Origin of the sequence: Anoxybacillus ayderensis, assembly GCF_000833605.1 — a bacterium.
GTDB classification, from domain to species: domain Bacteria; phylum Bacillota; class Bacilli; order Bacillales; family Anoxybacillaceae; genus Anoxybacillus; species Anoxybacillus ayderensis.
In genome coordinates, this window is the sequence record NZ_JXTG01000001.1 from 1 (window position 1) to 57,671 (window position 57,671).

Annotated in this window: 58 protein-coding genes (1 of these 58 running past the window's edge); 47 read left to right on the forward strand and 11 right to left on the reverse strand. The window is 43.2% G+C overall.

Annotated elements, in window-relative coordinates; translation table 11 throughout:
• The 3 genes from JV16_RS00005 to JV16_RS00015 form a co-directional block, all read left to right on the forward strand.
• On the forward strand, positions 1-265 hold a 265-nt coding region (locus tag JV16_RS00005), incomplete at its 5' end, for a transposase (RefSeq protein WP_042533668.1).
• Between the two features lie 94 nt (positions 266-359).
• On the forward strand, positions 360-611 hold the full coding sequence (locus JV16_RS00010) for a YueH family protein (protein ID WP_021095649.1): 252 nt from the start codon (positions 360-362) through the stop codon (positions 609-611).
• Between the two features lie 18 nt (positions 612-629).
• Entirely contained in the window at positions 630-1,886 is a 1,257-nt protein-coding gene (locus JV16_RS00015) for an ATP-binding protein (protein ID WP_021095648.1), read from the forward strand.
• Between the two features lie 15 nt (positions 1,887-1,901).
• Here JV16_RS00015 and JV16_RS00020 read toward each other — a convergent pair whose 3' ends face one another.
• The gene (locus JV16_RS00020; RefSeq protein WP_021095647.1) at positions 1,902-2,504 is read right to left on the reverse strand and encodes a nitroreductase family protein; all 603 of its coding nucleotides are present in this window, start codon (positions 2,502-2,504) and stop codon (positions 1,902-1,904) included.
• 116 nt (positions 2,505-2,620) lie between these two features.
• Between JV16_RS00020 and JV16_RS00025 the strand changes: the two genes are divergently transcribed.
• From JV16_RS00025 to JV16_RS00040, 5 genes are all read left to right on the forward strand, one after another.
• Positions 2,621-2,929, forward strand: a complete 309-nt coding sequence (locus tag JV16_RS00025; protein ID WP_021095646.1) for a winged helix-turn-helix transcriptional regulator — start codon at positions 2,621-2,623, stop codon at positions 2,927-2,929.
• Positions 2,930-2,985: 56 nt separating this feature from the next.
• Positions 2,986-3,189 carry a DUF1659 domain-containing protein gene (locus JV16_RS00030; RefSeq protein WP_004891408.1) on the forward strand — a complete coding sequence of 68 codons (204 nt, stop codon included), beginning with the start codon at positions 2,986-2,988 and terminating at the stop codon, positions 3,187-3,189.
• A gap of 12 nt (positions 3,190-3,201) precedes the next feature.
• Complete coding sequence (locus JV16_RS00035; protein WP_021095645.1) at positions 3,202-3,417, forward strand: DUF2922 domain-containing protein; 216 nt, start codon at positions 3,202-3,204, stop codon at positions 3,415-3,417.
• Positions 3,418-3,486: 69 nt separating this feature from the next.
• The gene (locus JV16_RS15045) at positions 3,487-3,630 is read left to right on the forward strand and encodes a YvrJ family protein (protein WP_021095644.1); all 144 of its coding nucleotides are present in this window, start codon (positions 3,487-3,489) and stop codon (positions 3,628-3,630) included.
• 81 nt (positions 3,631-3,711) lie between these two features.
• Positions 3,712-5,004, forward strand: a complete 1,293-nt coding sequence (locus tag JV16_RS00040; RefSeq protein ID WP_021095643.1) for a globin-coupled sensor protein — start codon at positions 3,712-3,714, stop codon at positions 5,002-5,004.
• Here JV16_RS00040 and JV16_RS15725 read toward each other — a convergent pair.
• Positions 4,987-5,160, reverse strand: a complete 174-nt coding sequence (locus JV16_RS15725) for a hypothetical protein (RefSeq protein WP_021095642.1) — start codon at positions 5,158-5,160, stop codon at positions 4,987-4,989. The two genes, JV16_RS00040 and JV16_RS15725, sit on opposite strands and share 18 nt — an antisense overlap.
• Before the next feature lie 111 nt (positions 5,161-5,271).
• Here JV16_RS15725 and JV16_RS00045 point away from each other — a divergent pair, with 111 nt between their 5' ends.
• Genes JV16_RS00045 through mnhG form a run of 7 tightly spaced genes read left to right on the forward strand, consistent with a single transcriptional unit; the run spans position 5,272 to position 10,958 of the window.
• Positions 5,272-7,656: a Na+/H+ antiporter subunit A gene (locus tag JV16_RS00045; protein WP_021095641.1), complete on the forward strand. Its 2,385-nt coding sequence runs from the start codon at positions 5,272-5,274 to the stop codon at positions 7,654-7,656.
• The gene (locus JV16_RS00050; RefSeq protein WP_009361111.1) at positions 7,653-8,075 is read left to right on the forward strand and encodes a Na(+)/H(+) antiporter subunit B; all 423 of its coding nucleotides are present in this window, start codon (positions 7,653-7,655) and stop codon (positions 8,073-8,075) included. The genes JV16_RS00045 and JV16_RS00050 overlap by 4 nt, the downstream gene beginning before the upstream one ends.
• A complete protein-coding gene (locus JV16_RS00055) occupies positions 8,075-8,407 on the forward strand; it encodes a Na(+)/H(+) antiporter subunit C (protein WP_021095640.1) in 333 nt (110 codons plus the stop codon). Before JV16_RS00050 ends, JV16_RS00055 begins: the two co-directional genes overlap by 1 nt.
• Positions 8,400-9,872 (forward strand): Na+/H+ antiporter subunit D, encoded by a 1,473-nt coding sequence (locus tag JV16_RS00060; RefSeq protein WP_021095639.1) that lies wholly within the window; start codon positions 8,400-8,402, stop codon positions 9,870-9,872. Before JV16_RS00055 ends, JV16_RS00060 begins: the two co-directional genes overlap by 8 nt.
• 6 nt (positions 9,873-9,878) lie before the next feature.
• Complete coding sequence (locus JV16_RS00065) at positions 9,879-10,355, forward strand: Na+/H+ antiporter subunit E (RefSeq protein WP_042533673.1); 477 nt, start codon at positions 9,879-9,881, stop codon at positions 10,353-10,355.
• A complete protein-coding gene (locus JV16_RS00070) occupies positions 10,352-10,627 on the forward strand; it encodes a Na(+)/H(+) antiporter subunit F1 (RefSeq protein ID WP_021095637.1) in 276 nt (91 codons plus the stop codon). Before JV16_RS00065 ends, JV16_RS00070 begins: the two co-directional genes overlap by 4 nt.
• A gap of 13 nt (positions 10,628-10,640) precedes the next feature.
• The gene (mnhG, locus tag JV16_RS00075) at positions 10,641-10,958 is read left to right on the forward strand and encodes a monovalent cation/H(+) antiporter subunit G (protein ID WP_035063472.1); all 318 of its coding nucleotides are present in this window, start codon (positions 10,641-10,643) and stop codon (positions 10,956-10,958) included.
• Positions 10,959-11,126: 168 nt separating this feature from the next.
• Here mnhG and JV16_RS00080 read toward each other — a convergent pair whose 3' ends face one another.
• Positions 11,127-11,891: an alpha/beta fold hydrolase gene (locus tag JV16_RS00080; protein ID WP_021095635.1), complete on the reverse strand. Its 765-nt coding sequence runs from the start codon at positions 11,889-11,891 to the stop codon at positions 11,127-11,129.
• A gap of 175 nt (positions 11,892-12,066) precedes the next feature.
• Here JV16_RS00080 and JV16_RS00085 point away from each other — a divergent pair, with 175 nt between their 5' ends.
• On the forward strand, positions 12,067-13,104 hold the full coding sequence (locus JV16_RS00085) for a C40 family peptidase (protein ID WP_021095634.1): 1,038 nt from the start codon (positions 12,067-12,069) through the stop codon (positions 13,102-13,104).
• A gap of 18 nt (positions 13,105-13,122) precedes the next feature.
• Here the strand turns inward: JV16_RS00085 and JV16_RS00090 are convergent, their stop codons facing one another.
• Complete coding sequence (locus JV16_RS00090) at positions 13,123-13,926, reverse strand: HAD family hydrolase (RefSeq protein ID WP_021095633.1); 804 nt, start codon at positions 13,924-13,926, stop codon at positions 13,123-13,125.
• A gap of 193 nt (positions 13,927-14,119) precedes the next feature.
• Between JV16_RS00090 and glcT the strand changes: the two genes are divergently transcribed.
• From glcT to JV16_RS00135, 9 genes are all read left to right on the forward strand, one after another.
• The gene (glcT, locus tag JV16_RS00095; RefSeq protein ID WP_042533675.1) at positions 14,120-14,965 is read left to right on the forward strand and encodes a glucose PTS transporter transcription antiterminator GlcT; all 846 of its coding nucleotides are present in this window, start codon (positions 14,120-14,122) and stop codon (positions 14,963-14,965) included.
• A 640-nt stretch (positions 14,966-15,605) separates the two neighbouring features.
• Entirely contained in the window at positions 15,606-17,621 is a 2,016-nt protein-coding gene (ptsG, locus tag JV16_RS00100; protein ID WP_209428829.1) for a glucose-specific PTS transporter subunit IIBC, read from the forward strand.
• Positions 17,622-17,704: 83 nt separating this feature from the next.
• A complete protein-coding gene (locus JV16_RS00105; RefSeq protein WP_275451378.1) occupies positions 17,705-17,977 on the forward strand; it encodes a phosphocarrier protein HPr in 273 nt (90 codons plus the stop codon).
• Positions 17,977-19,692, forward strand: coding sequence for a phosphoenolpyruvate--protein phosphotransferase (ptsP, locus tag JV16_RS00110; RefSeq protein ID WP_021094501.1), 1,716 nt, complete (start codon positions 17,977-17,979; stop codon positions 19,690-19,692). The genes JV16_RS00105 and ptsP overlap by 1 nt, the downstream gene beginning before the upstream one ends.
• A 140-nt stretch (positions 19,693-19,832) precedes the next feature.
• Positions 19,833-21,812 (forward strand): methyl-accepting chemotaxis protein, encoded by a 1,980-nt coding sequence (locus JV16_RS00115; RefSeq protein ID WP_042533678.1) that lies wholly within the window; start codon positions 19,833-19,835, stop codon positions 21,810-21,812.
• A gap of 127 nt (positions 21,813-21,939) precedes the next feature.
• Complete coding sequence (locus JV16_RS00120; RefSeq protein WP_042533682.1) at positions 21,940-23,184, forward strand: GAF domain-containing sensor histidine kinase; 1,245 nt, start codon at positions 21,940-21,942, stop codon at positions 23,182-23,184.
• Positions 23,181-24,449 carry a GGDEF domain-containing response regulator gene (locus JV16_RS00125; protein WP_021094498.1) on the forward strand — a complete coding sequence of 423 codons (1,269 nt, stop codon included), beginning with the start codon at positions 23,181-23,183 and terminating at the stop codon, positions 24,447-24,449. Before JV16_RS00120 ends, JV16_RS00125 begins: the two co-directional genes overlap by 4 nt.
• Before the next feature lie 25 nt (positions 24,450-24,474).
• A complete protein-coding gene (locus JV16_RS00130) occupies positions 24,475-25,242 on the forward strand; it encodes an SDR family oxidoreductase (RefSeq protein WP_042533684.1) in 768 nt (255 codons plus the stop codon).
• A gap of 15 nt (positions 25,243-25,257) precedes the next feature.
• A complete protein-coding gene (locus JV16_RS00135) occupies positions 25,258-26,124 on the forward strand; it encodes an NAD(P)-dependent oxidoreductase (protein WP_042533686.1) in 867 nt (288 codons plus the stop codon).
• A 10-nt stretch (positions 26,125-26,134) separates the two neighbouring features.
• Here the strand turns inward: JV16_RS00135 and JV16_RS00140 are convergent, their stop codons facing one another.
• The 3 genes from JV16_RS00140 to JV16_RS00150 all read right to left on the reverse strand — a co-directional run bounded on the left by JV16_RS00140 (position 26,135) and on the right by JV16_RS00150 (position 27,918).
• Positions 26,135-27,286 (reverse strand): aminotransferase A, encoded by a 1,152-nt coding sequence (locus tag JV16_RS00140; protein WP_042533688.1) that lies wholly within the window; start codon positions 27,284-27,286, stop codon positions 26,135-26,137.
• Between the two features lie 114 nt (positions 27,287-27,400).
• Positions 27,401-27,637, reverse strand: coding sequence for an IDEAL domain-containing protein (locus JV16_RS00145; protein WP_042533690.1), 237 nt, complete (start codon positions 27,635-27,637; stop codon positions 27,401-27,403).
• 131 nt (positions 27,638-27,768) lie between these two features.
• Positions 27,769-27,918, reverse strand: coding sequence for a hypothetical protein (locus JV16_RS00150; protein WP_162829821.1), 150 nt, complete (start codon positions 27,916-27,918; stop codon positions 27,769-27,771).
• A gap of 178 nt (positions 27,919-28,096) precedes the next feature.
• Here JV16_RS00150 and JV16_RS00155 point away from each other — a divergent pair, with 178 nt between their 5' ends.
• Positions 28,097-29,353, forward strand: coding sequence for an ATP-binding protein (locus JV16_RS00155; protein ID WP_042533692.1), 1,257 nt, complete (start codon positions 28,097-28,099; stop codon positions 29,351-29,353).
• Here JV16_RS00155 and JV16_RS00160 read toward each other — a convergent pair.
• Positions 29,350-29,934 carry a TetR/AcrR family transcriptional regulator gene (locus JV16_RS00160; RefSeq protein ID WP_244463781.1) on the reverse strand — a complete coding sequence of 195 codons (585 nt, stop codon included), beginning with the start codon at positions 29,932-29,934 and terminating at the stop codon, positions 29,350-29,352. The two genes, JV16_RS00155 and JV16_RS00160, sit on opposite strands and share 4 nt — an antisense overlap.
• 140 nt (positions 29,935-30,074) lie before the next feature.
• Here JV16_RS00160 and JV16_RS00165 point away from each other — a divergent pair, with 140 nt between their 5' ends.
• The 12 genes from JV16_RS00165 (at position 30,075) to JV16_RS00220 (ending at position 47,613) form a co-directional block, all read left to right on the forward strand.
• On the forward strand, positions 30,075-30,713 hold the full coding sequence (locus JV16_RS00165) for a glycoside hydrolase domain-containing protein (protein ID WP_042533695.1): 639 nt from the start codon (positions 30,075-30,077) through the stop codon (positions 30,711-30,713).
• A 71-nt stretch (positions 30,714-30,784) separates the two neighbouring features.
• A complete protein-coding gene (locus JV16_RS00170; protein ID WP_042533698.1) occupies positions 30,785-31,690 on the forward strand; it encodes a chemotaxis protein in 906 nt (301 codons plus the stop codon).
• A 12-nt stretch (positions 31,691-31,702) separates the two neighbouring features.
• Complete coding sequence (locus tag JV16_RS00175; protein WP_042533700.1) at positions 31,703-33,313, forward strand: diguanylate cyclase; 1,611 nt, start codon at positions 31,703-31,705, stop codon at positions 33,311-33,313.
• 2 nt (positions 33,314-33,315) lie between these two features.
• Positions 33,316-34,356, forward strand: coding sequence for a HEAT repeat domain-containing protein (locus JV16_RS00180; RefSeq protein WP_042533702.1), 1,041 nt, complete (start codon positions 33,316-33,318; stop codon positions 34,354-34,356).
• Positions 34,349-35,734, forward strand: coding sequence for a glycosyltransferase family 2 protein (locus tag JV16_RS00185; RefSeq protein ID WP_042533704.1), 1,386 nt, complete (start codon positions 34,349-34,351; stop codon positions 35,732-35,734). Before JV16_RS00180 ends, JV16_RS00185 begins: the two co-directional genes overlap by 8 nt.
• A complete protein-coding gene (locus JV16_RS00190) occupies positions 35,731-38,925 on the forward strand; it encodes a hypothetical protein (RefSeq protein WP_209428830.1) in 3,195 nt (1,064 codons plus the stop codon). The genes JV16_RS00185 and JV16_RS00190 overlap by 4 nt, the downstream gene beginning before the upstream one ends.
• Positions 38,925-39,299, forward strand: coding sequence for a response regulator transcription factor (locus JV16_RS00195; protein ID WP_021094484.1), 375 nt, complete (start codon positions 38,925-38,927; stop codon positions 39,297-39,299). The genes JV16_RS00190 and JV16_RS00195 overlap by 1 nt, the downstream gene beginning before the upstream one ends.
• On the forward strand, positions 39,283-42,171 hold the full coding sequence (locus JV16_RS00200; protein WP_042533706.1) for an ATP-binding protein: 2,889 nt from the start codon (positions 39,283-39,285) through the stop codon (positions 42,169-42,171). The genes JV16_RS00195 and JV16_RS00200 overlap by 17 nt, the downstream gene beginning before the upstream one ends.
• Positions 42,172-42,249: 78 nt before the next feature.
• The gene (locus tag JV16_RS00205) at positions 42,250-43,716 is read left to right on the forward strand and encodes a spore germination protein (protein WP_042533708.1); all 1,467 of its coding nucleotides are present in this window, start codon (positions 42,250-42,252) and stop codon (positions 43,714-43,716) included.
• The gene (locus JV16_RS00210; RefSeq protein WP_042533710.1) at positions 43,713-44,813 is read left to right on the forward strand and encodes a GerAB/ArcD/ProY family transporter; all 1,101 of its coding nucleotides are present in this window, start codon (positions 43,713-43,715) and stop codon (positions 44,811-44,813) included. Before JV16_RS00205 ends, JV16_RS00210 begins: the two co-directional genes overlap by 4 nt.
• The gene (locus tag JV16_RS00215; RefSeq protein ID WP_042533712.1) at positions 44,810-45,922 is read left to right on the forward strand and encodes a Ger(x)C family spore germination protein; all 1,113 of its coding nucleotides are present in this window, start codon (positions 44,810-44,812) and stop codon (positions 45,920-45,922) included. The genes JV16_RS00210 and JV16_RS00215 overlap by 4 nt, the downstream gene beginning before the upstream one ends.
• Positions 45,923-46,014: 92 nt before the next feature.
• Positions 46,015-47,613 carry a putative bifunctional diguanylate cyclase/phosphodiesterase gene (locus JV16_RS00220; RefSeq protein WP_042533714.1) on the forward strand — a complete coding sequence of 533 codons (1,599 nt, stop codon included), beginning with the start codon at positions 46,015-46,017 and terminating at the stop codon, positions 47,611-47,613.
• Positions 47,614-47,671: 58 nt separating this feature from the next.
• Here JV16_RS00220 and JV16_RS00225 read toward each other — a convergent pair whose 3' ends face one another.
• The gene (locus JV16_RS00225; RefSeq protein WP_021094478.1) at positions 47,672-48,112 is read right to left on the reverse strand and encodes a YkyB family protein; all 441 of its coding nucleotides are present in this window, start codon (positions 48,110-48,112) and stop codon (positions 47,672-47,674) included.
• 305 nt (positions 48,113-48,417) lie between these two features.
• On the opposite strand from JV16_RS00225, the gene JV16_RS00230 reads away from it, so the two are divergent.
• Genes JV16_RS00230 through crcB form a run of 4 tightly spaced genes read left to right on the forward strand, consistent with a single transcriptional unit; the run spans position 48,418 to position 52,744 of the window.
• On the forward strand, positions 48,418-49,929 hold the full coding sequence (locus JV16_RS00230; RefSeq protein ID WP_021094477.1) for a Ppx/GppA family phosphatase: 1,512 nt from the start codon (positions 48,418-48,420) through the stop codon (positions 49,927-49,929).
• A 2-nt stretch (positions 49,930-49,931) separates the two neighbouring features.
• Positions 49,932-52,016, forward strand: a complete 2,085-nt coding sequence (locus tag JV16_RS00235; protein ID WP_021094476.1) for an RNA degradosome polyphosphate kinase — start codon at positions 49,932-49,934, stop codon at positions 52,014-52,016.
• Positions 52,017-52,028: 12 nt separating this feature from the next.
• Complete coding sequence (locus JV16_RS00240) at positions 52,029-52,415, forward strand: fluoride efflux transporter FluC (protein WP_021094475.1); 387 nt, start codon at positions 52,029-52,031, stop codon at positions 52,413-52,415.
• The gene (crcB, locus tag JV16_RS00245) at positions 52,412-52,744 is read left to right on the forward strand and encodes a fluoride efflux transporter CrcB (protein WP_021094474.1); all 333 of its coding nucleotides are present in this window, start codon (positions 52,412-52,414) and stop codon (positions 52,742-52,744) included. Before JV16_RS00240 ends, crcB begins: the two co-directional genes overlap by 4 nt.
• On the opposite strand, the gene JV16_RS00250 is transcribed toward crcB, so the two are convergent.
• The gene (locus tag JV16_RS00250) at positions 52,739-53,587 is read right to left on the reverse strand and encodes a metallophosphoesterase (protein WP_042533716.1); all 849 of its coding nucleotides are present in this window, start codon (positions 53,585-53,587) and stop codon (positions 52,739-52,741) included. The two genes, crcB and JV16_RS00250, sit on opposite strands and share 6 nt — an antisense overlap.
• Before the next feature lie 148 nt (positions 53,588-53,735).
• Here JV16_RS00250 and fadH point away from each other — a divergent pair, with 148 nt between their 5' ends.
• The 4 genes from fadH to JV16_RS00270 all read left to right on the forward strand — a co-directional run bounded on the left by fadH (position 53,736) and on the right by JV16_RS00270 (position 56,475).
• Complete coding sequence (fadH, locus tag JV16_RS00255; protein WP_042533718.1) at positions 53,736-54,491, forward strand: 2,4-dienoyl-CoA reductase; 756 nt, start codon at positions 53,736-53,738, stop codon at positions 54,489-54,491.
• Between the two features lie 99 nt (positions 54,492-54,590).
• A complete protein-coding gene (locus JV16_RS00260) occupies positions 54,591-55,805 on the forward strand; it encodes an EAL domain-containing protein (protein WP_042533720.1) in 1,215 nt (404 codons plus the stop codon).
• Positions 55,806-55,900: 95 nt separating this feature from the next.
• Positions 55,901-56,134 (forward strand): hypothetical protein, encoded by a 234-nt coding sequence (locus JV16_RS00265; RefSeq protein WP_052025515.1) that lies wholly within the window; start codon positions 55,901-55,903, stop codon positions 56,132-56,134.
• A 101-nt stretch (positions 56,135-56,235) separates the two neighbouring features.
• Positions 56,236-56,475 carry a YkuJ family protein gene (locus JV16_RS00270; RefSeq protein ID WP_003396622.1) on the forward strand — a complete coding sequence of 80 codons (240 nt, stop codon included), beginning with the start codon at positions 56,236-56,238 and terminating at the stop codon, positions 56,473-56,475.
• A 323-nt stretch (positions 56,476-56,798) separates the two neighbouring features.
• On the opposite strand, the gene JV16_RS00275 is transcribed toward JV16_RS00270, so the two are convergent.
• On the reverse strand, positions 56,799-57,341 hold the full coding sequence (locus JV16_RS00275) for a type II toxin-antitoxin system PemK/MazF family toxin (protein ID WP_021094468.1): 543 nt from the start codon (positions 57,339-57,341) through the stop codon (positions 56,799-56,801).
• Positions 57,342-57,433: 92 nt separating this feature from the next.
• Here JV16_RS00275 and cbpB point away from each other — a divergent pair, with 92 nt between their 5' ends.
• Positions 57,434-57,671, forward strand: partial view of a cyclic-di-AMP-binding protein CbpB gene (cbpB, locus tag JV16_RS00280; protein WP_042533725.1) — the 5' portion only. The gene runs 221 nt beyond the window's last position; only the first 238 of its 459 coding nucleotides appear in the window; it begins with the start codon at positions 57,434-57,436; its stop codon lies beyond the right edge, outside the window.

The window sequence follows — 57,671 nt, forward strand, 5'->3', positions numbered from 1 at the left end:
CAAAGACGAGCAACAGGCGAAACGACGTTTGGAGTCTTGGATTCATCGGTATTCGTTTTGTCCTTGTTCGGTTGTGCGCGCGATTGCAAAAGCGCTCGTCAAGCGAACAGAAGAAATCGTTTCTTGCATTTTATCCCCTTACTCGAATGGGAAAATGGAAGGAACGAATAACAAGATCAAGCTGATCAAACGTCGGGGATATGGATACAGAAATATCCAGCGTTTTGCATTACGGGTTCGGTTAGAAACGACTAACATACTTTAATGGCAGGTGCAAGTACATCTTTTGGTGATGAACCGAAAAAAATGTTTTGAACAATGGAAAAATTTTGTGTTATGATAATAAAAAATGGAAAGGCATGAGCAAGATGAAAATTAGAAAAGCATGTATTGACCCACATTCTTCTCAACAAAACGTATACATTTACGAAAATAAAAAAGAACAATATATCGTTGTTGCGATTCCGTATTTGGAATGGTCCATTTATGTTAGCTATGATGATTTCGTTCATATCGAATCACGTTTACAACAATCGCTTGCGAACGTGTTAGAAGAAGAGCATGTTTCGCCGCTTGCGATGAAGCTTGCCCAATGGATGAGAGAAATGTAAGAAAGGTTTCGTTGCTAGATGAAATACGCTATTGTCATTTATGTAATTGTCAGCACCATTTGGATCGTATTGACTGATTTTTATGTAGAAAAGTTGCCGCTTCCGCAACAGATCGTCCCATATGTTCAAACGTTCAAAGGGTTTATGTTTGTCATTTTATCTGCCGTATTTATGTATATCGCTTTTAAAAAACATCGCGAATTAAAACAAATGAGCGAAAGCGAACAAGAGCTGTTGACGCTCATTCATGCGATGCCTGATTTCGTATCATTTAAAGATGGACAAGGACGTTGGCTCAGAGTAAACGAATTTGGCTTAAAGCTATACGGGCTTGAGCATGTCGATTATAAAGGAAAAACAGATGCCGAACTGGCGGAATATACTCCTCATTTTCGCGAAGCGTTACTTTATTGCATCGATTCGGACGAAGAAGCGTGGCGGGCAAAAACGGTGACGCGTGCGGAAGAATCGTTTCCGACGCCAAACGGTGAAGTGAAAACGTTTGACGTCATTAAAGTGCCGCTATTTTACGAAAACGGAAAACGAAAAGGGCTTGTCGTCATCGGGCGCGACATTACACAACAAAAAATTGCCGAGCAGCTATTGTTGAAAAAAGAAAAACTATCCGTTATCGGTGAGTTGGCAGCAGGCATCGCCCATGAAATTCGCAATCCGCTCACGTCCATTAAAGGCTTTTTGCAAATGATGAAAGAAACGAAAGAAGTAGATGAACGTTTCGTGCAAATTATGTTGGATGAAATTGAGCGCGTCAATCAAATCGTGAGCCAACTTCTCGTGCTTGCGAAACCGCAAATGAAATCGTATAAACCGTTCGCTTTACACGACGTTGTTGACTACGTGATCGGGCTGTTTACGTATGAAGCGATTTTACAAAATGTACAAATGAAATATGAACCGCGCACATCCGCAACCGTATATGGCGACAAAAGCGAGATCATTCAAGTGTTTGTCAACGTCATCAAAAACGCATTAGAAGCGATGCCAAAGGGAGGAACAATCACCATTTCTACGAAAGAAAAAGATGACCGCGTCCACGTCATCATCGAAGATACAGGAAAAGGGATTGAGCGAGAGCGTTTAAAACGAATTGGCGAACCGTTTTATACGTTAAAAGAAAAAGGAATGGGGCTTGGGTTAACGACAAGCATGAAAATCGTTCATGAACATAAAGGCACGATGCAAATTGAAAGCAAAGTTGGCAAAGGAACGCGGGTTGAAATCATCTTACCAACATATAAAAATGACCCGTCTTAAAACGGGTCATTTTTATTACTCTACCCATGTCGTGACTTCATCTACTGGTAAACGAAGAGAAGGATGGGCAGGTGCGCTCGCTTTACCGATTGTAATGAGCATCACCGGAATGTATCGGTCAGAAATGTGAAACTCTTTCATAAATGCTTGTGGGTCAAAGCCGCCGATCGCGCACGTATCAAACCCTTCAGCTTTTGCGACAAGCATGAGTTGCATCGCAGCTAACGAAGCGTTCGTTAACGCAGCATCGCGCGCATATTGTGCGTTTGTATACGCTCCTTCAATTTGTTTGGCGAGCGTTTCTTTCACTTCTTTTGTCATTTTTCCTTGTGCGACAAGCGGATCATATACGGCATCTATTTTTTTATTTGCTTGTAAATCGCCAAGTACCGCAACGACCGCCGATGCATCAACGATTTGTTGTTGGTTGTAAGCGATTGGAAGGAGTTTTTGTTGCGCTTCTTTTCCAGAGATGACGACGAAATGCCAATGTTGCAAATTCCAAGCAGAAGGCGCCTTCGTCGTTAATTGTAAAATTTTTGTTAGTTGTTCTTTCGAAATCGAAGCGTTCGGATCGTATTTCCGAACGGATTGTCGTTGTTCAATAATTGAAATCATATATATTTCCTCCTTAAATGTACAAAAATAAAATTACTTACTTTTTGTTAGTTACGATAATTATATTAATTTAGTTACAATAAGTTTGTCAAATTTCATGCATAGGGTGATGATTTATGGAACGTTCGCATGTTTGTCCGAAAATTGAAGCAGCGTTTCAACTGCTGGGAAAAAGATGGAATGGGTTAATTATTCACGTTTTATTTCGCGGACCGCTTCGTTTTAAAGATTTAGCGGAAAGCATCCCGGAAATTAGCCAAAAAATGTTAACAGAACGATTAAAAGAATTAGAAGAAGAACACATTGTCGTTCGCCACGTTTACCCTGAAAAGCCTGTGCGCATTGAATACGAATTAACGGAAAAAGGGAAAGATTTACACATTGTGATGGAAGCGGTGCAAGTGTGGGCAGAAAAATGGGTGTAGTCCCTAACCTTTCGCCATCGTCGTTGCGATAGTATAAGTGAAAGGAGGGGAAAGACATGCTTCAACGTTCACAACTTCGTTTAACGTTTGAAGTTGGCGTGACAGAAACGGGCAAACCGCTATACAAAAATAAAACGTATACGATCAAACCGAACGCAACGGAAAGCTCGCTCGTCTCTGTTGCCCAAGCGCTTGCATCTTTGCAAAGCGCGCCGCTCGTTCACGTATATCGCAATGATGTGCACGTATTAGGTGAATAGGAGGGATGAGAAATGAAAACGCTTGAATTGCAGTTTATGAATGAAGAAGGGAAGACGGTTCGTTTCAGCATCGATGCACCGCGTGAAGATGTGACAGAAGCGCAAATTAGTCAAGCGATGGATGTCATCATTGCCGCAAACGTCTTTCCATCGAGTGGAGGCGATCTCATCGCGAAAAAAGGAGCGCGCCTCATCGATACAACGGTGACACAATGGACGTTTGCATAAATGCTCAAGGTGTCCTGTGCGGCGGGACACCTTGTTATATATAAGCGAAAATCGAAGGGGTTGAGAAAGATGGAAGCGTATTTGTCGCTTCTTTCCGATGTCGGTTTTCCGATTGCGGTGACGTTTTATTTACTGCATCGGATCGAAGGCAAATTAGATGCGGTCATCGACTCGATTCGCATGTTAGGCGAACAATGGAAAGCACCCAACTAAATGGGTGTTTTCTTTTTGCATTCCTTTTGTTAACATAAACATGTAAGAAAGTTGGTTATGTGAGTTAAGGAGGGTTTTATTTTGTTTAAACGAAAACAAGAGGAGCGCGATTTACAGCTTGAAGCGATTTTACAAATGAAAGAAGAGCCGATTCGCCTCCATGAAGGAACGGTTGAACGACAGCTGGCGCTTATCGGGATGACAACGAAAGATATTGCGATTTTACAGCACGTCAAACCTTATATTGAAGCAAATATTGCTCGCATCGTTGACGCCTTTTATGGTGCGCTTCAAAAAGAAAGTCATTTGCTTTCAATCATTCAACAACATAGCACGATTGAGCGCTTAAAACAAACATTAACGACACATGTAAAAGAAATGTTTAACGGAAACATTGATGAAGCGTTTATTGAAAAAAGACGTCGCGTTGCTCAAGCACACGTCCGCATCGGTTTAGAGCCGAAATGGTACATCGCTTCGTTTCAACATTTGCTTGAGGAAATTTTAGCGGTCATGTTAGAACAATTACGTCAGCCATCGTATGTCATTGTCGTCATGAAATCCGTCTCTAAAATGTTAAATGTTGAACAACAGCTCGTGTTAGAACAATATGAACGAGAAAACGAAGAGCTTCGTTTACAAATGGAGACATTGAAACAACAAATGAAAGAACAAGTGAAAGCATCGATTCAACAGCTAAGTCATGCGTCCGATGAAGTAAGCGCTTCCGTCGCGGCGTTAAACGCGCAAACCGCTGGCATTTTGCAGGCGGCACAAGAAGCTTCTCATGTGGCTGTCGCAAGCGCTGAAAAATCAGCAAAAGGAAAACAACAATTGCAAGCGCAAGTGGAAAACATGCTACAAATGAATGAAAAAATGAAACAAATTGAAGCGAATATGGGCAAACTTCAACAAGCGATGAAAGAAATTGAACATATCGCTTCGCTTGTGACGTCTATTGCAGATCAGACGAATATGCTTTCACTGAACGCCTCGATTGAAGCGGCGCGCGCGGGAGAGCACGGAAAAGGCTTTGCTGTCGTTGCTGATGAAGTGCGCAAACTGGCGACGCAAACGAAACAATCGGTCGCTGATGTATCGCGCGTATTAAGCGATATTCATGATCATATTGTTGCGATGTCGCAATCGCTTGAACTTGCATCGCTTTCTGTGACCGAGAGTACAAATGGAATGGAAACGATTTATTCGTTTTTTGATGAATTTGCATCCGCGCTTGAACGCATTTGCCAATATAGCGTGCGCATTGACGACGAAATGAAAGCGTGCGCGGAAGCAGTAAGTGAAATTCATGAGGCGATGGAACATGTATCCGCATCTGCTGATGAATTAGAAGGGCTAGCGAGCGAATTGTAATCCGTCCTCTTTTTTCTCTACTTTTCGAATATATTGCCTCGGCTGAAACGGCTCACGATGCCTTTCGTTTACTGTCGAGTAAATGGAAGGCTCGATTTTTTTTCCTTCGACTTCATAGTCAGGAAAAAACATGGTAAACATAAGAAAAACAATCATAGACTTGCTCCTTTCTCGTTTTTACTATATATTTTGAAAAAAAGTGAAACTTTTTATACATATGATTCGTATAAAAAAGAGGATCGTTATGTCAGAAGGGGGTTGATTGTTTTGTCGACATTACATATCGCAATGTTCGCGCCGTTTTTGTTGGCGCTATTCGTTCCGTTGTTGTACAAATTCGTCCGCTCGCTGCACGTCGGGTGGTTTGTTTTACCGCTGCCGATTGCGTTATTTGTTTATTTTTTATCTTATGTGAACGACGTGCGCAACGATGAAGCGATTCGCGCAACGATGCCTTGGATTCCGTCGCTTCACATTTCTTTTGACGTATATGTCGATGGGTTAAGCTTATTGTTTGCATTGTTAATTACAGGGATCGGTACACTCGTTGTGCTATATTCCATTTATTATTTGCAAAAAGGAAAAGAACAGCTCGGTCATTTTTACGTATATTTGCTTTTATTTATGGGCGCTATGCTCGGTGTTGTCCTATCTGACCATCTCATTGCGCTATACGTCTTTTGGGAATTAACGTCTATTTCATCATTTTTATTAATCGCTTATTGGTATACGCGTGATCGTTCGCGCTATGGGGCACAAAAATCAATGCTTATTACGATGTTTGGCGGCTTGCTCATGCTTGGTGGGTTTGTTGCGCTTGCGATCGCAGGTGGAACGTATCACATTCGTGAACTCATCAGTACACCATTAACGGAACATCCGCTGTTTATCCCCGCTCTTTTCCTTATTTTGTTTGGTGCTTTTACGAAGTCAGCACAATTTCCGTTTTATATTTGGTTGCCTGATGCGATGGAAGCGCCAACGCCTGTTAGTGCGTATTTGCACTCCGCCACAATGGTGAAAGCAGGTATTTATTTAATCGCGCGCTTGACGCCGATTTTTGCCGTTTCGTCTTTTTGGGTGTGGACTGTGGCGCTCGTGGGGCTTGTGACGTTATGTTGGGCATCGTTTTTAGCGTCAAAACAGACGGATTTAAAGGCGATTTTAGCGTTCTCAACCGTCAGCCAGCTCGGTTTAATTACGTCGCTGTTAGGAGTCGGGGGATTGGCGTTTCATTACGATTGGATGGAAGAAAACATATTTATGGTTGCGGTGTTAGCTGCCATTTTCCATCTGTTTAACCATGCGACGTTTAAAGGAAGTTTATTTATGGTCGTCGGCATCGTTGACCATGAAACAGGAACGCGCGACATTCGCCGCCTCGGCGGTTTAATGACGGTGATGCCGATGACGTTTACGATCGCCCTCATTGGTTCGCTTTCGATGGCGGGACTGCCGCCGTTTAACGGTTTTTTAAGTAAAGAAATGTTTTTTACTGCGATGTTGCGCGCGAGAGAAGTGGCAGGATGGGCGGCTATTTTACCGATTGTTGCGTGGATTGCAAGCATATTTACGTTTTTATATAGCGCCCTTTTCGTGAGCCGCACGTTTTTTGGCACGTACAAGCCGCATTTATTGAAAAAAGAAGCGCATGAAGCTCCAATTGGTATGCTCATAGCGCCAATTGTGCTCGCGTTGCTCGTCATCTTCATCGGAATTGTGCCAAATGTATTGTCGGAATCTATATTAGCACCGGCCGTATATGCGGTGTTATACGGACTGTTTGCGCCAAATGAAGCGGTTGATGTGTATATTTCTCATTGGCATGGGTTTACGCCAGAATTGTTTATGACGATTGGCGTGTTATTGTTCGGTTTGTTGCTATACCGCACGTTTTCAAAATGGAAAAAGGTGTATGCTCGCCTTTCTGAACGGATGTCGTTAAACTTTTTGTACGATCAGTCGTTCGTTTGGATGGAAAGAGGGGCACGGGCGTTTACTTCACGCATCATGACAGGTTCGATGCGCACGTACTTGATGTACATTTTTGCCTCGCTTGTCGTCTTGCTTTTGTTTACGATCGGTTTAAGCGAGCAATGGAACATCAGTTTAAGCCACTTAGCGAGTGTTCGCGTGTATGAAGTTGTACTCGCTTTAGCTATGATCGCAGCGACGATCACGACGGTGATGGCGAAATCACGTTTAACAGCTATCGTTTCATTAGGGGCTGTCGGTTATTCGGTGGCGTTGTTTTTCGTGCTATTTCGCGCTCCGGATTTAGCGCTCACGCAACTTGTCATTGAAACGATTTCTGTGGCGCTCTTTTTGCTTTGTTTTTACCATTTGCCGAAATTTAGTCAAAAGCAAGAAAGCGTCGGTTTTAACGTAGGAAACGCGCTCATTTCTGTTGCGGTTGGCGTCACGGTGAGCGTCATTGCCTTTTTTGCGTATGCAGGAAAACATTTCGATTCCATTTCGCAATATTACGTAGACAATACGTATGAAAAAGCGGCTGGAAAAAATATGGTCAACGTCATTTTAGTCGATTTTCGCGGCTTTGATACGTTGTTTGAAATATGCGTGTTAGCGATTGCCGCCTTAGGCATTTATGCGATGGTGAAATTGCGGCTTGCGAAGGAGGAGGAACGATGAAGCGAAACGATGTCATTTTACGAACGACAACAGCGGTCGTCACGCCAATCATCGTGCTGTTTTCCGTTCAACTGTTTTTTGCAGGACATTATTATCCGGGCGGCGGTTTTATTGGCGGATTAATGACAGCTGGTGCGCTCGTTTTATTGCTTTTAGCGTTTGATATTGAAACGGTTCGCAACATGGTTCCGATCAATTATAAATGGCTTGTGGCGATTGGATTGCTGTTTGCGGTCGGAACAGGAATAAGCAGCCTATTTCTCGACCGTCCGTTTTTAACGCATGCGTATCAATACGTCCATTTGCCGTTGCTTGACCATACGTCGCTTCATACCGCGGTGTTATTTGACTTAGGCGTTTATTTTGTCGTCGTCGGCGTGACGATGATTATTATTGAAACGATAGGGGAGAGCGACTAATGGAACTGCTTATGATTGTCGTCATCGGTTGTTTATTTACCGCCGCGACATATTTAATGCTAAGCAAAAGCTTGCTTCGCATCATTATCGGTACAGGTTTGCTTAGCCATGGCGCTCATTTGTTATTGTTGACAATGGGCGGGTTAAAAGTAGGCGCCCCGCCGCTTTTAGGGGAAAAAGCGACGCGGTACGTCGATCCGCTGCCACAAGCGCTCATTTTAACGGCGATTGTGATCAGTTTTGGGGTAACGGCATTTTTCTTAGTGTTAGCGTATCGTTCATACCAAGAAATTGGAACAGACCATATGGAAGGGATGAAGGGAGATGAGTAACCTTCTACTTTTGCCGATTGTTATTCCGCTTGTGACGGCAATTATTCTTATTTTCTTTCCGAAGCACATCTTTTGGCAACGTGCCGTTTCAGCGGTAGCGACAAGTAGTTTAGTCGTCGCAAGTAGCGTGTTGCTTTATCGCGTCCATACAGACGGCATTCAAACGTTAAACGTCGGAAATTGGCCGGCGCCATTTGGCATTACGCTCGTATCCGATTCGTTATCTGCGCTTCTTGTGCTTACGGCAAGCATCATCGCGCTTGCCTGCTTAGTTTATTCGTTTTACGCCATTGGCGAAAAACGAGAAACGTTTTATTACTATTCGTTTTTTCAATTTTTGCTCGTCGGTGTGAACGGATCGTTTACGACAGGCGATTTATTTAACTTGTTCGTCTTTTTTGAAGTGATGCTTATGTCTTCATACGTGTTACTTGTGCTTGGCGGGACGAAAATGCAATTGCGTGAAACGATTAAATATACGCTTGTCAACGTCATTTCGTCCGCCTTATTCGTCGTTGCGGTGGCGTATTTATACGCGGTGACAGGAACGTTAAATATGGCGCATTTAGCTCAGCGCATTCATGACCTTGGTCCTTCTCCTATTTTAACGGTTATTGCGGTATTGTTTATCGTTGTATTCGGATTAAAAGGGGCGATTTTCCCGTTATACTTTTGGCTCCCGAGTGCGTATTATGCGCCGCCGACACCTGTGTTAGCGTTATTTGGAGGACTGTTGACAAAAGTAGGCGTATATGCGATATTGCGCACGTTTACGCTTTTATTTACGCATGATGTCGCCTACACGCATACGTTGCTCGCTTGGCTTGCGCTCGGTACGATCGCGATCGGCGTCATCGGAGCGGTGGCGTATCACGATATGCGTTACATCGTCATTTATAACATTATTGCCGCTGTTGGCGTCATGATCTTCGGCATTTCTATCATGACCCCAGAAAGTGTAGAAGGAACAATTTTTTACTTGTTGCAAGACATGGTCATGAAAACGACGCTCTTTTTGTTCGTTGGCATCATCTTTTCAATTACGCGTTCGAACGATATTCGTTCGTTTTCCGGGTTAATTGCGTCATACCCGCTTCTTGGTTGGTCGTTTTTTATCGCCGCGTTATCGCTTGCGGGCATTCCGCCATTTAGCGGATTTATCGGCAAGTTGCTCATTGTAAAAGCAAGCTTTGATGCACATCTCATATTTGAAGCGATCGTCATTTTATTGTCGAGTTTGCTTGTGTTATATTCCGTCATGAAAATATTTATGAACGGCTTTTGGGGGGAGAAAAAAGGATTTGAACAAAAGCGGCTTGATGGACGAATCGTTCCTGTGCTCGTGTTGCTTGTTTTATCCGTCGCATACGGCGTTGGCGTAGAATTTGTCCGCCCGTTCGTTGTGGATGCGGTGAACGTATTGACGGAACCGAATGTGTATATTCAAGCGGTGTTAAAGGAGTAGAAAGCGATGGCATTTCAAATTTTATTAAACGTCTGTTTAGCGTTCGTATGGATGTTTTTAACGGTTTCATTTAACGGAGCCTCGTTTGTTATCGGCTATATGATCGGGCTGTTTATTATTTTTATGTTGCGACGCTTTTTCCATTCGCGCTTTTATCTCTTTCCGGTGTTTGTCATTGTGAAGTTGCTGTTTATCTTTTTCAAAGAGCTCATTTTATCGAACATCGCAGTGGCAAAAGTCGTTATGAAACGTCCGTTAACGATTCAGCCTGCCATTTTCGCATTGCCGACAGAATTAAAAAAAGAGTGGGAAATTACGATTTTAGCGATGCTGATTACGCTCACACCGGGTACGCTCGTTTTAGACGTATCCGATGATGGAAGCACGTTGTATATTCATGCGTTAAATAGCCCAGATGTGCATGAAGCGATTGAAAGCATTAAACAATCGTTTGAAAAAACGATTATGGAGGTGAGCAAATGATTGCCAATATCGCCCTCGTCATTTTGTCATTAGCGATGATCGGTTTTTTATATCGCGTTGTGAAAGGGCCAAGTGTCGCTGATCGCATTATTGCGCTCGATGCGATGGGCATTACGCTCGCGGGGATGGTTGCGATCGTTTCGATGCTATTAAATACGAGCGCGTTTTTAGATGTCATTTTGCTCATCGGCATTTTAGCGTTTGTCGGGACGGCGGCGTTTGCGAAGTTTTTAGAGAAAGGGGTTGTCATCGAACGTGGGAACGATCGCTAATGTGATTGTCGCAATGCTTATTTTACTCGGGGCGGTGCTTACCCTTTTATCTGCTGTCGGCGCCATTCGTTTGCCGGATGTGTATACGCGTAGCCATGCGATTAGTAAAAGTACGACGCTCGGCATTATGTGCATTTTACTTGGGGCGTTTTTACATTTTTTGATTGAAAACAACCACTTTAACTCCCGTTTATTGCTTGGCATCGTTTTTATTTTTATGACATCTCCTGTGGCAGCGCATCTCATTAGCCGTGCGGCGTATTACGCGAACGTTGATCGGTGGGAAGGAACGGTCCGCGACGATTTAAAAGAAAAAGCTGGCGGAAAATAACCGTCAGCTTTTTTTACAAGATAAGAAAGTATAAAATTTCAGATTTGGGGAGCTGTCTAGCTCCAAGCGCCATCGGCTCGAGTCGCTCCGCCCCACACTGCGGCGGCGACAGCCTCCTCGGTGGGGCTTGTGCGCTCTTCGCCGATAGGCGGGCGCTTTGCGCTTTTCTTACGAAAAATATGAACGAATGATCAGATGGAGTTCAGCATCATGTTTTGTTGGAATTTGATGGCGTGCCCCATCGACATAGACGATGCGGACGTCGGGCGCATGTTGTTGAAATATACGCCCATACGCATGAACGTAATAGTCGCGCGCGCCGTATATAAGTAAAAGAGGACAGCGAAGCTCATGCAATCGGTCGGTAGAACGGTAATGAAGTCCTGACACGTACATTTCATACAATCGTTTTCGGTCGCTTAATCGAACGTAGTCAGCGATCATTTGTTGTTCTTCTTTCGTTATGCCGTGGGAACGACCGAGCACGTTTGCTAAAAAAGATAGTCCGTGCCATTTGACCGCATAAATGCCCATGAAAAATTCCCCATACAATAGCGGGGTACACACTTCCGAAAACCCACCAATTAATATAAGTGCTTTCACTTGATGTGGATATTGTAACGCAAAATGTTGTGCAATCGAGCCTCCGTTTGAATAGCCACAAACGATCGCCTCTTTGATTTGTAAATGATTAAACAGCTCATGTAAATCGCTCGCTAACATATCCATCGTGATCGGCTTATTTCCTTTTCCGCTTTTTCCATTTCCTCTTAAATCGTACGTGACGACTTGAAATGAAGAAGAAAGTTCGCGTTGCTGGCGATGAAACGTCACGCTTCCCATGCCGGGTGGATGAACGAATACAATCGGTGTCCCACTTCCTACCGTTTCATAGTACAAAGGAACGGAATGTTCGACAAATGTGTAAGCCATTTCGCATCTTCCTTTCGTTTTCATACGAATAGTATGCGAAAAAAGATCGATATTTTATGCTTGTTTCAATTTAATGGAAGAAAAGTTTAAAAGTATACGGTTAATAGAATTGTAGTTTCATGTTATCATATGAGCAGAGAAGCGCTTCAAAAAAAGAAAAAAGGAGTTTGGGACGATGAAAAAAACGATTGTAGCTGGAGCGGTATTATCGACGTTATTTTTAGGGGAAAAAGCGGTAGATGCCGCGCAATATACAGTCAAATCAGGCGATTCGTTATGGAAAATTGCCCAAACGTTCCGTACGTCAGTGACTGAATTAAAAACGTTAAATCAGCTAACGACAGATACGATTTTTATTGGACAAGTATTACAAGTGCCTGATGCACAAACAACTGTTCAAACAACTGCGCCAACAAATACAACGACAAATACAACGACAAATACAACAACTACGACATATACTATTCAAAGCGGCGATACGTTATCTACAATTGCGAGAAAATGGAATACAACCGTCACACGTCTTCTCGAACTGAATCCGACGATTACAGACGTGAATCGTATTTATGTTGGACAAGTATTACAAGTGCCGGCGGCAAGTACAACAAATACAACGACAAATCAATTGACGTCACCAACGCCAGCACCAACAACGATAACACCGCCAACAACGACAAATAGCGCAACAAAACGATATATCGTTCAACCGGGCGATACGTTATCTACGATTGCGAAAACATTTAATACAACAGTAAGCGATTTACTTGCGTTAAATCCAAGTATAACGAGCGCCGATTTCATTCGTGTCGGGCAAACAATTTACGTGCCGCTTTCTTGGGAAGAAAGAGCGAATGCAGTGATTGAAACAGGGAAAAAATATATCGGTGCAGCATATTTGTTCGGTGCGCCGACGACGCGCACAGACGTGTTTGACTGCTCATCGTTTACGTATCGTGTATATAGCGAAAACGGCATCACATTGCCGCGCACATCGCGCGAACAAGCGATGGTCGGAACTGAAGTGCCGCTTGCAAGCGTTCGAAAAGGCGACTTAATCTTTTTTGATACGACAGGAGACGGCGTCATTAACCACGTATCGATTGTCGTCGATAGTTCAACGTTGTTGCATGCCGCAACAAGCACGGGAGTCGCGTTTGCAAACATGAAACCGTATTGGGCACCGCGTGCAGTAAAAGCCGTTCGTCTTTTTTAATTGAAAGGAAGATGCCTCTTACGTTTGAGGCATCTTTTCGTTTATGCGAAGCACCGTTTCGATCGCCTCATGCACGGAGGAAACGACGTAGCGTGCTTCTTTTTTCACTTGCTCATGCGCGTGCGACATGACGAAACTATGCGGGGTGAGGCGAAACATCGGAATATCGTTGAACGAGTCGCCAAAGCAAGCGACTTGGTCCGGTTGAATGTGTAAATGATTCATTAACAGTTGAAGCGCTTCACCTTTGCTAATTCGTTTCGGCATAATGTCTAAACAACGCGGTTCAGAAATGAACGTATCGACATACGGTCCCCACGTTTCATTGACGACGTGTTCAAAATGGTTGACGACATGTTCTTCCGCAATGACCGTGATTTTTGACGGGTGGATGTCACGCCCGATCGCATGAAGCATCTCTCGTTTTTCAACAATATCGAAAAATAACCGCGCTCTCATTTGTTCGATTTGTTCTGTTTTCGTTTCGACAAAGCTCGTTTGTTCGTTACATACGAGCACGATCGCTTCCAGCGTGCGCGCTCGTTCATAAATGGAACGCGCAAGCGCGGGATCGAATGCGCGCTCATGAAGAAGGCGGTGATCGCTTGTGTACACAAATGCGCCGTTTTGGCTAATGCGATGCGCGTCATGACCGATTTCTTTTAACACTTCTAAAATTTCATTATCCATTCGCCCAGAAGCGACAGCAAACTGGATGCCGCTTGTTATGGCACGAACGACCGCTTCCCGATCTTCTTTTTTCACGCGTCGGTCGTAACCGAGCAATGTGCCGTCTAAATCGGTGACAATGAGTTGAATCATCATGGCAACTCCTTTCCATTTCGTGATGAACAAAAGTTTAATCGAACAAACGCATTTGTGCAATGGAAATGCCTCATTGTAAAAAAACGTTCACAGCTGTCTTGACAAAAATCATTGCATTTCCATTGACGTTGCTTCGTTCGTTTCGTAACATTGAAAGTAATGTAAACGTTTTTAAAGGAGCGAACTAGACGTGGAACAATCGTTTCGCATTGAAAAAATATTAAACAACAACGTGCTCATTGCCTCGCATCCAACATACGATGAAGTCGTACTCATCGGGAAAGGCATTGGCTTTGGTAAAAAGAAAGGAGACGTCATTGAACAAAAAGACGTTGAAAAATGGTTTATTTTAAAAAATGAGCGTGAACAAGAACAATATAAAAAGTTGTTGCCGCATGTCGATGAAGAATTTATCGGCTTAATGAACGACATCATTTACCACATCCGAAAACGAACGAACAGCCCATTAAACGAACATATTCACGTCGCATTAACGGACCATATTTTGTTCGCAATGAAGCGATTAGAACAAGGAATGGACATTAAAAATCCGTTTTTAGTGGAAACGAAAAGTTTATATCCGCTTGAATATGACGTCGCTACCGAAGTGGTAAACATGTTAAATGACCGATTGCACATTCAACTTCCCGAGGGAGAAATCGGTTTTATCGCTTTACACATTCATAGTGCGTTAACGAATCATCAATTATCGGAAGTGAATCAACATTCGCAACTCATTTCTCGCCTCGTTTCTGTCGTCGAAGAACAGCTCGACATTCGCATTGACCGCGAAAGCATTCATTATTTACGGTTTGTTCGTCATTTACGCTATGCGATTGAGCGAGTGAAAAAAGGAGAAAAAATTGAAGAGCCAAAAAAATTATCAAACATATTGAAAGAGACGTACCCACTATGCTATAATTTGTCGTGGAAGCTCATAAAAATTATGCAGCAAACGTTGCAACTTCCGGTAGATGAAGCAGAAGCAGTATATTTAACGTTGCATTTGCAGCGGTTAACTGGAAAAAGTGAATAAATGGGCACTTATCTTTACGTGTTACTGATTCGATCAGGCATGAGTAAAGAAGGCAAGAAAAGTGGTGTAACGACAAAAGTCGTTACATAGTACCCTTTTTCTGTCGTTCTTTGCTTATGCCTTTTTGTTTTCCATCTTTTGCAAATGCTTACATTCGTTAGACGTCTAACTTATTGCTTCATCTACATTCCATACATGGAAATGCCGTTTGTTGCAAACATTAACAAAATGAAGGAGGGTTTTATGTCAACTACCCCCACTTAGCTAACGCTTGAAGAGGGGGCTTGCAACTCCCCAGAAGTGCAAACGGACTTCGTCCTCCTTCCTTGACTTGGGGTTGCATCAGGGGCAGGTTGACGACTGCCCAACGACATAGGTCATGCCTATATCGCTACCGAGTGGCTCGGCATGTCTGTAGGCAGTACTTGACTTCCACGCACAACAGACGGATGTACGCTCGATGTTTTACGGTTGCAACGTTTCCTGCAACCAACTCCCTACATCGAGTAACGGGGATTGGAGTGCCTTGATTCAACGGTTTTCTCCACATTCTTATTTTATCATATACAAAAGAAAGGAGGAAGGGCGATTCCTCCCCGACTTTCTCTATTGTTTAGAAGTCGGGGTCTCCTCGCCAAAGATGATGAAAAAAGCGTTTGGTACGTTACAAAAAGTCGGTAAAGCGCTTATGCTTCCCGTTGCGATTTTACCGGCAGCAGGTATTTTGCTTGCGTTTGGTAACGCGTTACAAAACCCAGCTTTAATTGAAAAAATTCCAGCGTTAGAAACAGGCTGGGTCGAAATGGTTGCGAAAGTCATGGAGCAATCGGGTGGCATTGTATTTGCGAACTTGCCGCTTTTATTCGCCGTTGGGGTTGCCGTCGGATTAGCTGGCGGTGAAGGGGTTGCTGGTTTAGCAGCAATCATTGGCTACTTAGTCATGAATGTAACAATGAGCGTCATTTTAGGTGTCACATCCGATCAAATCGGCACAGACCCATCGTTTGCGAACGTATTAGGTATTCCGACGTTGCAAACAGGGGTATTCGGCGGGATTATCGTCGGTATTTTAGCCGCGTATATGTACAACAAATACTTTAACATTGAGTTGCCATCTTATTTAGGTTTCTTTGCAGGGAAGCGTTTCGTTCCAATTGTAACCGCTGCATCCGCGTTAATTCTCGGTATTGCGATGACGTGGTTATGGCCGCCTGTTCAACACGGCTTAAACGCATTTTCGCACAATATGATTGACGCAAACCGTACGTTAGCTGCATTTATTTTCGGTGTCATCGAGCGTGCATTAATTCCGTTCGGTTTACACCACATTTTCTACTCACCGTTCTGGTTTGAGTTCGGTCAATACGTGAACAAAGCAGGCGAGCTTGTACGCGGAGACCAACGCATTTTCTTCGAACAAATTAAAGACGGTGCCGAGCTAACAGCGGGTACGTTTATGACAGGAAAATTCCCGTTCATGATGTTCGGTTTACCAGCAGCGGCGCTTGCGATTTATCATGAAGCGCGTCCAGAAAACAAAAAAGTCGTTGCAGGGATTATGGCATCTGCCGCGTTAACATCGTTTTTAACAGGAATTACAGAACCGATTGAATTCTCATTCTTGTTCGTTGCGCCAGCATTGTTTGCGATTCATACGATTTTCGCAGGTTTATCATTTATGCTTATGCACATCTTAAACGTCAAAATCGGTATGACGTTCTCTGGCGGTGTGATCGACTACTTACTATTCGGTGTGTTGCCGGGCCGTACAGCATGGTGGCTCGTCATTCCAGTCGGTCTTGTGTTTGCGGTCATTTACTACTTCGGATTCCGTTTTGCGATTCGCAAATGGGATTTAGCAACACCAGGTCGTGAAAAAGAAACGACAGAAACGACAGCTTCAGCAGACGCAGGCGAACTTCCGCACGAAATTTTAGCGGCGCTTGGCGGAAAAGAAAATATCGCCCATTTAGATGCGTGCATCACGCGTTTACGTGTATCTGTCAACGACATTCAACATGTCGATAAAGATCGTTTAAAAGCGCTCGGCGCAGCAGGCGTATTAGAAGTCGGCAACAACATTCAAGCGATTTTCGGACCGAAATCAGACATTTTAAAAACACAAATTAAGGATATTATGGAAGGCCGCGTGCCGACAAAAGCAGTAGAAAAAGCAAAACCAGCGGTGCAAGCGACAGGAGAAACGGAACAAGTCGCATCGCCTTTAACAGGAAAAGTCGTTCCACTTTCTGAAGTGCCAGATCAAGTGTTTTCAACAAAAATGATGGGCGACGGTTTTGCGGTTGAGCCGACAGACGGGACAGTCGTATCGCCAGTAGACGGAACGATCGTGAACGTGTTCCCGACAAAACATGCGATCGGCATTCAATCAAACACAGGTCGTGAAGTGCTCATCCACTTCGGTATTGATACAGTGAAATTAAACGGTCAAGGATTTGAAGCGCTCGTATCAGAAGGTGCAGCAGTGAAAAAAGGACAACCAATTTTAAAAGTTGACCTTGCATACGTGAAACAACATGCTCCTTCTGTCGTCACGCCAATTATTTTCACGAACTTACAAGCAGGAGAAACAGTACAAATCGCGAAACAAGGAACAGTAACAAAAGGCGAAGACGTTGTCGTCGTTCAAAAATAATTTACTTGCAAAATGCGTCATTTTTCGGTAAAAAAACATAGAGGGTTTTCGCCCTCTATGTTTTCAAAATATAAAGTGAGGAGATGAGCAATATGCAAAAAACGTTTCAAGTAACAGCAGAATCTGGTATTCATGCCCGTCCAGCAACAATGTTAGTTCAAACAGCGAGCAAATTCGATAGCGACATTCAATTAGAGTACAACGGCAAAAAAGTGAACTTAAAATCGATTATGGGTGTTATGTCATTAGGCATTCCACAAGGTGCGCAAATTACAATTTCAGCTGAAGGTAGCGATGCAGCAGAAGCAATCAACGCATTAACAGAAACGTTAGCAAAAGAAGGATTAGCTCAATAATGAAAAAACTGCAAGGGATTGCTGCATCGAATGGCATTGCCATTGCGAAGGCGTACCGTTTAGAACATCCCGATTTAACGGTTGAAAAACAAACGATTGAAAACCCAGCTGAACAAGTAAGCCGTTTCCAACAAGCGCTCGCCAAAGCGAAAGAAGAGCTAAAAGCCATTCAAGCGCACGCATTAAAAGAGCTTGGCGAAGATAAAGCGGCTATTTTCTCCGCCCATTTACTCGTACTAAGCGACCCAGAACTCGTCCAAGCTGTTGAACAAAAAATTGAACAAGAACGCGTCAATGCAGAATTTGCTCTTCATGACGTCGCATCGATGTTTATTGCGATGTTTGAAGCGATGGACAACGAATATATGAAAGAGCGTGCTGCGGACATTCGCGATGTAACGAAACGCGTGCTTGCGCATTTATTAGGAGTAACGATTTCAAACCCAAGCATGGTTACCGAAGAAGTCGTCGTGATCGCTGAAGACTTAACGCCGTCCGATACAGCGCAATTAAACCGAAAATATGTGAAAGGTTTTACAACTGACATCGGCGGTCGCACATCTCACTCGGCGATTATGGCTCGTTCGATGGAAATTCCAGCTGTCGTCGGAACGAAAGAAGCGACAGCGACGATTCAAAACGGCGACATCGTCATTATTGACGGACTTGACGGTGAAGTCATCGTCAATCCGACAGAAGAAATCATCGCCCAATATGAACAAAAACGTGCCGCATTTGCTGCGCAAAAAGCAGAATGGGCGAAGCTCGTTCACGAACAAACGACGACGAAAGACGGTCACCATGTCGAGCTTGCGGCAAACATCGGCACGCCAAACGATGTCGAAGGTGTACTTGCGAATGGGGCAGAAGGCATCGGGCTATATCGTACAGAATTTTTGTACATGGGACGCAACGAGTTGCCGACAGAAGAAGAACAGTTTGAAGCATATAAAACGGTATTAGAAAAAATGGAAGGAAAACCTGTTGTCGTTCGTACGCTCGATATTGGCGGCGACAAAGAATTGCCATATTTAGACCTTCCAAAAGAAATGAACCCGTTTTTAGGTTTCCGGGCGATTCGTCTTTGCTTAGATATGCAACAAATGTTCCGTACGCAACTTCGCGCGTTGTTGCGCGCAAGCGTATACGGCAACTTAAAAGTGATGTTTCCGATGATTGCGACGTTAGACGAATTCCGTCAAGCGAAAGCGATTCTTTTAGAAGAAAAAGAAAAGCTCGTTGCGGAAGGCGTTCCGGTGTCTGATGAGATTGAAGTCGGCATGATGGTCGAAATTCCAGCTGCAGCCGTATTGGCGGATCAATTCGCAAAAGAAGTCGATTTCTTCAGCATCGGTACAAACGACTTGATTCAATATACGATGGCGTCCGACCGAATGAACGAGCGCGTCTCATATTTATACCAACCGTACAACCCAGCCATTTTGCGCCTCATTTATAACGTCATTGAAGCGGCGCATAAAGAAGGAAAATGGGTTGGGATGTGTGGAGAAATGGCAGGCGAGCAGCTTGCTGTGCCAATTTTACTAGCGTTTGGTTTAGATGAATTTAGCATGAGTGCCACATCAATTTTACGCGTTCGCTCACAATTAAAGAAATTGTCTAAACAAGAAGCAGAACAAGTGAAAAATCATATTTTATCGCTTGCTACAGCAGACGAAGTCGTTCGTTTCGTAAAAGAAACGTTTAACGTATAAGAACCGATTGCTTCGGTTCTTTTTTTATGGAAAAAAATCAGTACAAAACGGTCATAGACAGCGTGGCGTGAACCTTTTATAATAAAACTACAACTTTATTAATTTTTCGACAATATTCGACACAGCTAGGGGGGACTACTTTGTTTCGTTCATTAACGATGAAACTCACTGGTTTAATGGCCTTATTATTAGTCATTGCACTCGTTGCCTCGCAAACGGTCAACTACGTGCAAATGGCGTCTGTCATGAAAAATGATGCAAAAGTGCGTGCGGAAGCGCTTGTGACAGAGGTTGTTGACGATATCGAGCATAGCTTTGATAGCCAAGAAGATGCGCTAAAGCAATTTAGCGAAACGAAATCGTTTCAAACGTTTACAAAAACGGAAGACGCTACGTTATGGAATGAGATTAATCAACAATTTTCGACATTTTTAAACATTCATCAAAAAGTGCAGCTCGCCTATATCGGTACAGCGAACGGCAACATGTACACGACGCCATCTGTAGAGTTGCCGCCAGATTTTGACCCGACGACGCGTCCGTGGTATAAAGCGGCTGTCGCTTCACCGGATAAAGTCATTTGGACGGAGTCGTACGTCGATGCGGTGACAAACGATTATATCGTCACGATCGCCAAAGCGATTGTTGAAAACGGACAAGTCATTGGTGTTATCGGCTTAGACGTATCTTTAAATACGCTCGCGGAAATGGTTGAGCAGTTTAAAGTCGGCTACAACGGATATCCGGTATTGTTTGACCAAAACAAATTTGCGATCGTTCATCCACAGTATAAAGGAAAAGATATGTCTGACCATCCGGTCGTCAAAACGATGTTTGCGAAAGAAAACGGTGCGTATGAATATGAGCAAGACGGCGAAAAGCGATTATTGTACTTTGCGACGATTCCAAAGTTAAATTGGAAAGTCGGAGCGGTATATAAAGAAAAAGATTTATTAGCGACGTTAACAGAGATCGGAAAAACGTCATGGACAGTTGTTGCCATCGCAACGATTCTCGCCTCGCTTCTTATTTATGCCGTATCGCGTTCGATCGTCAAACCGATTATTCAGCTCAATGAGCGCGTGCAACAAGTGGCGACAGGCGATTTAACGGTGCATGTCGAGCCGAAAGGAAACGATGAAATTGCTCAGCTAACAAGCCACTTTAACGATATGGTGTCGCATATGCGTTCATTAATTGGCGAAGTCGATCGCTCAGTTGCAGAACTTGGTAGCGCGGCAGACCATTTAAGCGCTGTCTCCGAAGAAACGATGGCAACGAGCGAGCAAGTGACAACGGCGGTAACAGATATCGCCAAAGGAGTATCCGAACAAGCGAGCAATTTAGATGCGATGAACGACCGCATGAACGACTTATCTGAAAAAATGGGTACGGTGACGCAATCGGCTGAACGAGTGAAACAACTTTCGGATGAAACGAAAGAAGCAAGCTATATGGGCATTGAAAAACTAAATGTGTTGCAAGCAAAATCGACGGAGTCGCAAAACGAATTGCGTTCAGTAGAAACGGTCATTACGGATTTAGGGGCGAAAATGAAACAAATCGGAGCGATTATTCAAACGATTACTGACATTTCCGCACAAACGAATTTGTTAGCGTTAAACGCTTCGATTGAAGCAGCGAGAGCAGGGGAGCACGGAAAAGGGTTTGCAGTCGTTGCCGAAGAAGTGCGTAAACTAGCAGAACAATCCGCACAAGCGACAGAACAAATTCGCCAAACGATTACGTCCATTCAACAACAAGCCGCACTGGCTACCGAAGCGGTTGATCATACGAAACAAATGAACGACCAACAACAAGCGGCAGTGAACGAAACAGCGGAATCGTTTATGCATATCGCAACGATGATGGAACAATTAACGTCAGCAATTGAGCATATTTTTACACAAATTCACGACGTCAACGGCAATAAAGAACAAATTGTTGCAGCGTTACAAAACTTAGCAGCAATTTCAGAACAATCGGCTGCAGCGGCAGAAGAAGTGTCCGCATCATCGGAAGAACAGTTAAAAGCGTTAAACACTGTCACAGAAGCAGCAGAGCGGTTAAACGACATGAGCCGCTCATTGCAACAACTCATTCACCGTTTCCACGTATAAAGCTAGGTATGATGCCTAGCTTTTTTTATATGTTTGTAACAATTTTTTTCCTTGATTTTTTTTTACATGAGAATTACGATAAATTTAGGAGAAAAGGCCTATATTTGTTTTTTTGGAGGAGAGGGAGATGGATCAGTCGCTTATGGCGGCGTTAGAAAGTTTGCGCATTGCGCTTCATGTGACGCGCGTTGCTATTTTTCGCTTACATACAACCACTCAAACATATACGTTACAACGCATTCATCATATACAAACACCCTCTTCACGTCCTCTCATGCGTGATAACATCGTGCTTGCGACAGAACATGCCCATTGTTTTGCGCATTTGTATGACGGAAATGTGTTCGTTGGGCATACAGATGAATTAGAAGGTGATGTGCGCACCATTTTTGAAGAATGGGACATTCAATCGTTTATGATCGCTCCCATTTTTATTCACGATGAACGGTGGGGGTTTTTAAGCGTCGTCGATTGCGAACAAAAAAGGACGTTTCCCGCTCATGAACGCGCCATTTTTTTGGCGATCGCCCGCACGATTGGCGAGTCGATTAAACGGGAACAAACGTTACATGAACTGCAACGAATGAAACAAGAAATGGAACAAATGAATGCGACGTTGCAGCGAAAAGTAGAAGAAGAAGTGCGTAAAAACCGCGAAAAAGATTTTATGCTCATCGAGCAATCACGCTATGCGACGATGGGAGAAATGTTAAGAAACATCGCTCATCAATGGCGCCAACCGTTAAATGTGCTCGGCTTGCTTTTGCAAGATATACAAGAAGCGTATGCATATGGAGAACTAGACGAATTGTATTTGCGCACGTCCATTCAAAAATGTTTCATCCAAATTCAACATATGTCGCGAACGATTAACGACTTTCGCAACTTTTTTAAACCGCATAAAGAAGCGACATATTTTCGACCGATTCAAGCGATTCGCCAAGCGTTAAAAATTATTTCAGCGAGTTTAGATCATTACGGCGTTCACTTGCACGTCGAAAATCGCACGCGTGCGCATATGTACGGATTTCCGAACGAAATGAGCCAAGTGCTCATTAATTTGTTGACGAATGCGTGCGAGCAGTTTGTTGCGCGCGATATTGCACGACGAATCATTTGCGTGCGCACATATGCGGACGACTCGTTTATTTACATCCAAGTGAAAGATAATGCAGGCGGCATTGATGAAACAATACAAAAACATATGTTCGAACCGTATGTGACGACGAAAAAAGACGGAACAGGGCTCGGATTATATATGTCAAAAATGATTGTCACGAAAATGAACGGGGATGTATTCGTTTCATCATCGCAAAAAGGAGCGACGTTTACGATTCGCATGCCGCGATATGAAAGGGGAAGGGGATTATGATTACGGTACAAACAGATATTAAAGTATTGTATGTTGAAGATGAGCCGGGCGCGCGCGATATGTTAACGCGTTTATTAAAACGGCGCATTCGCGACGTAAAAGTCGCGAAAAACGGTCAAGAAGCGCTCGAACTATTTATGACATTTCGACCTGACATCGTCATTACAGATATTAAAATGCCTTTCTTGAATGGGTTAGAACTCATCCGCCATATTCGCACGATTGATGAGCATGTGCAAATTATTATTACGACTGCCTATGACGACAACGATTTTTTCATTCGCGCCATCGAATACGGGGTAAATCATTTTATTTTAAAGCCAATTGACCATGAAAAATTTTTGCAATCGTTGCAACATTCCATTTATCAACGTCAGCTCGAGCTTGAGCTTGAAAAACAAAAACAATATACGCGCACCATTATCGACTTTCAAGAAAACTTAATATGCATTTTAAACGATGAACGGTTGTTAGATTGCAATTTATCGTTTCAACGTTTTTTCGGGCAAGAACAAATGGAAAAACTTCGTGCCGGTCGGGCGCACGTATGCGATTATTTTCTTCATGAACCCGGCTATTTTTATATGAAAGGGGAAAGGCGTTGGATTCGTCCGCTTATTGACCGCACCATTCCGTTTTTAAAGGTAAAACTGATGTGTAAACAAGGGGAAGAGCACGTCTTTTTAGTGAAAGCGACGTCGTTTCCAGATGAATCGGAGTCGTATTTAGTCGTCTTTACCGACATTACCGCACTTGAAGAAGAAAGCAAGCGAAACGAGTTTTTAGCGACGAAAGACCCGCTCACAAAAACGTTTAACCGACTAAAATTTGATGAGTTTTTTACGCGTGAAATTCAGCGTGCAAAGCGATACAAACATACGTTTTCCATCATTTTATTTGACATTGATCATTTTAAAAAAGTGAACGATACGTATGGACATGACGTTGGTGATGCGGTGTTAGTGCGCATGTGTGAAGCCATTTCAAACCGTTTGCGCGATTGTGACATTTTGGCGCGTTGGGGTGGGGAAGAGTTTATTATTTTAGCCCCTGCAACATCGCGAACAGGCGCATATCGTTTAGCGGAATCGTTACGTCATTTAGTGGAAACCGTTCATTTCCCGAAAGTCGGGCATATTACGTGCAGCTTTGGCGTGTGCGAATATGAACAAGGAATGACGAAAGAGCAAATGGTGAAGCGAGCCGACGAAGCGCTATATGAAGCAAAGCGTGGAGGAAGGAATCGCGTCGTCGTTAGCGAATAGTATAGCGTGAGAGGAGGCGGATGAAATGAAAACAGCGATTGTTGCTGCGTCGAGCCAAGGGCTCGGTAAAGCGATTGCGACAAAACTCGTTTCGCAAGGCGTCCATGTCATGCTTGCGAGCCGCGATGAGCGAAAATTGCACGAAGTCGCTGAACAGTTAAATGCGCTCGGAAAAGGGAAGGCGGCATATACGGTGACGGATGTGACGAATCGAGAAATGATCGAGCAGCTAGTAGAAAAAACGGTGGAAACGTTCGGCGACATTCATTTGTTAGTCAATAACTCTGGGGGACCACCGACAGGGACGTTTGCGACGTTGACAGACGATGATTGGCAACGAGCGTTTGAGTTAAATGTGTTAAGCTACGTGCGTCTTATTCGCGCAGCGTTACCGCATTTGAAAAAGACGAAAGGAAAAATTGTAAATATCGCCTCATCGTCCATTAAAGAGCCGATTCCGGGACTGCTTCTTTCCAATACGTTTCGCCTCGGCATCGTCGGTTTGACGAAAACGCTCGCGCAAGAGCTCGCCCCGTATGGCATTTTAATTAATACCGTTGCACCGGGACGCATTGCGACAGAGCGTGTCGCCTATTTAGACGAACAAAATGCGAAAAAGCTCGGCATTCGCAAAGAAGAACTAGAAGCGCGCATGAAAGCGACGATTCCGCTCGGACGTTACGGCACGCCAGAAGAATTTGCGAACGTCGTCGCCTTTTTATTGTCCGATGAAAATACGTATATGACAGGACAGTCGCTTGTAGTGGATGGCGGCATGGTGAAAGCGATTTAAAATGAGGTGAAACATATGCAAACGATCGGTTTTATTGGGCTTGGTGTGATGGGAAAAAGCATGGCGCGACATTTGCTTCGGGCAGGTTATTCGCTCATCGTATATACGCGGACAAAAGAAAAAGCGGAGGATATATTGGCGGAAGGGGCAGTATGGAAAGATGCGGTGAAAGACGTCGCTAAAGTGGCAGACGTCGTCATGACGATGGTCGGCGAGCCGCACGATGTCGAGCACGTATATTTTGGTGACGACGGCATTCTTGCAAATGCAAAACGGGGGACGTATGTCATTGACTTTACGACGTCTAAGCCATCGCTTGCGGTACGCATTCACGAAGCGGCGAAAGAAAAAGGGATATTTGCCCTTGATGCACCTGTATCGGGGGGAGATATTGGTGCGCGCGACGGCACGTTATCTATTATGGTTGGCGGCGATAAAGAGGCGTTTTCGGCATGCATGCCGCTTCTTTCTCATTTAGGAAAAAATATCGTTTGGCAAGGAGAAGCAGGGGCGGGACAACATACGAAAATGTGCAATCAAATTGCGATTGCGACAAATATGATCGGCGTATGTGAAGCGCTCGTGTATGCGGAAAAAGCAGGATTAGATCCGGAACGAGTGTTGCGCAGCATTTCACAAGGTGCAGCATCCAGCTGGTCGCTTTCCAACTTAGCCCCAAGAATGCTTGCGGGCGATTTTGCTCCCGGTTTTTATGTGAAACATTTTATTAAAGACATGGGCATTGCGCTTGCAGAAGCGGAAACGCTCGGCTTGTCGCTTCCGGGGTTAAAGCTTGCGAAACAGTTGTATGAATCGCTTGCTGAACGGGGAGAAGGACAGAGCGGGACGCAGGCGTTATATAAATGGTATAAAGAATGGTAAAAAGGTGCTTTTAGCGAGCACCTTTTTTTACGTATGACTCGATGCGATCGAGACCTTTTTGTAACGCATCGATCGAGCAAGCGTATGACAAGCGAATATATCCTTCGCCGTATGTAGAAAACGCACTTCCTGGCACGACCGCTACTTTCGCTTCCTTTGCAAGCTTGAGGGCGAACTCAAATGAGGAGTGATGAAACGTTGCGATCGATGGAAAAATGTAAAACGCTCCGTTCGGCTTTTGTACGTGAAAGCCTATGGTGCAAAGGCGGTCGTACACATATTCCATTCGTTCAGCATATTGCTTTTTCATCTCCTCGGCATCGTTTATTCCGACCGTTAACGCTTCTAGCGCTGCTTTTTGTGAAATGGACGTCGCGCATGAAACGTTATATTGATGCACTTTTAATATATGCTCAATGACCCATTGCCGCGCAAATAAAAGACCGATGCGAAATCCGGTCATCGCATGCGATTTGCTGACGCCGTTAATGACGATCGTTTGATCCGGAAGCCATTTTGCAATCGACTCATGCGTGCCTGTAAACACAAGTTCACTATAAATTTCATCCGAAATGACCCATATCGGTTTATTTTTCACGAGCTCAGCGATTTGTTGCAATTCTTCGCTCGTTAACGTCATTCCTGTCGGGTTGGACGGATATGGAAGCACGATACAGCGCGTTCGCTCAGTTATAAACGGCTCGATTTGTTCAGCTAACAGTTTAAAATTTGTTTGGCGCGTATCGACATAGACAGGCGTAGCACCACATAAACGAATAATCGGCTCGTACCCTGGATAAATCGGGGCAGGGAGAATGACTTCCGAGCCTTCTGTTAAAATGGTGCGAAACGCAATATCAAGCGCTTGGCTTGCTCCGACAGTGACGATTACTTCATCGGTTGTATAGCGCAGCCCGTATTTCGTTTCAACAAAACGGCAAGCCGCTTCCCGTAAAGGCAAGTATCCCGCATTATGCGTATAAGAAGTAAATTGCTCATCAAGCGCTCGCTTCGTTGCTTCTTTAATATGTTCCGGCGTCGGAAAATCAGGCTGTCCAATCGTTAACGAAATGATATCTTTTTCTTGTGCAACGAGATTAAAAAATTGGCGAATGCCAGATAACTGAATATGTTGCACACGTTCATTGATCGGAAGCATCATCGTTTTTCACCTTTCTTCATTTTCTTTTTATTAAACAATAAAAGGTGAACGTTTCGCAATGTGTTTTTGCGTCAAACGTTCACCTTATGTGCTGTTCTGTCGTTTCACAGTCGATCATGCGTGCACTTCCTCCAAATGACGATAGCGTTCTAGAAGCTCGTTGTATTGTTGCGCGAGGGTTAGAAACAACGCTTCATCCCGTTGCTCAAGCGCCTTGTCAATATCGCGCATGAGCCGATCTCTTTCGTACCGAAATAACGCCTGTTCAATCACCAATTGTGCGACTTGTTTGTAATCTGTGAGATCATACGGTTGAGATACGAGTGCCATATCATTGTACTTTTCAAACATGTTTCATTCCCCCTTAGAGAGAAGAATATTCTTCTCCTTTTCTACATTATAAAGAGTTTTTTGTAAATTGTAAATAAAATTTAGAAAAATAAAAATAAAAAATAAAAGCTGACGAATGCCAGCTTTATATATTAATAACCGTAGTCCCAGTCGATTTCTTCATCATGCCAAAGAACTGCTTCTGTTTCTTCATCCACGACTTCTTCAAGTTGTTCTTTTTCTACATCTTCTAAAATCGTGACCGTATGATTTTCTTCAAAAAGAATGGCTAACCCTTTCATTTTGACACCTTCTCTTTTCGTGTTTTTCTTCACAAACATTGTAACGCGCTTCGCTTGTCCACGTCTATCATGTTCATAAAGATGTCAATGTTTTTGTTTTTTCAGAAAATACGAACACATTTATGTCCGTTGGCGAGTGTGCTACAATACAAAAGGAACAATGATCAGGAGGCATTACATGTTTAGCGCTGTGATTAAACCGCTCGTTGTCAATATGACGATTTTATTTTCACTCATTTTCAATGCCAACTTATTTTTTCCGTTTCGTCGAAAAATGGTGCTCACTTGGAAACAAAAAATGATGTACGGCGTTGCTGCATCGTTTACGGCTTTGTTATGTATGATGTATCCAATTCAGCCGTTAGCGAAAACGAACTTCGACTTTCGCATGATCGTCATTTTAGTGACGACATTATATATCGGAAAAACGGCTGGGCTGTTATGTACGTTCACCGTTGTTATCGCACGGTTCATCATTGGCGGTCCGTTCGCTTATGCAGGAGCGACCGTTTCTGTATTTGCATACGTTGTCGGCATATTGTTTCGCTCGTCTTTTTTTAACGTCAAAAGAAAAATGTTATATGGGCTTATGATCGTTTTCATTTATCTCATTTTATATATCGCAACGATTATATACGCCGTTCCGCCGCTTCCTTGGCGATTTTATGTCGTTTACTTCTCCTTTTTTATCGCCATGTTTTTAGCGCTTATTTACGTCATCGAGCGACTCATTCAATTTAACGAGCAGTTTGACGATATGATTTACCTCGATAAACTAGCGACGGTCAGCGAAATGGCGGCTTCATTTGCCCATGAAATTCGCAATCCGCTCACGACGGTGCGGGGCTTCGTCCAATTTTTAAGCAAAGATACGACCGATGAAAACGTAAAAAAGTTTGCCCCGATCATTTTAGAAGAATTAGACCGAACGAATGACATTATTACAGAATATTTAACGCTCGCTAAACCAGCATCCTTTCAACTGCAAAAAGTGAACATCGATGACATTTTACATACCTCTGTCCATTTATTAAGTCCGCTCGGTACGATGACGAACGTGTCGCTACATCTCTACACAGAAGGTAAAAGCGACGTGTATGGCGATGCGCATTATTTAAAACAAGCGCTCTTAAACGTGATGAAAAACGGGATTGAAGCGATTGAATACGGTGGGGCGGTGACGGTTCATAAAACGGTCGATGAAAAAGAAAAGGAAGTCATTATCACGATTCGCGATACAGGAAAAGGAATGACTGAAGATGAGCTGAAAAATATCGGCTTGCCGTACTATACGACAAAATCGAAAGGAACCGGGCTTGGAAGCATGATCGCCTCTCGGCTCATTCGCCAAATGGGAGGAACGATGGCGTACGAAAGCCGACTAAATGAAGGAACGACCGTTACGATTACATTACCGCTATATGAAGGGGATTAGTCCCCTTCTTTTTTCATATAGTCGATAAACATCGTGATCGTATCGATCGTAAAAGTCGACAGCGGTTCAGATAAGTGAGAAAACATCCATAGTTTTAATGCCCCAAAATATAGTTGAAGAGCGATTAACGAAAGCGTTTCGGAAGATCGTTTCGTTCGAATGTCTCCGCATCGTTTCCCTTCTTCAAATATGTTCGTCAACATATGAATAAAAGGAGTGAACGGAAGCGTCTCTTGTTGTTTTCCCGTATAAATATGTACCATGGATTTCGTCACTTCTTTTCCGAGTTTTTCGTGCATCGTTGTTAATTCATAAAACAACTGCTCGATTTGCTTATGCCACATTCGTTCCTCGCTTTCTTGCACCCTTTTACATATGCGTTCTACATGCGTGGAAAACACGCTTTGTAACACTTCTTCTTTCGTGCGAAAATAATTAAAAAACGTTCCTTTCGCGACACCCGCTTCATTTGTAATTTGTAAAACGGTCGTTTGCTCATACCCTTGTTTTTGAAATAATTGAAGGGCGGTTTGTTGGAGCAATATTCTCGTTTGCTTTTTTTGTCTCTCTCTTTTCATCATGAGTCCCCCATTATCATCGTCTACTTTTATTATAGTGATTTTTACCTAGGAATAAAGTAATATTTTAAAAGATGAAAGTTTTGTTTAGACATGTATCATTCGCATATATATGGAAAGAAACATGAAAAGGAGGAATGGACATGTGGGGTGTCGATTCAGCGGCAAAGGTGACGGAACCGTTGCTTGCGTGTGTAAGAAAAGAATACGGTTTTCCGCAATTTTGGGGAAGATATGTGACGACGGTGCCGAACGTATCGGATGGGTTGACGAAAGAAGAAATCGCGTTTATTCGTGGGCGCGGCATAAAAATCGCGCCGATTTACAATGCGTTTCGTGAGGCGACACAATACGAAAAAGGGAGAACGGCGGCGCGCAATGCGATTTTTCACGCGCGCAGATTAGGCATCCCGAAAAATAAAGTCATTTTTGCGAACATTGAAGATGAATTTCAAGTAGATGACGCATGGATTCAAGCATGGGTTGATACGTTTTATCCGAGCGGATATCGCCCAGGAATATACGCCAATCCGACGAAAGGGGCGTTTGGTGAAGCTTATTGTGAAGCGGTGAAAAACGATGAACGCATCGCCCAACAAACGATTATATGGAGCTCATACCCGCGCCCAGGGACGACGCCAGCGACCAAAGCGCCGACGTATCGACCGAACGTGCCGAATTGTCGCGCGAACGTTTGGATGTGGCAATATGGGCGCGATGCCGACCGTTGTGCGATCGATACGAACGTGGCAAACCGAAAAATAAGCGACTATTTATATTAAAAATTTTTTCTATGCCTATTAAAGAAGTATGATAAAATGAAGGTAAATGTTGTCGTAATGGAGGCTGTTTTATGGAAAATAAAAACGGAATTTTATTAGAAAGTGGGACGAATGAACTAGAAATTGTCGAATTTTTAATTGGTGAAAACCGATTTGCGATTAACGTCATTAAAGTAAAAGAAATTATTCATCCGATCACGCCGACAAAAGTGCCGCATGCGCATCCATACATCGAAGGCATTATTGAATTGCGCGGTGAGGTACTTCCGCTTATTGATTTAGCGAAAGCGCTCGGCTTTGGACCGTCAAATAACCCAGCGCAAGATAAATATATTGTTGCGGAGTTTAATCAACAAAAAGTTGTGTTTCACGTCCATAACGTTACACAAATTCATCGCATATCATGGAAGCAAATTGAAAAACCGTCGCAAATGTATCAAGGATTGGAAAGCCAAATTATTGGTGTTATAAAATTAAACGGAAATATGATTTTATTGCTTGACTTTGAAAAAATCGTCGTCGATATTAACCCGCAATCAGGCATTCACGTCGAGCGTGTGAAAAAACTTGGCAAACGTGAGCGGTCGAATAAAAAGCTGATCGTTGCGGAAGACTCACCGTTGTTACGTAAGCTCCTTCACGACACACTCGCAGAAGCCGGATACGTATATGTCGAGTTTTTTGAAAACGGCGAAGATGCGTTAAACTATTTACAATCGATCGTTCAAAAAGGAAAGCCGGTTGAAAGCGAAGTGCAATTAGTCATTACTGACATTGAAATGCCGCAAATGGACGGCCATCATTTAACGAAACGCATTCGCGAAGATGAAACATTAAAACATTTACCTGTCATCATTTTCTCTTCTTTAATTACAGATGACCTTCGTCATAAAGGGGAGCGCGTTGGAGCGACGGCACAAGTAAGTAAACCGGAAATTGCCGAACTTGTGCAAATGATTGATCAACACATTTTGTAGTAGGGGATTGCTATGGACCGTTATGAAAAATATCGCCAACATTTTTTAAAAAATATTCGCAAACGGTTAGAAGAATGGGAAACGGTAGATGAAATTGCTCATCAAGACGTATATCGTCTGCTTCATTCCATTGCTGGTACAGCCGCGATGATCGGAATGACCGATATCGGAAATTATGCGCGTCAGTTAATGGAGCAATGGGGCGAAGATGAAGAAAAAACGTGGAAAGCGACAGATGTGAAAGAGCGGCTCGCCTCGCTTTTTCAACTTTGTTATGAACAACAAATTGGCGAAGTGACACAAGGGGAACAAGGAACGAAAAAGGGAGACGAACCGACCGTTTTACTTATTGATGATGATCCATCGTTTTTAATGTATGTGAAAGAGCATCTCGAACAAAGCGGATGGTACGTTGTCGCCATTGCCGATCCGATCAAAGCGGTCGCTTCGTTTTACGACGTTCGTCCGGATTGTGTCGTCATCGATATTCATATGGAAACGAAAACAGGGTTTGAAGTATTAACGTTTTTAAAACAAAAATTAAAACAACAATTCGTCCCGATGATTATGGTGAGCATTGATGATCGAAAAGAAACGCGCATGAAAAGTTACGAAATGGGCGCGGACGATTTTATTCCAAAACCGTTTGCGATCGATGAATTTATCGTGCGCATTCGTCGTCAGCTCCAAAGAAAGCAATTAATTGACGAACTGCTTCTTTTAGATGAATTGACGCACGTCTACAACCGGAAATATTTAAAACAAGCATATGAACAATTAAAAAGCGACTGGCATCGCACGCACGAACCGTTTTGTTTAGCGGTGCTCGATATTGACCATTTTAAACGAGTCAACGACCAATACGGACATTTAATGGGCGACGTCGTTTTAAAACAATTTGCGCAATTTTTAAAAACGAACGTCCGCGCACGCGATGTTGTCATTCGTTTCGGTGGAGAAGAATTTGTCGTGTTATTGCCGGCGACAGAAGCAACAGAAGCGTTTCTTGTGTTCGATCGTCTGCGCGAACAGTTTGAACAGATGACGTTTCAATGTGATGAAACGACGTTTTCATGCACGTTTTCGACAGGGATCGTTGAAGTGCTTGATCCAACGAAACCGATTGGTCATTGGATTGAGTTGGCTGATTCTGCCCTATATGAAGCGAAAAATACAGGAAGAAATTGCGTCGTGCTTGCGAAACAACAAGAAGCATCGTATCGCCGAACTATGAAAGTCGCGATTGTCGATGATGATGCGATTGTGCGCGCCATTGTGACAGACGTCGTGCAAAAAATGTTTACGAAAGAAAAAGTGACGCTCGATTTGCGGGCGTTTAAAGACGGCGAGCAGTTTATAGCGTCCGATTGGCATCGCGGAACAGAACCATGCCTCGTCATTTTAGACGGAGTCATGCCAAAAATGGATGGGCTTGAAGTGTTGCAGCAGTTGCGAAGCCAAAAAGATTCATCAAGATATAAAGTCATTATGTTAACAGCAAGAAAAAGCGAAAACGATATTGCTCGCGCGCTTGAGCTCGGTGCAGATGACTATATGACAAAACCGTTCAAGCTGCTTGAGCTTGAAGCAAGAATACGCCATATGTTAAAAAGGATGAATTAGTTGTGTCTAATCAACTTGTTTTGTTTACGGTCATCGTCATCACTTTATTCGCTGTTTTACTTGCGATTTTTCTTTATTTAGTTGTCCGAAAAAGAAAAGACGGCAAATGGAAGCGAGAAGTGGAAACGTATAAACAGTTGTATGAACCGGTGTTATTTCGCTATTTAGCCTACGGTGACGAACAAGTCCCTGCTCCGTCATCATCTGCGCAACATGTGGCGATGATGGAGCTACTCGATCATTTTATGCGCGTGCTTGCCAATGGGGACGTAAAAGAGAGGGCAACAGCGCTAGCAGAGATGTATTTTGTCGATTATTTACGAGCGCAACTTGTTCATCGTCGGCTCGGAAGAAGAATGAACGCCCTCTTTTTTATTGAAGATTTTTATCTTCGCTCGCTCGTCCATGAGTTAGAAGCGATGTACGAACAAAAACAGCTTACGACGATGGAAAAGCGCCAACTGTTAAAAATGTTTGCGCTTTTTCAGCATCCACACGTATATGAATATATGAAACAAACGGATGAATCGTTTACGCAATTTGATTATCGCCTCATTTTATCGCGCATGGACGATCGTATGTTTGCGAAAATGGTTGACCATTTTTTTGATTGGAATGAAAAAATACAATATGCGTTAATTGATATGATTGGCATTATGCAAAAGTTTGCGCACGTTTCATTTTTGCGTACATTGCTTCGGCATGAGCAAAGCGAATATCGCATTCGCGCATTAAAAGCGTTAGCGGAAATTGCTTTTCCGCTTGATTCCGAGCAACTTCGCATTCATTTACATTCACCCGTTTGGCAAGAGCGACTCATGGCACTTCGGCTATGTGCGCGCACACGTCCATATGAGCTTGTTGAGACGATGAAAGAGCTTGTCAAAGACCGTGTGTTCTCCGTGCGCTCGCAAGCGGCAGAGGCGTTGTTGCGCATGCCAAACGGCTTGGCGATTCTTGAACAAATCGCCCAAACATCAGATGACCGTTATGCGCGCGATATGGCGCTTGAGTGGTTAGAAAGAGGGCGAGAAAATGATTAAATTGGCAGCGATGTTCGTCTTTTTCTTTATGATTGCGGTCATTTTATTTTATACGTTTTTACTCGTCGTGTCGCTTATTCAATTGCGCCGCATGTACGAATTAGACGAATGGGAGCCGTATGAAGAAATGCTCGATGTGAGTTATACGAAACCGGTCTCGATTTTAGTGCCTGCCTACAATGAAGAAGCTGGCATTTTTGCAACCGTTCGCTCGTTACTTAGCATCGAATACCCAGAGTATGAAATTGTCGTCATTAACGACGGTTCAACAGACGATACGCTTGCGCGGTTGAAGCGGGATTTCGATCTTATTCCGATGAAGCGCGTCATTCGTGAACAACTAAAAACGAAACGGGTGCGTGCCGTGTATCGTTCCCGCAAGTTCTCTCATTTATTTGTCATCGATAAAGAAAACGGTGGAAAAGCAGATGCGTTAAATGCGGGGATTAATTTTTCAACGTATCCATACGTTTGTTCTATTGATGGCGACTCGGTCATTGAACGCCGTGCCTTTTTAAAAGTCATGAAGCCGATTGTGGACTCAGATGAAGACGTGATCGCATCAGGTGGAAGCGTGCGCATCGCTAACGGTTGCGACATTGAAAAAGGGGAAGTGGTGCGCATTGGACTTTCCCGTCATCCGCTTGTCATTATGCAAGTCATTGAATATTTGCGCGCGTTTTTAATGGGACGTATCGGATTAAGCCGCCATAATTTATTGTTAATTGTTTCAGGGGCTTTCGGCGTCTTTTCAAAACAATGGGTCATTCGTGCTGGTGGATATGCGCATACAGTCGGAGAAGATATGGAACTTGTCGTCCGACTCCACCGTCTCATAAAAGAAACGAAAACAAATAAAAAAATTGTGTACGTGCCTGATCCGGTTTGTTGGACGGAAGCGCCAGAGTCGATGACCGATTTGCGCAAACAGCGGCGGCGCTGGCATCGCGGATTGTTTGAAAGCCTTTGGCTTCATCGGCGCATGTGGTTTAACCCGCGTTACGGCTCAATCGGGCTCGTATCGATGCCATATTTTTTACTCATTGAATTTTTAGGTCCTGTCGTTGAGCTGCTTGGTTATATCCTCATTATCGTTTCGCTCATATTAGGCGACATATATATTGAATTTGCGATTTTACTATTCCTCGTTTCCGTTTTGTACGGTTCACTTTTTTCAATGGCTGCCATATTGCTAGAAGAATGGACGGTGCGGAAATTTTCGAATGTTTCAGACGTTGTACGCCTCTTTTTTTATTCATTTACTGAAACGTTATGGTATCGTCCGTTGACGGTGTTATGGCGCTGTGAGGGAATTGTTGATGCGCTGTTAAAAAGAAAAGGATGGGGAGAAATGAAAAGAAAAGGTGTGTCGAAATGATGAACAAACAACGTTGGCTCGTTTTATATGTCGTCTTTATTTTTCTGATCATTTCTTCACCGTATTGGCTATGGAAAATGAAGCCATCCACCACGTTACACGTGTTGATTGTCAATAAAACGGTTCCAGATGATACGTATCGTGAACATGAAGGGCTCGTTTGGCTATTAAACCAACAAAAGTACGTGAAGCCAAACGGAGCGCGCTATGAGTTAAAAAAAGATTACGTTGGGTTTATCCCAACGACAAAAAAAGAGCGTCCATGGCCGACATCGTTACAATCGTACGATGTTATTTATGTGGCCGACACGTACGGTGTATATGAAAATGATTTGACGATAGAAAAGAAGAAAGGGAAGCGCTCTAAAAAAGTGTACGGTGGTCTGACAGAACAAGAAGTCGATCGGTTGCACGAGGCGATGTTTGAAGGAAACAAAACGCTTATTGCCGAATTTAATTCGTTCGCAAGCCCGACCGATCCGTCTGTTCGCAACAAATTTTATGCTTTATTAAACGTCGAATGGACGGGCTGGATTGGCCGCTATTTCCCGAAGCTTGAAAATGACGAAGTGCCTGTTTGGGTAAAAGAAAATTACGAAAAACAATATAATGAACGATATGCATTTACCGGTCCGGGTTATGTGCTTGTTGATGAACACGATCGGCTCGTCATTTTAGATAAAAAAGAAATAGGAAAACGAGGGGTGCTTTTTACTCCGACGAAAAAAGGAGAAAAAAAGCTTGGGATCGACGGCTCTATTCCGTATTCGTATTGGTTTGATATCGTCAAGCCTATACATGTCGAGGAAGTGTTAGCGACATATACGCTGTCGTTATCGGAACGTGGAAAAGAAAAATTGCAAGCGCTCGGGCTGCCGATGACGTTTCCAGCCATCGTTCACCATCGAAATGCGCGGTATGAGGCGTATTACTTTTGTGGTGATTATGCGGATCAACCGGATGTGCCGGGCATATATCAAACGGTCGGCATCGACGTATGGCGCAAATGGACAGTGCGTCATGACCCGAATAGCACCGCATCGTTTTATTGGAAAGCATATGTTCCGATGATGAAAACGATTTTTCAATCTGTGCATCATGACGAAAAGCGTACGGTCGAACGAACGATTGCGAAAACAGAAGACGGTATTCAGCTCGCTGGACGCGTCGGAGAGCAATATATACAAATTTATAAAAACGGGAAATGGAAAAATGTGTTGTTAAAAGGAGTGAATATGGGGATCGCAAAGCCGGGTCATTTCCCGGGGGAAACAGCGATTACGAAAGAACAATATTTCCGTTGGTTTAAACAAATTGGGGCAATGCATGCGAATGCCGTTCGTGTGTATACGATTCACCCGCCTGCGTTTTATGAGGCGTTTTACGAATATAACGAAATCGCCGAGCAGCCTTTATATTTATTTCACGGGGTATGGGTGAATGAAGAAACGTTTTTGCGCACAAACGATGCATTTGCAAAAGAAAATACGGATGAATTTGTTGCGGAAATGAAACGAACGATCGATATCGTTCACGGGCGGGCAACGATCCCACCTCGCCCAGGGCATGCGAGCGGCATATATCGATATGACATTTCACCGTATGTGCTCGGCTGGATTTTCGGGGTCGAGTGGGAACCGACTGTCGTTCATGCGACAAATATGAAACATGCACGTTTACTAGATTACAAAGGGACGTATGTGTACACAAAAGGTGCGTCGCCGTTTGAAATTTGGCTTGCGCGCATAATGGATGAAGCGATTGCGTACGAAACGGAAACGTACGGCTGGCAACGTCCGGTCAGTTTCACAAACTGGGTGACGACCGATTTGTTAACGCATCCGAGCGAACCGCTAGAAAAAGAAGATTTCGTATCGGTAAACCCGAACGTCATATATTCGACAAATAAAATGCATAGCGGCTTATTTGCGTCGTATCACATTTATCCATATTATCCGGACTTTTTAAACTATGAGCCGAAATATGTGAATTATATCGACCATCGTGGCGAGAAAAACAACTATGCAGGCTACTTACACGATATGAAACGCGTGCATCGCATGCCGATTGTCGTCGCTGAATTTGGCGTCCCGTCATCGCGCGGCATGACGCATCGCAACGTATACGGAATGAACCAAGGATTTCATTCCGAACAAGAACAAGGTGTAATCAACAAAAAATTGTTTGAAGACATCGTTCATGAACGCATGGCAGGCGGCTTTATTTTCACATGGCAAGATGAATGGTTTAAACGAACGTGGAACACGATGGATTACGACAACCCGGACCGCCGTCCGTTTTGGTCCAACGCGCAAACGAACGAACAACAATTCGGCTTACTCAGCTTTGATCCAGCAGAAAATGAAACGATGATGATCAAAGTCGATGGGCGAAAAGAAGATTGGGCATTCCAACAAATCGCTCCTGCCTTTCAACAAGACGGGCGCGCGCTCTATATGACGAGCGATGAACGGTACGTTTACATTCGTTACGACACAACCGTTAAGCAAGACAAAGACGTATATATATTGTTTGACACGATCCGAGATCAAGGGCAATCGACCGTTCTCGATGTGCCGAACGTACGAACAGAAGGCGTCGATTTCGTTCTCCATTTGCGCGGTGAAAAAGAAGGGCGATTATGGGTTGATAGTTATTACGATTCATTTTATTATCATTACGGACACGTCTTAAATATGATTGACCGTTTGCCGTATGCGAACAAAAAAAATAACGGCGTATATCATCCGATTCGTTTGACATTAAATAAAAAATTACAAATTAAAGGAAAAACGTATCCGTTCGATTTTTATGAAACAGGTGTTATGACGTTTGGTACCGCAAATCCGGACGATGAAGCGTACAATTCTTTAACAGACGTAAGCGTCAGCAAACGAAAAGATGGATATGAAATTCGCATCCCATGGGCGTTGTTAAATGTGAAAGACCCGAGCATGCACGAAGCGATGGGAGATATGTGGCAAGGCGGATTAGCAAGCAGCCGAACGATGGACGGCATTCGCATCGGCGTGTATGAAAAAGGGTTTTCATATCCTGAACATTTAGATGCAAAACAATTTTATACGTACACATGGGACGGTTGGGAGCAACCGACATATCACGAACGGTTAAAACGTTCGTACACGATCGTGCAACAAATATATAAGAACGTTGAAGGAGAGAGAAAATAATGGCGAAAATTTTATTAGCGGAAGATGAAGAAGTGTTGCGTATGCTCGTTGTCGATACGTTAGAAGATGAAGGGCACGACATCGATGAAGCGTGCGATGGGGAAGAAGCGTTAGAGCTGATTAAACAAAATGACTACGATTTAATTTTACTTGATTATATGATGCCAATATATACCGGTTTAGAAGTCATTCAACAAGTGCGCCAAATGCCCGATAAAAAACATGTAAAGATTATGATGCTATCAGCAAAAAGTCAACAGGCGGATCAACAACGTGTATTAGATGCTGGCGCTGACTATTTTATGGCGAAACCGTACAGCCCGCTTGAATTAGTACAACGAATCGAGGCGATTTTACATGGAGAAGATGCGTAACTATTTTCGGCAAAGCTTAGCAAGACAATTTGTTGCGCTTGTCACGAGCTTTTTATTCATCTTTGTGATCGGCTCGGCATCCCTTTTTTCGTATCAATCGTCGTTAACGACGTCATTTGAACAAAAAAAGGAACAAATCGAAACAAAGATGAAATATGCGCAAGAAATTGAACGGGCGTTTAACCAAGCGTTTTCTGATGCGCGCGGTTATTTAGCATTTAATCGGAAAGAATTTAAACTAAGCATTTTTCGCGAACAAGAAAATGTGCAAACGGCGCTCGATGCGTTAGAGTTAGCTGCGACGACAAAAGACGATACGCAATATATTTTAAAGGCGCGCCAGTTTGCTAACTATTATTTCGGTACGCTCGTTCCGCAAGCGATTGAAGCGTTTGAAAACGGCAATATACAAAAAGTATTAAGCTTATCCGAAAACGGCGGAACGGCGTCAATTGAACAATTCCAATTTCAAATGAAAACGTACAAAAATAAATTAACGGAACAGCTTGACCGTGAATTTCAACAATTGCGTGATGATCAAACGAAAGCCCAAACCGCGTTTATTTTATTCATTTTTACGATTTTGACAATTTTAATTACAATCGCGCGCATCATGATGAAAAAAATCGGAAGACCACTCAATGCATTAGCGGTCGTGGCTGAAAAAATTGCTAAGGACGAACAAGTCGTCTATGACATGCGTGAAACGACAAATCGCGAGGATGAAATTGGGAAACTAGCAACCGCCTTTAAAAAAATGTTAACGAGCATTCAAGAAAAAGAAGAAAGTTTAATGGCGCACAACGAAGAATTGATGGCGCAGCAAGATGAATTAGAGTTTCAACAAGCCGAGCTTGAACAAGCGTTGGAGACGATGCAAGCGCGCGAACAACAATTAAAACGGCGCAACGATTTCATTAACGGATTATCGAACTCACTTGATAAACAAGAAGTGTTAAATAGCATTGTAATGCATATGGCGCGTGTCATGGAAGCGGATCGCGGCATGATCGTTTTAATGAACGACGAAAAAACGCATGCCACATTCGGATTGTCGGAATACGGGGTTGAACAATTTTTAACATATATTTATAACGGCTTGCATCAACGACTGTTTGAGCAAAAAAAGCCGTTTATGTTAAAACGAGAAGTCGCAGCTTCTGAAAAAGGGTATCACGAAGAAACGATGTTCGTGCACGACGTCTTTTTGCCTGTCTTGTCAAACGAAAATGACGTGCAAGCCATTTTAGTATTTAGTCGCTTTGGCGGACCGTTTTCTGATGAAGATATTCAAGAATATGTCGGTTTAACGAAACAAATATCGATTTCACTACAAAAAATTGCGCTATACGAACAGTCAGAACGAGCGCGTGAAACGGTACAACATATTTTAAATACGGTGCAAGAAGGCATTCATTTCGTTGACCAGAATGGCAACAGCATGATCGTCAATAAACAAATGGTTGCACTGCTGCAAAAACAATCGATTGCTGAACTTGAAGGAGCAAGCTACGAACGATGGGTGCGCGACTTAGTTGAGCAATCAGACGCTGGCGAAAAGCTATGCGATTATTTACGCGCCATTATTTTTAACGGCGATGAAGAACGTGAGCCGTTTGTGTACCATTTACCGCAAAAACGAAAAGTCATTCAAGTGTACGCCAAGCCGTTATATCGCAATGGGGAGCGACAAGGAACGGTATTTGTTCATCGCGACATTACGAAAGAGTTTGAAGTCGACCAAATGAAATCAGAGTTTGTGAGCACCGTCAGCCACGAATTGCGCACGCCGTTATCGAGCGTACTCGGCTTTACGGAGCTCATGTTAACGAAAGAGTTGAAGCCAGAACGGCAGAAAAAATATTTAACGACGATTTACCAAGAAGCAAAACGATTAACGGCGTTGATTAACGACTTTTTAGATGTACAGCGAATGGAGTCTGGCAAACAAACGTACGACAAAAAATACGAAGATGTCGTTGCGATTATTGAAAGCGTCATTGAAACGCAAAAAGTAAATACAACGATCCATCAGTTTCATGTACAAAAAGAAACAAACAAAACGACGGTGCTCGGCGATCGCGATAAGCTCGCCCAAGTGTTTACAAACTTAATTAGCAACGCCATCAAATATTCACCAGAAGGCGGCAATATTACAGTGCGCATATACGAACGAGGCAATCGACTATGCGTCGATGTGCAAGACGAAGGGTTAGGCATTCCAGAAGAAGCGATCCCGAACTTATTTACGAAATTTTATCGCGTCGACAATTCCGACCGTCGCCGCATCGGTGGAACAGGGCTTGGACTAGCGATCGTAAAAGAAATTGTTAAAGCGCATGAAGGGGAAGTGAGCGTCACATCGGAATTGAAAAAAGGAAGTACGTTTACCGTCTCATTGCCGCTTGTCGTTATGGCGAATACGGGAGACGACGAACGCGAAACAGATGAAAAACAAGCGCATGCGCACGTTATTATTGTCGAAGATGATGAAAATTTAGCGGCGCTATTAGAAGCCGAACTAAAAGATAGCGGATTTCGCGTCAAACTCGTCAAAGAAGGGAAAGAAGCGATCGAGCTCATTCAAAAAGAAAAGCCGGATGCGGTCGTGTTAGACATTATGTTAGAAGAACATGACACGTCTGGTTGGGATGTATTAAAAGCGTTAAAGCAAAATGAAGAGCTCGCCCATATTCCTATTATCATTTCTTCGGCGTTAGAAGAACGGGAAAAAGGAATGGCGCTCGGCGCAAATAGTTATTTAGTGAAACCGTATCAACCGAGCCAACTATCAAAAACGATTTTGCAAATGTTGTTAAATAAAGAGCGACAAGGAGAAATTTTCGTCCCGCTGAACGAGGAAGCCAATTAAGGTTTCCTCTTTTTTTGTATAAAAAACGTTTGTCATTGCAAACTAGTAAAAAACGAAGCGGAAGAAAAAGGGGGCAAGATGATGTGGTTTTCGAAAAAAAATCGAGTTGACGAGGTTGTGAAACAGCTTGCCCATTCGCCAGATTTCATGTGCCGCCGCATCGAATGTAAAGGAAAAGCGGTATCCGTCCTTTTTTTAAGCAATTTAATTAATCACGCTCATCTTCAACAAAACGTCCTTGCCTTTATTCATGAACAAGAACATATATCCATTGAGCAATTAGCGCGCTGTTTGCCGATTGGCGCAGTGAGCATATGTGAAACGGAAAAAGAAATGGCGTCATATATACGCGACGGTTGGGCGGGCATTTACATCGAAAAAGAAAAGCGTGGTCTTGTCGTCAACATCGCAGAAAAAGTCGAACGTTCGCTTGAAAAAGCGGAAACGGAATCGCTTGTCCTCGGTCCGAAAATGTCGTTTACCGAGTCCATCGATACGAACATTCGTATTTTGCGCCAAAATATTACCGATCAAAAATTAGTGACTGAAAAAATGACGATCGGGGTGCGCAACCCGCTCGATGTGCGCGTCGTATACATTGAGGACATCGCCGATCAAACAAACGTTCAAACGGTGAAGCAACGGTTAACGGAATTGCAAATTGACGAAGTGATCGACAGCTCCATTTTAGCGCAACTATTAGACGATCATGCATATACGATTTTTCCGCAATATTTATTAACGGAACTGCCTGACCGCTTAGCGTATAGCTTAATGAAAGGGCGCATCGGCATTTTTGTTGATCGTAGCCCGACGGTCATCATTTGTCCGACAACGTTTTTTAGCTTTTTTGAGACGACGGAAGACGTTTATTTACGCTGGACGATGAGCACCGTCTTGCGTGCGGTACGAATGCTTGGCATTTTCGCTTCCATTTTTTTATCACCGTTATATGTCGCCGTCATTACATATCATTACGAAGTCATTCCGTCCGCTTTATTGTTAACGATTGGCGAATCCCGTTCGCGCGTGCCCTTTCCTCCTGTCATTGAAGCGTTATTTTTAGAATTTATGATTGAACTATTGCGTGAAGCAGGGGCGCGCTTGCCGACAAAAGTCGGTCAAACGATGGGTATCGTTGGCGGTATCGTTCTCGGACAGGCTGCAGTGGAAGCCGGATTTACGAGCAACGTGCTCATCATTATTGTTGCATTAAGCGCGCTCGGTTCGTTTACGGCACCAAGTTATGAAATGGGGGCAACGATTCGCATTTTACGCTTCCCAATCATTTTACTTGCGGCGCTTTGGGGGCTTATTGGCATATTTATTGGCGTCAGCCTGTTGCTTATTCATTTATTAAAGCTTACATCGCTTGGACGCCCATATTTATCGCCGATGTATCCGTTTCGTTTTGCAGATATGAAATATGCGCTCATTCGTTTGCCGATTAAGTTTTATAACGAACGTCCGAAAACGAACCGTCCGCAAAACTCCCGCCGTTTTTCATGGCGTGAAGCGATGAAACGAAAGGATTTGGATGAATGATGAAAACGCCAAACGAACGGCTATCCGTGAATGCGTATCTCGTTTTTTTTCTCGTTCATACCGCGCAAATTGGCCTCGGCATCGTCGGCGTGCAGCGCGTCATTTTCGTTGAAGCGCGCCAAGATGCATGGATTGCCGTCCTTATTAGCGGGTTATGGATTCATCTTATCGTTTTCGTCATTTGCCAAACGTTAAAATCGTCGGAACATGACAACATTTTTTCGCTTCATACGTTCGTGTATGGACGTGTGCTCGGTTGGATCATGAACGCAGCGGTTGTCGTTTATTTTTTAATGGCGTATACGTCTATTTTGCTCGGTTATGTGGAGATGGCATTAACGTGGATGTACCCCGATTTTCCGCTTTGGGGCGGTGCGCTCATTTTAGTGCTTTTAACGGTATATGCCTTATATGGTGGCGGGTTTCGGCTCGTGGCTGGCGTTAGTTTTTTAACGTTTTTTATGGCCATTTGGATCGTCGTTGTCGTTTTTCAACCGTTGAAATATGCGGAGTGGATTCATTTGCTGCCGATATTGGAAGCGACGCCGAAACAGATGATGAACGGCGTATTAAAAACGTCTTACACGATGCTCGGCTTTGAAGTGTTATATATCATTTATCCGTTTGTAAAAGAAAAAGAGCGCGTTCATCGCTATGCGCAACTTGGCGTGTTATTGACGACGTTTCTCGTTGCCATAGTGACCGTCATTGCGATTGTCTTTTTTAGCCCGAAACAACTTGATGTCACCATTTGGGCGTCGTTATCGATGTTTACAATTGTGAAGTTTCCGTTCATTGAACGGTTTGAATATATCGTCATTCCGCTTTGGTTACTCGTCATTTTACCGAATTTACTTCTGTTTATGTGGGCGATGACGCGCGGGGGAAAAGCGCTTTTTCATATAAAACAAAAATACGGATTATTTATTTTCGCATGTTTATCTTTCTTCGTTGCGATGATGTTTGAAAAGCGAGCGACAATTAACGAGTTTATTGATCAAGTCGGATGGTACGGATTTTGGCTAAGCTTCGTCTATCCGTTTTTCTTATATGTTTTTGTGCGCATGAAAACATGGGCAAAGGGGAGCGCAAAATGAAATGGTTTATCGTTGTCATGTTGTTGCTTAGCGGTTGTGTATCTCCGCGCGTATTAGAACGACAAGGCATTATTACAGCAACGGGGTTTGATAAAAAAGGGAAGATGTACGAAGGGGGCTCCGTCATGTTGTCGTTTAAGAAGATGGGTTCATCGATGTCCGAAGTCATTGAAGCGACAAATAAAACGAGCAAAGGATTTCGTCAAGATTTAGAGGCGCAAACGAGCCACGATTTAGGTTCAGGACAAATTCGCGTCGTTGTATATGGAAAAGAATTAGCAGAGAAGGACGGGATTTTTGGGTTAACCGATACGTTACAACGCGATGCGAACATCGGCTCACTCGTTTATTTAGCTGTTGGGGAGCCGAGCGCAAAACAAGTCATAAAAAGTAAAAAACATGAAGATACGCCCGATATTGGCACGTATTTATATCGATTAATTGAAAAAAATTTGCGCAGTGAATCGCTATTAGCCGCGACGTTGCACGAGTTCATTCATAGTTATTACGACGTTGGAAAAGACGCTGTGTTACCTTGTTTATCAGTACGCGATGATAAACCGATTATCGAAAAAGTGGCGCTCTTTCGTGGGGATAAGTTTGTTGGAACAGTGCGGCTCGACGAAAGTTTTTACATTAAAATGTTATCCTCAGAGTATAACACCGGACTAAAAAATATGACCGTGTCGCGCGAAGATGTCGCGCCGTTGTTAATAAAGAAAAAGGGGAAAAAAGTAAATATAGTCATTAATGAAATTAAAACAAAACGAAAAATCAAGCTCATTAGCCAAAAGCCAACGCCCCATTTTCGCGTCACAGTAAACATGCAAACAGAAATTTTAGAAATATCTGATAAAACGAAACCGATTATGAAAGATAACGTCCATATACTTGAACGAGCCATTGAAAAGCAAATGAAAAAAGAAATCGATCAGTTATTGGTGAAATTAAAAAGGTATGAAACAGACCCGATCGGATTTGGACAAATATACGATCATTCGGTGCGCAAGTTACAGTTGACGGATAAACAATGGTTACAATTATACAAAGATGCGCGTATCGATGTCGATGTGAACGTATCGATTTTACGCACAGGAACAATTGACTAATTTTTGTTTCTTTATGAAAAATTATTTTCAATCGTTGTGCCATATGGTTTAATAAAAGAAGGAGGGACAATACAAAAAGCGAGGATTACAACATGAATGAACAGCAGTTTTTATTCCAACACCCTCCATTGATGAAATGGGAGGCCGTTGGGCAAAAGTTTGATCAATGTGCGATTTTTTTTGTTACGAACGAAGATGGCACAATTGTGTATATGGGCGAATCGTTTATGAGACAACTATCACGTCGCTATGGCGTCGTGCAACAACTCGTTGACCGTGCTCATGAAGCCATTTCTACATTACATACAAACAATATGTGGTGCGGACAAGCGATCGTCGATCATCGTCATGCATATGTGCACGTGTATTCGTTTCAATCGCATTTCATTTGGACCGGGTGCTTTTTGATAGACGATGACGATTCCGATACATTAACGGGCGTCTTGTCGTACGATTCGTTTCAACATATGCTTTGCGAGCGAATAAATCAAAACGAACCGTTTACGTTATTGTCGCTTAATTTAGACCGATTTAAGTTTATTAACGATTTAATTGGCTATGAACGTGGAAACGAATTGTTAAAACAAGTAGCGGAGCGATTGCGTCGCTATGAAAACGGCATCGTTGCACGACAACATCGCGATCAATTTTTTCTCGCTTTTTATACGATTGACCGAAATGAATTGCATCGTTTACTTGGCGAAATGATGCAATTATTTTCCGTCCCGTTTCAACTGACCGATCAAGAGTTGACGGTGACGCCAAGCATTGGAGTAAGCGTCTTTCCTCATGATGCAACCAATTGGACGACGCTCATGTCGTTTGCCGACTTGGCGCTTGAAATTGCGAAAGAAAACGGGGGAAATACGTACTGTTTTTATACGAACGAATTAAAAAAGACGAACGAAGAAAAATTGTACATTCAGCATAGCATTCGAAAAGCGTTAAAGCAAAATGAATTTATGCTCCATTATCAACCGATTGTCGATATTCAAACAGGCGATATTGTGGCGGTCGAAGCACTGTTGCGTTGGCATCATCCGAAACGCGGCTGGATTTCGCCGGCGACGTTTATTCCGATCGCGGAGGAAACGAATTTAATTCAAGCGATTGGCGATTGGGTGTTGCGACAAGTATGTGAACAAAGTAAAGTGTGGAGGAAAAAAGGGCTCCCACATGTGCAAATCGGCATTAACGTCTCGATTAAACAATTTTTGCAAGCGGATTTAGTGAAACATATTGAACACGTGTTGCGCACGTACGATTTAGATCCGTTTTGCTTAAAACTAGAAATTACAGAAAGTATGGCGATGCATCATATCGATTATGTGCTCGCTCAACTTCAATCGTTAAAAAGTTTAGGGCTTCAACTTGCCGTTGACGATTTTGGGACAGGCTATTCTTCGTTGAACTATTTAAAAAAGCTTCCGGTCGACATTATAAAAATTGACCGTTCGTTTGTGCAAGATATGGTGAAACATTCATACGACTTATCGATCGTTCGCGCCGTCATTGAAGTGGCGCACAGCTTACAAATGAAAGTCATTGCCGAAGGGGTGGAAACGGAAGAGCAACTTGCGATTTTAAAACGAGAACGTTGCGACCGCGCCCAAGGCTATTATTTCAGCAAACCGCTCTCAGCTGAACAGTTTGAACAATTAGTCCAAAGTAAAAAAGGGCGATCTCATTAAGAGGCCGCCCTTTTGTGTAATATAATAAAGTATGATTGTTGAAGCTCGAAGCTTGTCCTTACCGAAATGTTTTCCCGAACCGATGCGGACGTGACCAGTCGTAACGTTTCGGCTTCGGTTGCACATCTTCTGGTGTGATGCCTGTATATGCTTGAAGTAAACGTTTCGCTTGAGACAACGGCATTTTAGCAACAGGGTTGCGATAAGAATCGTCCAACGTACCGAGATGAGGCAAATGCTTGAAGTCTTCTTTTGTTGGAGGTATGTGGAAGTAATATTGACCGATCGCCACAAGCACGTCCGACTTTTGTTGGCTGTACTTCGGATTTCGGGAAAAATGAAGCCCAACTTTTTTCGCTGTTCCTTCTTCGAGCATTTTTTCAATCGTTTTTTTCTTTAGCAAATACAAGTAAGAAGGATTTAACGCTGTTTTCGCATGACGGTTGACCGTAAACAGAGCGACCGATAAGTTTTCCACGGTGCATTCGACTGTTTCCATTGGCATTCCACTCCTTTTTGAAAGATAATATAAAATTTCAGATTTAGGGAGCTGTCTAGCTCCAAGCGCCATCGGCTCGAATCGCTCCGCCCCTTCTTTCGGCGGCGACACATTGAGACACTTCAGTGATGTTACCCACGCAGAACCGAGCGACCGCTTGGTTCGAGCTTTCCTCGGTGGGGCTTGTGCGCTCTTCGCCGATAAGCAGGCGCTTTTCGCTTTTCCTTTATACACTTTTATTATACACGATCGTCTATGTTTTTGGAAAATTTTTAATTCGTTTTTTACATAGAGGAGGGTAAACGTTGAAATACGGCATTATTGATATCGGCTCGAATACGATGCGCCTCGTCATTTACGAACGAAGCAAAAGCGGTCGGTTGCGCGAGCGGGAAAATGTAAAAATTGCAGCTCGCCTGCGCAACTATTTAACGGAAGACGGCTTTTTTACAGAGGAAGGATTGCACGTCCTTTTAGATGGACTACTCACATTTCAAGATGTGACGCGTTTTCATCACCTGCACGATGTCAAATGTGTGGCGACGGCAACGATTCGTCAAGCGCGCAATCGCGATGACATCGTTCGCTTTATTGCAGAAAAAACCGATTTTCGTATTCGTATTTTATCCGAATATGAAGAAGCATACTACGGCTTTTTAGCCGTCATTCAATCGACGTCATTTCATGAAGGGATTACGGTCGATATTGGCGGTGGAAGTACGGAAGTGACGTATTTTCATAACCGCGAACTTGTCGACTATCATAGCTTCCCGTTTGGGGCGTTATCGCTAAAACGTCAGTTTGTCGCAGGAAACGTGCCGACAGATGAAGAACTACAAACGTTGCGTGCATACGTCGACAAACAATTTCAATCGCTTCCGTGGCTAAAACAACGCCGCCTGCCAATCATTGCGATCGGAGGAAGTGCCCGAAACGTCGTGCAAGTGCATCAAATGTTACAAAACTATCCGATTGCGGGCATTCATCAATACGAAATGAAGCGAGACGACATTGTACAAGTAAAAAAATATTTGCGTTCGTTGACGTTTGAACAGCTGCAAAAAGTCGAATCATTATCGAAAGATCGAGCGGATTTAATTATTCCTGCGGTCGAAGTGTTTCAAACGTTATACGAAACCGTTGATGCGACGATGTTTATTTTAAGCCGAAAAGGATTGCGCGACGGCATTTTTTACGAACAGTTTGGGCCGATCGTCTTTCCCAGCGTATTAGATGAAAGTTTTTTTGAACTAGCCCAAGATTACGAAGTAAATACAAACCATGTACAACACGTATTAAAACTTGTCATTCAACTGTTTGAACAAATGCGCACGCTTTCGCTTTTTCCGCTAACGGGGGAAGATCTCGTCTTATTAAAGCGCGCCGCTCACGTGTTTTATTTAGGGCAATATGTCGATGAAGAAGCAAGCAGCCAACATACGTTTTATCTTTTAGCGAATCGAACGATTGACGGATTAAGCCATCGCGATCGTGTGCAGCTTGCGCTTGTCGCTTCGTTTAAAAATAAGACGTTGTTTAAACAATACATTCAGCCGTTTCATTTGTGGTTTACCCGCGCAGAACAAAAAAAGCTTCGTTTTCTCGGTGCGCTATTAAAATTTGCTTACAGCTTAAACGATACGAAGCGAAACATCGTTGAGCGGGTGCAGCTTGAGCTTCAAGGGGACATAGTCGTCATGCATCTTTTTTGCAGTCAATCGTTTAAAGCGGAAGAATATCAAGCGGAAAAACATAAAAAACATGTGGAAAAAATGTTAAAACGCCCGATTCAATTACAGTTTCATTTGGAGGGATGAATATGGATTTAAGCCATCCGCGTTATTACAATAACCGCGAATTAAGTTGGCTAGCCTTCAACGAGCGCGTCTTGCAAGAAGCGATGGACGAACGCAATCCGTTATTAGAACGGCTGAAATTTTTAGCGATTTTTAGCTCGAATTTAGATGAGTTTTTTATGGTGCGCGTCGCGGGGTTAAAAGATCAAGTGAAAGCTGGATTTAATAAGCCGGAAAATAAAGCGGGATTAACGCCGAAAGAACAGTTGAAACAAATTGCGAAAAAAACGCATACGCTTGTAAAATGGCAGTACGACATGTACAACGAAACGCTGTTGCCGATGTTAAATAAAGAAGGAGTATATTTGCTTGCTCCAAACGAGTGGAGCGACGAACAGACGACATATTTACAGTCGTATTTTATGAAAAATATTTTTCCGGTGTTAACGCCGATGGCTGTCGATGCGTATCGTCCGTTTCCGATGTTGTTGAACAAAAGTTTAAATTTAGCGATCGTCCTTGACGATGAGGAAGATGAAGATGAACGGAAAAAATTAGCGATCGTGCAAGTGCCGGCGGTGTTAAATCGCTTCATTCCATTGCCAGCAAACAACGACATGCACGCTTATGCGCTGTTAGAAGATGTCATTACGACGTTTATTCATACGTTATTTAAAGGATACACCGTTTCGTCTGTGACGCAATTTCGCATTACGCGCAACGCCGATTTAACGATTCACGAAGAAGGGGCGCGCGATTTATTAAAAGAAATTGAAAAAGAGCTAAAAAAGAGAAAATGGGGCGCAGCTGTTCGGCTTGAAATGAGCAAAAAAGGGTTTGACGAATGGGTGCTCGATTATTTATTAGATGAGTTAGAAATTCATGAAAAAGATGTGTATCAAATTGACGGACCGATCGATTTAACGTTTTTCTTTTCGTTTTATTATGAAGTGGCGAAATATAAAGAACATCTCGTTTTTCAAACGCTCATTCCGCAACCCCCAAAAGATGTAGATGACGATGAAGATATATTTGAAAAAGCGAAAGAGCGCGATTTATTGTTTCATCACCCATATGAGTCGTTTGAGCCAGTCATTGATTTTATTTCCGATGCGGCAGACGATCCGGACGTGTTAGCGATCAAACAAACGCTGTATCGCGTCAGCGGAGATTCTCCGATCATTGAGGCGTTAAAACGAGCGGCGGAAAACGGCAAACAAGTGACCGTTCTCGTTGAATTGAAAGCGCGGTTTGATGAAGAAAATAACGTGCAGTGGGCGAAAGAGCTTGAAAAAGCAGGATGCCACGTCATTTATGGCATGACGCATTTAAAAACACATAGTAAAATTACGTTAATCGTTCGGCAAAAACATGGGAAAATTGAGCGGTTCGTTCATTTAGGAACAGGCAATTATAACGACGCGACCGCCAAAGTGTACACCGATTTTGGTTTGATTACGTCGAACGAACAATTTGGCGAAGATGCGACAAACTTTTTTAATTATTTAAGCGGCTATATGGAAAAACCGGAATTTCGCCATTTAGTCGTCGCCCCGTTTGATTTACGGCAACAATTTTTACAGCTCATCGACGAAGAAATTCGCTATCATAAACAATATGGCGATGGGCGCATCATCGCGAAAATGAACTCATTAACGGACAAACAGCTCATCATGAAGCTATACGAAGCGTCTCAAGCAGGGGTGCAAATTGATTTAATTGTGCGCGGCATTTGTTGTTTGCGCCCGCAAATGAAAGGGGTAAGCGAAAACATTCGCGTCCGCAGCATCGTCGGTCGCTTTTTAGAGCATAGCCGCGTATATTATTTTCATCACCATGGACAAGCGCGCGTCTTTTTATCATCTGCCGATTGGATGACGCGCAATATGGACCGCCGCATCGAAATTTTATTTCCGATTTTTAAAAACGAATTAAAACAGCGGCTTATTGACGTGTTGCACATTTTGCTTTCTGATAATGTAAAAGCGCGCGAGCAAAACGAACGAGGCGAATATCATTATGTAAAACGGGAAGAAGGAGAAGAAGAAATAGATAGCCAAATGGTTTTATTTCACATGGCATACGATGTCGCAGACGATGAAGAATAAGGAGATGATGATGTGAAAGAAAGCGGAGCGGTGGCCCTTGGCGGAGCGCTAGGGGCGCTATGTCGATACGGTGTAGCGATTGTATTCCCATTTCTCACATTTCCGTGGGGAACGTTGCTCGTTAATTATATCGGTTCGTTTTTACTTGGGGCACTTACGTCTTACGTCGGAAAGAAAAAAATGGCCGAATGGTTGCGTCTCGGCATCGGAACAGGATTTTGCGGCGGATTGACGACGATGTCGACGTTTAGTAAAGAGACGATCATGCTATGGCACGAACATGTTGGACTTGCGAATGCATATGTGCTCACATCTTTCGTTGGGGGCTTGCTTTTTTGTTATGCAGGCGTGTATGTGGGAGAGCGAATGGGTATGAAAAAAGTAGGTGAGGCGTCATGATTGCGGTCGCTCTTGGCGGAGCGTTTGGAGCGTGGTGCCGCTATCAGCTTGGCATATGGTTGTTGCGCTGGACGAGAAAATCACGTGTGCCGCTTTCCATTTTGTTCATTAATTGGCTCGGTTCGTTCGGGCTTGGCATCGTGCTTGCACACGACGTGCAAGCCGTCGGGATCACGGTTGGCTTTTTCGGAGCGTTTACGACGTTTTCGACATTTAGCGTTGAAGCGTTGCAACTATTATTAGGAAAGCGATATAAAGAAGCATCTCTTTACATCGTTGCCTCACTCATCGGAAGCATATGTATGTTTCAAGCCGGGTTTATGTTATGACCCGGCTTTTAATGTGAACAACGTTAATTCTGGTGGGGTTAAAAAGCGAAACGGCATGCGCGTCGTTCCAAGGCCGCGATTGACGTATAAGGTGAGTTGCTCGACGTCGTAAAACCCTTCGACATATTGTTTCGCTAGCGGAGGGGTGACGAGCGGTCCAATCCACGGCAGTTGAATTTGTCCCCCGTGGCTATGACCAGACAGCTGAAGATGAAACGGATAGACGCTCGCTTGTGTGACAAGATCAGGCTCATGAATAAGCGCAATCGTATACGTTTCCTTTGGCAACTGTTGCACCGTCTTTGCGAAATTTGGCTGACCGAGCATAAAATCGTCCAACCCCGCAATGACAATTTGTTCGTTCCCTTGACGAACACGTACCCATTCGTTCACGAGTAAACGAAACCCAGCGTTCTCCATCATGTCTTTGTATATATTTGTTCCGTATCCGCCGTGATCGTGGTTTCCATAAATACAATACTTCCCAAGCGGAGCATGAAGCGTTTCTAATAGTGATGTAATCGCATCGACATGCTCATATTTGTTCGGTTCATCAAGCAAATCGCCTGTAAAACAAATGAGATGCGGATCGAGGTCGTTCATTCGTTTCACGACGCGTTGAAAATGGTCAACAGTATAATGATACCCTAAATGCACGTCGCTAAATTGAAGAAGTCGACAGCCATCAAAGCTTTTTGGAATAAGCGGATGCACGATCTCGTAACGCCGTACCGTCAACTGCCTCGGCTCAATATATTTGGCATACATATATCCCGCCGTGGAAAGCAACGCCCCTTTGACGAATAAAGAAAAAAACGTTTGTAAAAAATCTCGTCGTTTCATAATTTTCAAACCTTACCACGCGAAAATGTTCTTCATTCATTATAAAAGAAAAAAGTTGATAAAAACAGCAAAAACAATATTAAAAATTTTCTAAATATATAGTACAATAAAAATGAATGAACAACCATTCATAAAAGGGGATGAGAAGATGAAGGGGAAAGTTGTGATTGTGACAGGCGGTTCAAGCGGCATGGGAAAATATATGGCGAAGCGTTTTGCGGATGAAGGAGCGCATGTCGTCATTACCGGAAGAAGAAAGGAAGCGCTTGAAGAAGCGGCGAATGAGATCGGGGGAAGCGTGCTTCCGATCGTCATGGACGTCCGTCAACCAGAATTAGTCGCTGCGATGGTAAAAGAAACAGATGAACGGTTCGGAAAAATTGATGCGTTAATTAATAACGCTGCAGGAAACTTTATTTGTCCAGCAGAAAAGCTATCGATTAACGGTTGGAATAGCGTCATCGACATCGTTTTAAACGGGACGTTTTATTGCAGTCGAGAAGTCGGAAACTATTGGATTGAAAAAGGACAAAAAGGATCGATCATTAACATCGTTGCTACATATGCTTGGGGAGCGGGGGCAGGCGTCATTCATTCGGCATGCGCCAAAGCAGGCGTGCTAACGATGACGCGCACGTTAGCGGTCGAGTGGGGAAAAAAATACGGCTTTCGCGTCAACGCCATCGCTCCCGGTCCGATTGAGCGAACAGGTGGAGCAGAAAAGCTTATTTTATCAGAAGAGATGGAAAAGCGTGTGAAAGATAGCGTGCCGCTCGGCCGTTTCGGTACGCCAGAAGAAATTGCAGCAGTCGCCTCGTTTTTGCTTTCTGATGCGGCCGCATACATTAATGGCGAGTGCATTACGGTCGACGGCGGGCAATGGCTCAATCAACATCCGTTTTAATGCGACGTTTGCTGACGTCGCTTTTCTTCTGTTTCCCGACAAGCACTTTTATTTTTCTTATGATATAATGAGTGAAAAAACGGGGGAGGAAGCGTCGTTTTGGATGCGCTAGACATTTTAACACACATCGATCAAGTCGTTCCGTATTACCAACCGATTTTTAGCGCCGACGAGCAATGCATCGTCGGATATGAAGTGCTTGGGCGCTTTCAGCAAGGGGATGAAGTAATGAGCCTCGGCCCATTTTTTCACGACGAAACGATTCCAGAGGAGTTTCGGATGGAAGTCGACTTGGCGGTAACGACAAAAGCGCTCGAACAGTTTGTTCACGGGCAGCCCGCATCGCTCATTTTCATTAATCGTGATGCGAACGTGTTAATGATCGACCGGGGGGAATCGTTTTTGCAACTTCTTCTTCAATATAAAGAAAAAGGACTGAAGTTAAACCAAGTCGTCCTTGAAATAACCGAGCATCATTTTAAAGGCGACATTCAACAGCTCGGGCACGTATTGACGTATTTGCGTACATACGGCATTCAAATTGCGGTTGATAATATTGGGAAAGAAAGCAGCAACTTAGATCGCATTCGGTTGTTAGCACCCGATTTATTAAAAATTGATTTGCGTGCGTTGCGCACGTCAGCGACAGCGGTATCGTACGATGATGTGCTTTATTCCATTTCGCTTTTAGCGCGGAAAATTGGGGCGACCCTTTTATATGAAGGGATAGAAAACGCCTTTCAACTTCAATATGCGTGGCGAAACGGCGGCCGATATTATCAAGGCTATTATTTGCACGAACCGTCACCGTCATTTCTTCCGCCACATTTATTAAAAGAAACGTTGCGCAATCAATTTCATACGTTCATTCAACATGAAAAAAAGAAACTGCAAACGTTATACGATATTTCCGAACAATTTCAAGCGCGCGTATCCGAGCTTGTGGCGAAACATAAAAAAGCTTCATCGTTTAACGAACTCATTTCCGCCCTAGCCAAACATTTAAGCGATTGTAGTTTTCGCATTTACGTATGCGATGAAGACGGATTTCAACAGTCCGCGAACATATTTAAACGAGGCGAAACGTGGGAGCTACAGCCGCAATACGAAATGAAAAATTGGAGCTGGCGTCCGTATTTTTTAGAAAATATTATTCGCATGCGCTCCCGCAAACGAGGCATTTTATCTGATTTGTACAGCGACATTGAAACAGGTGAAACGATCCGCACATACTCGTATCCGATTGATGAACATCATTATTTGTTTATCGATTTAACGTATGAATATTTATTTGAGCATAACGCCCATTTGTAATAAAATATCGTTCGCGGTGGAAAAGTAAGCATAAGGCGCAAACGTTGTGTCACGCCAAGGCGATGTTTGCGCACCGTTTCCTAGAGAGGTGGGCGATGATGGATACATTTTCTTGGATGCTTTTACTTGTTGCTAGCGGGGTATTAGTCGGGGGACTTGTTTATACGTATCAAGTAGGAAAGCGACAAAAAGTGCAAGGTGAATACGATGCGCCCGTCAGCGAAAAAGTGGCTGCCCATCCGTATGTCCGCAATCCGATTTTTATTGCATACATCGTGTTTGTCGCTCTTTTGCTCGGGTATATCGCATACGTCGCCATTCAAACGTAAAAGCCCGCTTTTGTGGGCTTTCGTTTTTGTTTACTTTTTTCGTGAATCTTGGTACAGTAGTGAATAGTCGCTGAAATACGTATCGGAAAGGAATGAATGTCATGTCGCAATTATTAGGCATTATCCAACGGTTAATTAGCTTACAAGAACAAAAAACAGGAACGAACGAAGCGCCACAACGCAACTTTGAAGTCAATGGTGAAAAAAAATGTAGCGTGACATATTATGAAAAAACGAACACGTTCGTATTAGAAGTGTACGAAAAAGGCGAAAAGCCGAAATCGTATCAATTCGACAACATTGATATGATCGCCATTGAAATCTTCGATTTGTTGAATTAATTGTTCAAAAGGCATATGAAAAGGAGCTATCTAATCATTGAGCAGTAAGCTCATTAGATAGCCCCTAGGTTGCCTGTGACAAGACAGGCAGTGATGACTTCGCTAATATAGCGAATGAATTGCCTGTGACAAATACAGGCGACGTATGGTCAGTTTATTTTTATATCACTCATTTTATGCATAAAATATGCGAAAAGGACCTTTTGGCAGGTCCTTGTGAGAAAAAACGTGATTCATCACGTGGTTTGCCCGTGACGAGACAGGCGATGTATATGTTTGACTTAAATATATCTTGATGTACGAGTGACTGTCAAGCCCGTTTATTATTTTTTTAAGCTTTTTCTAAGTCCGAAAACCCATTCAATACGAATCATAATCTTTTCCATGTCTTTCACGTCGATATTCCCTTTATGTTCTTTTAAGCGAATTTTGCTTACGGTTTTTGTTTCTTCTCCTAAAACAGCCGAATCATAATCTAAAAATGGGTATTTGTTTTTAAAAAGAAAATAGTGGCTGTGATATCGCGGCTCATTTAAATATGTAACGATTTCCCCGTTTTTGAAAATCGCTTTCTTTTTTAAATTTTTCGTTAACGGTACGATCGAGACGTTGCCTGACGAAAGATTAATTTGATCATTAGATACGACAATGACCGGGCGGCATTCCCCTTGTTCAGTCCCGATATTTTCTCCTAGTTCACACATATACACACCACCGCGGATGATTCGGCGACTTTTTTGCGTCGTTTCGTTTTCAATCCATTTGCTTGCTAATGTTATTTTTTTCGCATGCCATTCATTTAGCTTCGCTTTTTTGCTTTCTTTTTTTAGGCGCAATCGTTCGCGTTTTACGGCTTCCGATTCCATTATTTTCTCCCCCCATGTGATACAATTCCGTTTATTATTGTATCATATCCGATGCACTTCTCGCTTTTCCATATCGAAACGAACATGATACAATGACAAATGGGGATTATATTGTGAAAGGCGGAATGACGATGCAACAACCATCGCTGACTGAACTAATGATTCCGTCCGATAAAGTGGCGCACGTGCAAGTGGGGAATCATTTACAACACGCGTTACTCGTCTTAACGCGCACAGGATACTCAGCTATCCCGGTATTAGATATGACGTATAAACTGCAAGGGCTCATTAGTATGACGATGATTATGGATGCCATTTTAGGTATTGAGC

Bases quoted from the DNA above. Each gene is read 5' to 3' on its own strand.
- JV16_RS00145 (WP_042533690.1), bottom strand. From the start codon at position 27,637: ATGTTTGAAAAGTACAATGATATGGCACTCGTATCTCAACCGTATGAT.
- JV16_RS00020 (WP_021095647.1), bottom strand. From the start codon at position 2,504: ATGATTTCAATTATTGAACAACGACAATCCGTTCGGAAATACGATCCG.
- JV16_RS15045 (WP_021095644.1), top strand. From the start codon at position 3,487: ATGGAAGCGTATTTGTCGCTTCTTTCCGATGTCGGTTTTCCGATTGCG.
- JV16_RS00060 (WP_021095639.1), top strand. From the start codon at position 8,400: ATGAGTAACCTTCTACTTTTGCCGATTGTTATTCCGCTTGTGACGGCA.
- JV16_RS00270 (WP_003396622.1), top strand. From the start codon at position 56,236: ATGTCGCAATTATTAGGCATTATCCAACGGTTAATTAGCTTACAAGAA.
- JV16_RS00170 (WP_042533698.1), top strand. From the start codon at position 30,785: ATGGAAAATAAAAACGGAATTTTATTAGAAAGTGGGACGAATGAACTA.
- JV16_RS00205 (WP_042533708.1), top strand. From the start codon at position 42,250: ATGATGTGGTTTTCGAAAAAAAATCGAGTTGACGAGGTTGTGAAACAG.
- JV16_RS00195 (WP_021094484.1), top strand. From the start codon at position 38,925: ATGGCGAAAATTTTATTAGCGGAAGATGAAGAAGTGTTGCGTATGCTC.
- JV16_RS00025 (WP_021095646.1), top strand. From the start codon at position 2,621: ATGGAACGTTCGCATGTTTGTCCGAAAATTGAAGCAGCGTTTCAACTG.
- JV16_RS00275 (WP_021094468.1), bottom strand. From the start codon at position 57,341: ATGGAATCGGAAGCCGTAAAACGCGAACGATTGCGCCTAAAAAAAGAA.
- JV16_RS00090 (WP_021095633.1), bottom strand. From the start codon at position 13,926: ATGATTCAACTCATTGTCACCGATTTAGACGGCACATTGCTCGGTTAC.
- JV16_RS15725 (WP_021095642.1), bottom strand. From the start codon at position 5,160: ATGATTGTTTTTCTTATGTTTACCATGTTTTTTCCTGACTATGAAGTC.
- JV16_RS00225 (WP_021094478.1), bottom strand. From the start codon at position 48,112: ATGGAAACAGTCGAATGCACCGTGGAAAACTTATCGGTCGCTCTGTTT.
- JV16_RS00085 (WP_021095634.1), top strand. From the start codon at position 12,067: ATGAAAAAAACGATTGTAGCTGGAGCGGTATTATCGACGTTATTTTTA.
- JV16_RS00105 (WP_275451378.1), top strand. From the start codon at position 17,705: ATGAGCAATATGCAAAAAACGTTTCAAGTAACAGCAGAATCTGGTATT.
- crcB (WP_021094474.1), top strand. From the start codon at position 52,412: ATGATTGCGGTCGCTCTTGGCGGAGCGTTTGGAGCGTGGTGCCGCTAT.
- JV16_RS00125 (WP_021094498.1), top strand. From the start codon at position 23,181: ATGATTACGGTACAAACAGATATTAAAGTATTGTATGTTGAAGATGAG.
- JV16_RS00030 (WP_004891408.1), top strand. From the start codon at position 2,986: ATGCTTCAACGTTCACAACTTCGTTTAACGTTTGAAGTTGGCGTGACA.
- JV16_RS00200 (WP_042533706.1), top strand. From the start codon at position 39,283: ATGGAGAAGATGCGTAACTATTTTCGGCAAAGCTTAGCAAGACAATTT.
- JV16_RS00210 (WP_042533710.1), top strand. From the start codon at position 43,713: ATGATGAAAACGCCAAACGAACGGCTATCCGTGAATGCGTATCTCGTT.
- JV16_RS00070 (WP_021095637.1), top strand. From the start codon at position 10,352: ATGATTGCCAATATCGCCCTCGTCATTTTGTCATTAGCGATGATCGGT.
- JV16_RS00010 (WP_021095649.1), top strand. From the start codon at position 360: ATGAGCAAGATGAAAATTAGAAAAGCATGTATTGACCCACATTCTTCT.
- mnhG (WP_035063472.1), top strand. From the start codon at position 10,641: ATGCTTATTTTACTCGGGGCGGTGCTTACCCTTTTATCTGCTGTCGGC.
- JV16_RS00150 (WP_162829821.1), bottom strand. From the start codon at position 27,918: ATGAAAGGGTTAGCCATTCTTTTTGAAGAAAATCATACGGTCACGATT.
- JV16_RS00130 (WP_042533684.1), top strand. From the start codon at position 24,475: ATGAAAACAGCGATTGTTGCTGCGTCGAGCCAAGGGCTCGGTAAAGCG.
- JV16_RS00220 (WP_042533714.1), top strand. From the start codon at position 46,015: ATGAATGAACAGCAGTTTTTATTCCAACACCCTCCATTGATGAAATGG.
- JV16_RS00050 (WP_009361111.1), top strand. From the start codon at position 7,653: ATGAAGCGAAACGATGTCATTTTACGAACGACAACAGCGGTCGTCACG.
- JV16_RS00140 (WP_042533688.1), bottom strand. From the start codon at position 27,286: ATGATGCTTCCGATCAATGAACGTGTGCAACATATTCAGTTATCTGGC.
- JV16_RS00215 (WP_042533712.1), top strand. From the start codon at position 44,810: ATGAAATGGTTTATCGTTGTCATGTTGTTGCTTAGCGGTTGTGTATCT.
- ptsP (WP_021094501.1), top strand. From the start codon at position 17,977: ATGAAAAAACTGCAAGGGATTGCTGCATCGAATGGCATTGCCATTGCG.
- JV16_RS00080 (WP_021095635.1), bottom strand. From the start codon at position 11,891: ATGGCTTACACATTTGTCGAACATTCCGTTCCTTTGTACTATGAAACG.
- JV16_RS00120 (WP_042533682.1), top strand. From the start codon at position 21,940: ATGGATCAGTCGCTTATGGCGGCGTTAGAAAGTTTGCGCATTGCGCTT.
- fadH (WP_042533718.1), top strand. From the start codon at position 53,736: ATGAAGGGGAAAGTTGTGATTGTGACAGGCGGTTCAAGCGGCATGGGA.
- JV16_RS00185 (WP_042533704.1), top strand. From the start codon at position 34,349: ATGATTAAATTGGCAGCGATGTTCGTCTTTTTCTTTATGATTGCGGTC.
- JV16_RS00135 (WP_042533686.1), top strand. From the start codon at position 25,258: ATGCAAACGATCGGTTTTATTGGGCTTGGTGTGATGGGAAAAAGCATG.
- JV16_RS00065 (WP_042533673.1), top strand. From the start codon at position 9,879: ATGGCATTTCAAATTTTATTAAACGTCTGTTTAGCGTTCGTATGGATG.
- JV16_RS00055 (WP_021095640.1), top strand. From the start codon at position 8,075: ATGGAACTGCTTATGATTGTCGTCATCGGTTGTTTATTTACCGCCGCG.
- JV16_RS00165 (WP_042533695.1), top strand. From the start codon at position 30,075: ATGTGGGGTGTCGATTCAGCGGCAAAGGTGACGGAACCGTTGCTTGCG.
- JV16_RS00265 (WP_052025515.1), top strand. From the start codon at position 55,901: ATGATGGATACATTTTCTTGGATGCTTTTACTTGTTGCTAGCGGGGTA.
- JV16_RS00190 (WP_209428830.1), top strand. From the start codon at position 35,731: ATGATGAACAAACAACGTTGGCTCGTTTTATATGTCGTCTTTATTTTT.
- JV16_RS00250 (WP_042533716.1), bottom strand. From the start codon at position 53,587: ATGAAACGACGAGATTTTTTACAAACGTTTTTTTCTTTATTCGTCAAA.
- JV16_RS00175 (WP_042533700.1), top strand. From the start codon at position 31,703: ATGGACCGTTATGAAAAATATCGCCAACATTTTTTAAAAAATATTCGC.
- JV16_RS00235 (WP_021094476.1), top strand. From the start codon at position 49,932: ATGGATTTAAGCCATCCGCGTTATTACAATAACCGCGAATTAAGTTGG.
- ptsG (WP_209428829.1), top strand. From the start codon at position 15,606: ATGATGAAAAAAGCGTTTGGTACGTTACAAAAAGTCGGTAAAGCGCTT.
- JV16_RS00160 (WP_244463781.1), bottom strand. From the start codon at position 29,934: ATGATGAAAAGAGAGAGACAAAAAAAGCAAACGAGAATATTGCTCCAA.
- JV16_RS00015 (WP_021095648.1), top strand. From the start codon at position 630: ATGAAATACGCTATTGTCATTTATGTAATTGTCAGCACCATTTGGATC.
- JV16_RS00035 (WP_021095645.1), top strand. From the start codon at position 3,202: ATGAAAACGCTTGAATTGCAGTTTATGAATGAAGAAGGGAAGACGGTT.
- JV16_RS00155 (WP_042533692.1), top strand. From the start codon at position 28,097: ATGTTTAGCGCTGTGATTAAACCGCTCGTTGTCAATATGACGATTTTA.